Origin of the sequence: Novosphingobium subterraneum (assembly GCF_000807925.1) — a bacterium.
Taxonomy (GTDB): domain Bacteria; phylum Pseudomonadota; class Alphaproteobacteria; order Sphingomonadales; family Sphingomonadaceae; genus Novosphingobium; species Novosphingobium subterraneum.
In genome coordinates, this window is sequence record NZ_JRVC01000001.1 from 224763 (window position 1) to 282433 (window position 57671).

General features: G+C 62.2%; 50 protein-coding genes and 3 riboswitches (2 of these 53 cut by a window edge). Of the genes, 39 read left to right on the plus strand and 11 right to left on the minus strand.

The window, feature by feature from the left end; all coding sequences use genetic code 11:
- Together NJ75_RS01095 and NJ75_RS01100 are read right to left on the minus strand one after the other, a co-directional pair.
- Positions 1-742, minus strand: the 5' portion of a protein-coding gene (locus NJ75_RS01095) for a hypothetical protein (protein WP_007015736.1). The gene continues 632 nt to the left of window position 1, outside the view; only the first 742 of its 1374 coding nucleotides appear in the window; the start codon lies at positions 740-742; the stop codon falls past the left edge of the window.
- Entirely contained in the window at positions 743-1312 is a 570-nt protein-coding gene (locus NJ75_RS01100; RefSeq protein WP_007015735.1) for a recombinase family protein, read from the minus strand. It abuts the gene before it with no gap.
- Between the two features lie 140 nt (positions 1313-1452).
- On the opposite strand from NJ75_RS01100, the gene NJ75_RS01105 reads away from it, so the two are divergent.
- From NJ75_RS01105 to NJ75_RS01115, 3 genes are all read left to right on the plus strand, one after another.
- Positions 1453-4422, plus strand: a complete 2970-nt coding sequence (locus NJ75_RS01105; protein WP_007015734.1) for a Tn3 family transposase — start codon at positions 1453-1455, stop codon at positions 4420-4422.
- 629 nt (positions 4423-5051) lie between these two features.
- Positions 5052-6437 carry a helix-turn-helix domain-containing protein gene (locus tag NJ75_RS01110; RefSeq protein ID WP_039330616.1) on the plus strand — a complete coding sequence of 462 codons (1386 nt, stop codon included), beginning with the start codon at positions 5052-5054 and terminating at the stop codon, positions 6435-6437.
- 9 nt (positions 6438-6446) lie between these two features.
- Positions 6447-6722: a hypothetical protein gene (locus NJ75_RS01115; protein ID WP_039330618.1), complete on the plus strand. Its 276-nt coding sequence runs from the start codon at positions 6447-6449 to the stop codon at positions 6720-6722.
- Here the strand turns inward: NJ75_RS01115 and NJ75_RS01120 are convergent.
- Positions 6702-7583 (minus strand): lytic transglycosylase domain-containing protein, encoded by an 882-nt coding sequence (locus NJ75_RS01120; protein ID WP_052241776.1) that lies wholly within the window; start codon positions 7581-7583, stop codon positions 6702-6704. The genes NJ75_RS01115 and NJ75_RS01120 overlap by 21 nt on opposite strands.
- Positions 7584-7851: 268 nt before the next feature.
- Here NJ75_RS01120 and NJ75_RS25510 point away from each other — a divergent pair, with 268 nt between their 5' ends.
- Entirely contained in the window at positions 7852-8607 is a 756-nt protein-coding gene (locus tag NJ75_RS25510) for a DUF7146 domain-containing protein (RefSeq protein ID WP_419470515.1), read from the plus strand.
- Here NJ75_RS25510 and NJ75_RS24695 read toward each other — a convergent pair.
- Positions 8518-8919, minus strand: coding sequence for a hypothetical protein (locus tag NJ75_RS24695; protein ID WP_152998733.1), 402 nt, complete (start codon positions 8917-8919; stop codon positions 8518-8520). The two genes, NJ75_RS25510 and NJ75_RS24695, sit on opposite strands and share 90 nt — an antisense overlap.
- Positions 8920-9031: 112 nt before the next feature.
- Positions 9032-9274: riboswitch (cobalamin riboswitch) on the plus strand.
- A 202-nt stretch (positions 9275-9476) separates the two neighbouring features.
- Here NJ75_RS24695 and NJ75_RS01135 point away from each other — a divergent pair.
- From NJ75_RS01135 to cobJ, 12 genes are all read left to right on the plus strand, one after another.
- A complete protein-coding gene (locus tag NJ75_RS01135; protein WP_039330621.1) occupies positions 9477-9953 on the plus strand; it encodes a hypothetical protein in 477 nt (158 codons plus the stop codon).
- Between the two features lie 57 nt (positions 9954-10010).
- Positions 10011-10253, plus strand: a riboswitch (cobalamin riboswitch).
- 215 nt (positions 10254-10468) lie between these two features.
- On the plus strand, positions 10469-12412 hold the full coding sequence (locus tag NJ75_RS01140; protein ID WP_039330622.1) for a TonB-dependent receptor plug domain-containing protein: 1944 nt from the start codon (positions 10469-10471) through the stop codon (positions 12410-12412).
- A gap of 113 nt (positions 12413-12525) precedes the next feature.
- Positions 12526-13317 carry an ABC transporter substrate-binding protein gene (locus NJ75_RS01145; RefSeq protein ID WP_160328032.1) on the plus strand — a complete coding sequence of 264 codons (792 nt, stop codon included), beginning with the start codon at positions 12526-12528 and terminating at the stop codon, positions 13315-13317.
- Positions 13314-14300, plus strand: a complete 987-nt coding sequence (locus NJ75_RS01150; RefSeq protein ID WP_039330624.1) for a FecCD family ABC transporter permease — start codon at positions 13314-13316, stop codon at positions 14298-14300. The genes NJ75_RS01145 and NJ75_RS01150 overlap by 4 nt, the downstream gene beginning before the upstream one ends.
- Positions 14297-15079 (plus strand): ABC transporter ATP-binding protein, encoded by a 783-nt coding sequence (locus NJ75_RS01155; protein ID WP_052241777.1) that lies wholly within the window; start codon positions 14297-14299, stop codon positions 15077-15079. The genes NJ75_RS01150 and NJ75_RS01155 overlap by 4 nt, the downstream gene beginning before the upstream one ends.
- Complete coding sequence (locus tag NJ75_RS01160; RefSeq protein ID WP_052241778.1) at positions 15076-16056, plus strand: DUF6925 family protein; 981 nt, start codon at positions 15076-15078, stop codon at positions 16054-16056. Before NJ75_RS01155 ends, NJ75_RS01160 begins: the two co-directional genes overlap by 4 nt.
- 89 nt (positions 16057-16145) lie before the next feature.
- A riboswitch (cobalamin riboswitch) is annotated at positions 16146-16376 on the plus strand.
- A 181-nt stretch (positions 16377-16557) separates the two neighbouring features.
- The gene (gene cobW / locus NJ75_RS01165; RefSeq protein ID WP_039330625.1) at positions 16558-17595 is read left to right on the plus strand and encodes a cobalamin biosynthesis protein CobW; all 1038 of its coding nucleotides are present in this window, start codon (positions 16558-16560) and stop codon (positions 17593-17595) included.
- A gap of 8 nt (positions 17596-17603) precedes the next feature.
- Positions 17604-20882: a cobaltochelatase subunit CobN gene (gene cobN / locus NJ75_RS01170; RefSeq protein WP_039330627.1), complete on the plus strand. Its 3279-nt coding sequence runs from the start codon at positions 17604-17606 to the stop codon at positions 20880-20882.
- A complete protein-coding gene (locus tag NJ75_RS01175) occupies positions 20879-22006 on the plus strand; it encodes a cobalamin biosynthesis protein CobG (RefSeq protein ID WP_039330629.1) in 1128 nt (375 codons plus the stop codon). The genes cobN and NJ75_RS01175 overlap by 4 nt, the downstream gene beginning before the upstream one ends.
- Entirely contained in the window at positions 22006-22635 is a 630-nt protein-coding gene (locus NJ75_RS01180) for a precorrin-8X methylmutase (RefSeq protein ID WP_039330631.1), read from the plus strand. The genes NJ75_RS01175 and NJ75_RS01180 overlap by 1 nt, the downstream gene beginning before the upstream one ends.
- Complete coding sequence (cobI, locus tag NJ75_RS01185) at positions 22632-23369, plus strand: precorrin-2 C(20)-methyltransferase (RefSeq protein ID WP_039330633.1); 738 nt, start codon at positions 22632-22634, stop codon at positions 23367-23369. The genes NJ75_RS01180 and cobI overlap by 4 nt, the downstream gene beginning before the upstream one ends.
- Positions 23366-24142, plus strand: a complete 777-nt coding sequence (gene cobJ, locus NJ75_RS01190) for a precorrin-3B C(17)-methyltransferase (RefSeq protein ID WP_039330635.1) — start codon at positions 23366-23368, stop codon at positions 24140-24142. The genes cobI and cobJ overlap by 4 nt, the downstream gene beginning before the upstream one ends.
- Here cobJ and NJ75_RS01195 read toward each other — a convergent pair.
- Entirely contained in the window at positions 24106-24867 is a 762-nt protein-coding gene (locus NJ75_RS01195) for a cobalt-precorrin-6A reductase (protein ID WP_039330637.1), read from the minus strand. The two genes, cobJ and NJ75_RS01195, sit on opposite strands and share 37 nt — an antisense overlap.
- On the opposite strand from NJ75_RS01195, the gene NJ75_RS01200 reads away from it, so the two are divergent.
- The 16 genes from NJ75_RS01200 to cobU are packed head-to-tail and all read left to right on the plus strand — an operon-like array spanning position 24866 to position 37892.
- The gene (locus tag NJ75_RS01200) at positions 24866-26074 is read left to right on the plus strand and encodes a bifunctional cobalt-precorrin-7 (C(5))-methyltransferase/cobalt-precorrin-6B (C(15))-methyltransferase (protein ID WP_039330640.1); all 1209 of its coding nucleotides are present in this window, start codon (positions 24866-24868) and stop codon (positions 26072-26074) included. The genes NJ75_RS01195 and NJ75_RS01200 overlap by 2 nt on opposite strands.
- Entirely contained in the window at positions 26071-26436 is a 366-nt protein-coding gene (locus tag NJ75_RS01205; protein ID WP_039330641.1) for a cobalamin biosynthesis protein, read from the plus strand. The genes NJ75_RS01200 and NJ75_RS01205 overlap by 4 nt, the downstream gene beginning before the upstream one ends.
- A complete protein-coding gene (gene cobM, locus NJ75_RS01210; protein ID WP_039330643.1) occupies positions 26433-27218 on the plus strand; it encodes a precorrin-4 C(11)-methyltransferase in 786 nt (261 codons plus the stop codon). Before NJ75_RS01205 ends, cobM begins: the two co-directional genes overlap by 4 nt.
- Positions 27215-28528, plus strand: coding sequence for a cobyrinate a,c-diamide synthase (locus NJ75_RS01215; protein WP_039330645.1), 1314 nt, complete (start codon positions 27215-27217; stop codon positions 28526-28528). Before cobM ends, NJ75_RS01215 begins: the two co-directional genes overlap by 4 nt.
- Positions 28429-29247, plus strand: a complete 819-nt coding sequence (gene cobA, locus NJ75_RS01220; RefSeq protein WP_230962559.1) for a uroporphyrinogen-III C-methyltransferase — start codon at positions 28429-28431, stop codon at positions 29245-29247. Before NJ75_RS01215 ends, cobA begins: the two co-directional genes overlap by 100 nt.
- Positions 29244-30008, plus strand: a complete 765-nt coding sequence (gene cobF / locus NJ75_RS01225; RefSeq protein WP_039330650.1) for a precorrin-6A synthase (deacetylating) — start codon at positions 29244-29246, stop codon at positions 30006-30008. Before cobA ends, cobF begins: the two co-directional genes overlap by 4 nt.
- Positions 29998-30624: a cob(I)yrinic acid a,c-diamide adenosyltransferase gene (gene cobO, locus NJ75_RS01230; RefSeq protein ID WP_039330652.1), complete on the plus strand. Its 627-nt coding sequence runs from the start codon at positions 29998-30000 to the stop codon at positions 30622-30624. Before cobF ends, cobO begins: the two co-directional genes overlap by 11 nt.
- Positions 30621-31268 (plus strand): 5,6-dimethylbenzimidazole synthase, encoded by a 648-nt coding sequence (gene bluB, locus NJ75_RS01235; protein WP_081095568.1) that lies wholly within the window; start codon positions 30621-30623, stop codon positions 31266-31268. Before cobO ends, bluB begins: the two co-directional genes overlap by 4 nt.
- Positions 31269-31293: 25 nt before the next feature.
- A complete protein-coding gene (locus NJ75_RS01240; protein ID WP_039330657.1) occupies positions 31294-31701 on the plus strand; it encodes a DUF1636 domain-containing protein in 408 nt (135 codons plus the stop codon).
- The gene (cobT, locus tag NJ75_RS01245) at positions 31698-32714 is read left to right on the plus strand and encodes a nicotinate-nucleotide--dimethylbenzimidazole phosphoribosyltransferase (protein WP_039330659.1); all 1017 of its coding nucleotides are present in this window, start codon (positions 31698-31700) and stop codon (positions 32712-32714) included. Before NJ75_RS01240 ends, cobT begins: the two co-directional genes overlap by 4 nt.
- The gene (locus NJ75_RS01250; protein ID WP_039330661.1) at positions 32711-33280 is read left to right on the plus strand and encodes a histidine phosphatase family protein; all 570 of its coding nucleotides are present in this window, start codon (positions 32711-32713) and stop codon (positions 33278-33280) included. Before cobT ends, NJ75_RS01250 begins: the two co-directional genes overlap by 4 nt.
- A 13-nt stretch (positions 33281-33293) precedes the next feature.
- A complete protein-coding gene (cobS, locus tag NJ75_RS01255) occupies positions 33294-34010 on the plus strand; it encodes an adenosylcobinamide-GDP ribazoletransferase (protein ID WP_039330663.1) in 717 nt (238 codons plus the stop codon).
- Positions 34007-34996 (plus strand): threonine-phosphate decarboxylase, encoded by a 990-nt coding sequence (locus NJ75_RS01260; RefSeq protein WP_039330665.1) that lies wholly within the window; start codon positions 34007-34009, stop codon positions 34994-34996. The genes cobS and NJ75_RS01260 overlap by 4 nt, the downstream gene beginning before the upstream one ends.
- Positions 34989-35942 (plus strand): adenosylcobinamide-phosphate synthase CbiB, encoded by a 954-nt coding sequence (cbiB, locus tag NJ75_RS01265; RefSeq protein WP_039330667.1) that lies wholly within the window; start codon positions 34989-34991, stop codon positions 35940-35942. The genes NJ75_RS01260 and cbiB overlap by 8 nt, the downstream gene beginning before the upstream one ends.
- Positions 35930-37393: a cobyric acid synthase gene (locus tag NJ75_RS01270; RefSeq protein WP_039330669.1), complete on the plus strand. Its 1464-nt coding sequence runs from the start codon at positions 35930-35932 to the stop codon at positions 37391-37393. Before cbiB ends, NJ75_RS01270 begins: the two co-directional genes overlap by 13 nt.
- On the plus strand, positions 37386-37892 hold the full coding sequence (cobU, locus tag NJ75_RS01275) for a bifunctional adenosylcobinamide kinase/adenosylcobinamide-phosphate guanylyltransferase (RefSeq protein ID WP_039330671.1): 507 nt from the start codon (positions 37386-37388) through the stop codon (positions 37890-37892). The genes NJ75_RS01270 and cobU overlap by 8 nt, the downstream gene beginning before the upstream one ends.
- A 359-nt stretch (positions 37893-38251) precedes the next feature.
- Here the strand turns inward: cobU and NJ75_RS01280 are convergent, their stop codons facing one another.
- On the minus strand, positions 38252-39262 hold the full coding sequence (locus tag NJ75_RS01280; protein WP_230960947.1) for a site-specific integrase: 1011 nt from the start codon (positions 39260-39262) through the stop codon (positions 38252-38254).
- Positions 39263-39737: 475 nt separating this feature from the next.
- Here NJ75_RS01280 and NJ75_RS01285 point away from each other — a divergent pair, with 475 nt between their 5' ends.
- A complete protein-coding gene (locus NJ75_RS01285; protein ID WP_236727027.1) occupies positions 39738-40403 on the plus strand; it encodes a MarR family transcriptional regulator in 666 nt (221 codons plus the stop codon).
- Here the strand turns inward: NJ75_RS01285 and NJ75_RS01290 are convergent.
- From NJ75_RS01290 to NJ75_RS01300, 3 genes are all read right to left on the minus strand, one after another.
- On the minus strand, positions 40363-41382 hold the full coding sequence (locus NJ75_RS01290) for a ParB/RepB/Spo0J family partition protein (RefSeq protein ID WP_039330674.1): 1020 nt from the start codon (positions 41380-41382) through the stop codon (positions 40363-40365). The genes NJ75_RS01285 and NJ75_RS01290 overlap by 41 nt on opposite strands.
- Before the next feature lie 48 nt (positions 41383-41430).
- Positions 41431-42633: an AAA family ATPase gene (locus NJ75_RS01295; RefSeq protein ID WP_039330676.1), complete on the minus strand. Its 1203-nt coding sequence runs from the start codon at positions 42631-42633 to the stop codon at positions 41431-41433.
- Positions 42634-42802: 169 nt separating this feature from the next.
- Positions 42803-43885 carry a replication initiation protein gene (locus tag NJ75_RS01300; protein ID WP_039330893.1) on the minus strand — a complete coding sequence of 361 codons (1083 nt, stop codon included), beginning with the start codon at positions 43883-43885 and terminating at the stop codon, positions 42803-42805.
- 656 nt (positions 43886-44541) lie between these two features.
- On the opposite strand from NJ75_RS01300, the gene NJ75_RS23650 reads away from it, so the two are divergent.
- The 4 genes from NJ75_RS23650 to NJ75_RS01310 all read left to right on the plus strand — a co-directional run bounded on the left by NJ75_RS23650 (position 44542) and on the right by NJ75_RS01310 (position 49600).
- A complete protein-coding gene (locus tag NJ75_RS23650) occupies positions 44542-44808 on the plus strand; it encodes a WGR domain-containing protein (RefSeq protein ID WP_082013209.1) in 267 nt (88 codons plus the stop codon).
- A gap of 171 nt (positions 44809-44979) precedes the next feature.
- Positions 44980-45756 (plus strand): DUF7146 domain-containing protein, encoded by a 777-nt coding sequence (locus NJ75_RS25515; RefSeq protein ID WP_231731198.1) that lies wholly within the window; start codon positions 44980-44982, stop codon positions 45754-45756.
- Positions 45757-45917: 161 nt separating this feature from the next.
- A complete protein-coding gene (locus tag NJ75_RS01305) occupies positions 45918-47768 on the plus strand; it encodes an ATP-dependent nuclease (protein WP_039330678.1) in 1851 nt (616 codons plus the stop codon).
- A gap of 11 nt (positions 47769-47779) precedes the next feature.
- A complete protein-coding gene (locus NJ75_RS01310; RefSeq protein WP_039330679.1) occupies positions 47780-49600 on the plus strand; it encodes a UvrD-helicase domain-containing protein in 1821 nt (606 codons plus the stop codon).
- Between the two features lie 129 nt (positions 49601-49729).
- Here NJ75_RS01310 and NJ75_RS01315 read toward each other — a convergent pair whose 3' ends face one another.
- Together NJ75_RS01315 and NJ75_RS01320 are read right to left on the minus strand one after the other, a co-directional pair.
- Positions 49730-50992, minus strand: coding sequence for a type II toxin-antitoxin system HipA family toxin (locus tag NJ75_RS01315; protein WP_039330680.1), 1263 nt, complete (start codon positions 50990-50992; stop codon positions 49730-49732).
- Positions 50989-51300: a helix-turn-helix transcriptional regulator gene (locus tag NJ75_RS01320; RefSeq protein ID WP_039330681.1), complete on the minus strand. Its 312-nt coding sequence runs from the start codon at positions 51298-51300 to the stop codon at positions 50989-50991. Before NJ75_RS01320 ends, NJ75_RS01315 begins: the two co-directional genes overlap by 4 nt.
- 205 nt (positions 51301-51505) lie before the next feature.
- Between NJ75_RS01320 and NJ75_RS01325 the strand changes: the two genes are divergently transcribed.
- Together NJ75_RS01325 and NJ75_RS01330 are read left to right on the plus strand one after the other, a co-directional pair.
- A complete protein-coding gene (locus tag NJ75_RS01325; protein WP_039330683.1) occupies positions 51506-55720 on the plus strand; it encodes a strawberry notch-like NTP hydrolase domain-containing protein in 4215 nt (1404 codons plus the stop codon).
- Between the two features lie 142 nt (positions 55721-55862).
- Positions 55863-57671 carry the 5' portion of a ParB/RepB/Spo0J family partition protein gene (locus tag NJ75_RS01330; protein ID WP_039330896.1) on the plus strand. It continues 270 nt past the right edge of the window, so only the first 1809 of its 2079 coding nucleotides appear in the window; the start codon lies at positions 55863-55865; its stop codon lies off the right edge, out of view.

The window sequence follows — 57671 nt, forward strand, 5'->3', positions numbered from 1 at the left end:
GGAAGACGATGCGGTGGAACACAAGATCATCGCCATCGGCGTTGACCATATCCGGCATGGTGCCAGGCATGGCTTTGCCCAGACAATCGAGCAGCCACATGTTCGTGAACATCGGGCCTGATGCCCGTAAAATAGCATCCCGGTCGGTCTGGTTTAGTTCGGAGGTGTCCTTTGCATCGTCCGCAAGCCGGCCAAACGCGTCGATCAGTTGTAGGGCGCCATCAGCGCTGAACGGCAACAGCGCGCCCGAGATGCCATGGCGACCGTTCACATCGACAACCCGTGCAGCGATCTTGTCCCAGTTGACGAGGGTCTGTGTCGCGCCGTGTTCGCGGACCGTGACTGGCGCAACATCCCGCAACAGATCACGCAAGGTCATCGACTGACCGGGGACGACCTCGCTAACCTCATAGAGCGACATCATCGTATCCCGCAGCGCGCGCATATAGGCCTTGTTCGGCGCCTTCTCGTTCCAGCCTCGGCGCTTGAGATAGTCATCGACCAGATTGCGACCGTCAGGTTCCAGTTCCTGTGTCAGCAGATCTTCAAAGGCGCAGCCCCATAGCGGCCCTTGCCAATGATCACCGATGATCTCGAATATGGCGTCGGGTTCGAGGCCGGTCGCTTCACATGCCGGACCGAGATGCGCGGACAGCATTTCATCCATCGCCTCGTCCCACGGAGCACGATCCGCATATTTCATCAGCCCGGACAGATCGTGAGCAGATTTCAATCTGGACATTCAGGCAGGCCTTTCCACGCCAAGGCGGCGCATTTCGCGATAGATGGTGGATCTGCCGATGCCGAGTTGCCGTGCTGCCTCTGTCGGCGAGATACGGGCTTCGACCAGTTTGATGGCCGCATCCACCTTGGACATGTCGAGCGGCTGACGGCCAGGCTGCTTGCCCTTGGCGCGTGCAGCGGCGATCCCATCGCGGGTCCGCTCAGAGATTAGCCGCCGCTCGAAATGGGCGATAGCTCCGAACACATGGAAGATGAGTTCGCCGGCGGCCGACGAGGTGTCGATTTTTTCCTCAAGACTCAGGAGGGCGATGCCTTGGCTGCGCAAAGTTTCGACTGTGGCGAGCAGTTCAGTCAGCGAACGCCCAAGCCGATCGAGGCGGACCACGGCGAGCGTGTCACCCTTGCGGGCATAGGCGATCAGTTCGGCCAGTCCAGGCCGCTCCATGCTTTTTCCCGATATTACATCGGTGAACACCTTGATGGCGCCGGCATTCTCCAGTCGCATGGTCTGGCCCGCCACATCCTGATCGCCGGTGCTGACGCGGGCGTAGCCCAGAATGCCGCCCATCTATCGTGTCTCCCAAACGGTCGTTCTGTGGACGCTCTGAAGGGCGACCGCTTCACCCCGCCCATAGCCGTCCACATACTATGTCTCTTTACTCATGGCTGTCCATAGGCGCAGTTGACCTTTTGTGGACGGGAATCGGCATGACGAAGCGCAAGCATCAACTCCTGACCGAGAGCGAGCGCAATCAGATCCTTGCCATCCCGACCGATCGCGACCACTTGGCTCGGCTCTACACCTTCGAGCCTGCGGACATCGAGATCATCGGCGCGCGACGGGAACGACGGAACCAGTTGGGCGTCGCGCTGCAACTCGCGCTCTTGCGCCACCCGGGCATCACACTGGCGCAGTTGATACAGAACAGGGGAGCGATGCCCCATGATCTCGCCGCCTTCGTCGCAGAACAGCTTGGCCTGCGCGTCACGGATCTGGCTGACTATGCGGCGAGGGACCAGACCATGACGGACCATGCTCGCGAGCTAGCCGCGCGCTTGGGACTGCGAGGGCCGACGCGTGCCGATATTCCGTTCATGATCGAAGCGGCCACGAAAACGGCATGGGCGACCGACAAGGGGATGACGATAGCGACCGGTGTTGTCACCGCCCTTCGTGAGGCCCGGATTCTGCTGCCGTCCATCTCCACCATCGAGCGTGCCAGCAGCGCGGGGCGCGCGCGTGCCCGCAAGCAAGCCGCCTATGCCCTGATCGACGATCTCAGCGCTGAACAGGTCCACGCCCTCGACCAGCTCTTTGACGACGCCGGGGGCATGAGCCAGCTCGCTTCGCTCAAGACCATTCCCATCGCGGCAAGGCCCGATCATATCCGCCAGATTCTCGACCGCCTGCGGCAAGTGCGGAAGATCGGCATCTCCCCGGACGTGGCTGGCCGCATCCACGCGGACCGCTTCCGGCAATATGTCCGGGAAGGCCGTGCATCGCCTGCCTATATGATCGAGCGATACGTTCCCTCCCGGCGGCGCGCCACGCTGGTTGCCTTCCTGCTCGATCTTGAAGAGCAGCTGACCGACAGCGCTCTGGAGATGGCGGACAAGCTGATCGGCAGCATCTTCACCCGCGCGAAGAATGCCCAGGCGCGTAGCTATGCCGCCACATCGAAGAACGTGGCGCGGCTGATGCTGATCTTTCGCAGAACGATCGATGCGCTGACCGATGCGGTCGATACTGGCGAAGATCCAATTGAGGTCCTGGACGCATCGGTCGGGTGGAACACCCTGATGAAGGCGAGGCCGGAAGTGGCGAGCATCGCGGAAACCGCCAACCTCGATCCGCTGACGGTCGCGGCCGACCGCTATGCGACGTTACGCAAGTTCGCCCCCGACCTGCTTGAGACGCTCCAGTTCAGGGCCGGAAAGGGCAGTGCGAAAACGATCGCTGCCATCGAAATGCTGCGCGACCTCAACAGGTCGGGCAAACGCGATCTTCCTACCGACGCTCCGATGCCCTTCCGTAAAGAATGGCGAAAAATCGTCGTTGGCGATAACGGCAAGATCAACCGGCGGCTCTGGGAAATCGCAACGATCGCGCATCTGCGCAACAAGTTGCGTTCGGGGGATGTCTGGGTGGAGCGATCGGCGGGATACCGCCAGTTCGACAGCTACCTGCTCAGCGAACCGAAGGCGAAGCCAATCGTGTCGGCTCTTGGTCTGCCACCCACAGCCAGCGAATGGCTCGAACAACGGGGCCGCGAACTGGACTGGCGACTGAAGAAATTTGCCCAGCGCCTGAAGCGCGACGCTCTGGAGGGTGTGCGGTTCCGCGACGGCCGCCTCCAGATATCCCCGGTTCGCACGATCGCGATGCCCGATGCCGAAGCGCTGGCTGACCGGCTCGATGCGATGATGCCCCGCATCCGCATCACCGAGCTGCTGCATGAAGTGGCGCAGGAAACCGGCTTTCTTGCTGCATTCACGAACCTGCGCACCGGCGAAGCGTGCCCCAACGAAAACGCGCTGCTCGCCACCATCCTTGCGGATGCCACCAATCTCGGCCTGTCGCGCATGGCTGCCGCGAGCCAGGGCGTGACGCGCGACCAGCTCCTGTGGACCCATGACGCCTATATCCGCGACGACAGCTACTGCGCGGCGCTGGCCGTGCTCATCAACGCGCATCACCGCCTGCCATTCTCGCGCGTATGGGGCGACGGCACAACGTCCAGTTCCGATGGCCAGTTCTTCAGGGGCGCGAAGCGCGGTGCATCGGGCGGCGATATCAACGCCCGCTATGGCGTCGATCATGGCTTCAGCTTCTACACTCATGTTTCCGACCAGCGTGCGCCTTACCACGTCAACGTGATCTCTGCCGCGACGCATGAGGCACCCTATGTTCTCGACGGCCTCACCAGCCACGGCACCGATCTGAAAATCGTCGAGCATTACACCGACACTGGCGGGGCGACCGATCATGTCTTCGCCCTGTGCGCGATGCTGGGATTTCGCTTCTGCCCGCGCCTGCGCGACTTTCCAGACCGGCGCCTCGCGCCGATCGCGCCGGTTAAGGCCTATCCGGCCATCGCCCCGCTAATGGGCAAGCGTATCCGCACCGACATCATCGCTGAACAATGGGATGACGTGCTGCGCCTCGTCGGCTCGATCAAGGCCGGCCATGTCGCGCCATCGGTCATGCTGCGAAAGCTCGCCGCGTACGAACGGCAGAACCAACTCGACGTCGCGCTACAGGAAATCGGCAAGATCGAGCGAACCCTGTTCATGCTGGACTGGCTGGAAAATCCCGATCTGCGCCAGCGATGCCATGCTGGTCTCAACAACAGCGAACAACGCCATGCCCTGACGCAGGCAATCTACACCTTCCGCCAAGGCCGGATCATCGACCGCAGCCATGAGGCGCAACAATATCGGGCATCCGGCCTCAATCTAGTCATCGCCGCGATCGTCTACTGGAACACGATCTACATGGATGCTGCCGCCCAGCATCTACGATCAACCTCGGTCGCGGTGCCTGATTATCTGCTCGCCCATACGTCCCCCGTGGGTTGGGAGCATATTGCCTTCTCCGGCGATTTCCTCTGGGATCGCGCAGCCGCTTCCGCTGGCCGCAAGGCCCTCAATCTCCCGCCGGATAGCCGCGTCGCATAAGCGTTCGCTGATTGTTCGCCCTTAGCGTTGTTTAGCGTACCATCCACGCTATGCCCTCAAAAGGGATAATCTGTCGTCCCGAGAGGCGATCATCACGGCAATCGTGGCGAAAACGCTGAGCGTCAGGCCACCTGAAACATCTGAAGGACAACCGATGATGCTCTGAAATTGAAAGGGGGCCCCGCGCCAACGGGACCCCCTTTAACGCATCCTGTTGCCAGAGCGCCAAGTTCACCTCGCTTTCTAGCAACAGACCGAATGGCAAACAAGCGCTTCTGCGCGCGATGAAACGCGCCCGAACGCTGCCAAGAATCGCCGCACCAGCTGGTGCATATGAAAGGGAGGTCAGCGACGCAGACATGAAAAACCCGGGCAGCGCCCGGGCCTTTCGAAGGAAGCTGTAATTTGCCGCGCCAAAGCGTGGCGAGAGACACCGGCAAGCTACCTGCTCCCTCACAACTTGCAAGCATTTTTCGCAACGTTTGCGGGCAATGTTTTTTGTCTGTGCCGCACCTCAGGACTGAGGAAGCGAAGGGATGACTATTGTCCAGAATCAGGCAGCCTGGGAGGTGGATAGCCGCCGCCGGGGAGGGCCAGCAGCGATCGGCGCCTGTCTGCCAAAACTGGGGATGCTCGAGACCGAACAGCTGACCAAGATCGCCTTCATGGAAGACCCGGCAGATCGGGCAAGACATGCTGCGCGCGTCAGCAAGATGATGCGAGGGTTCGGACATACCGGGACCGAAAGTGCAGGCAGACAGCGGCGGCGCAAACTGCTCGATATCATCGAGACCTTCGTGAGAATGCCGCCCGTGACTATCGATGTTCCGAGGATCGTCTGGCGCGATCTTTACGATGCCGCCGCGAGCATCGCCGCCATGAATATCGACTGGGACAGCCGCTGCGGCCCCCTCATCGCCGCCTCGAACGACCATCTCAAATGCCGGATAGGATGGACCGCCGCGCGCAAGAACATCAGGCGCCTTGCCGAATACGGCCTGATCATCCCCTATTGCCTCGCGGGCAACGGCAAACGATTTCTTGGATCACGAGACAGCCTGGATCGCTCTGACGCCTCAGGATGGTCGCTAGCCCCGCTGCTCCTCCTCGAAGATTACCTCACACAGCTCGCCGCCACCGAAAAGGCCCTGGCCGAGCAGAACCTGATCCTGCCCAAGGAGATTCGAAAGGCAACAAGCAGCGCCTACCGGCTGCTGCGGCCGTTCGAGCAGGGCCACCCCTGGGCTGACAAGGCCAGAAAGAAGCTCGATGCGATCGCTGCGGCGCGGCGCATATACCAGAGGCGGAAAGGATCCATGGACGCGATCGGCGTGCTCGGCCGCCTCGCCGAGGTCGCAACGCGGCTGCTTGATCGGTTGTCAGAGCGCATATCGCTCGGCGAGATTGCGTCGCTGACACCTTCCGGGGACACTAGGGTGCGCCGGGATGGCCACCATCAATACAGTCCTGAAGAAGCTCTTGAATCTGTATCCGGCTTGGCGGAGGGCGCTTGCCGACGGGAACCTGATGACGTTCGAACCACGCCTGATGCCGACAGGGTGAAGCAAGAAACAGCCGATGCTTGTCAGAACGCGCTGGTCTCTGCCGACACGAATGATGTCTACGGCATCCAGCGATCGGGGTTCGTTTGGGCCGAAGCCTCTGCCCTCTTCCCTTTCATCGACGGTATGGTCGAAATCGCGAGACGGCCCGGCCTGACCGAGCTTCACGCGGTCGCTCGCGTCTGCCAGATAGGTCAGGCTACAGCCGCTCGGGCAAGCGCCATGCTAGGGACAGAGATCGCACTCCTCTGCGCGCTAATCACCGGGCATCACCTGGCCAACGGACAAATCCGCAAGACCCCCGATGCATACATGCAAGCACTGGTGCGGCGCGCCCGCAGCGGTGAGCTCAATCTCGGCCACACGCTGCTCGGCCGCAGAAAGGCAGTATTCGGCCAGGGGGATACAAGGGCTTCGAATATGCGTATCTCTGTTCGATCATCGATGCACTAGGTCCGACTCATGAAGCAGGAAGCCCTTATCGCTTGGACATCGCTCTACATCGGCGTGGGAATGATGGCGCTGATCTGCGCAGTGCTCTCAGTTGTCGTCACGGCTGACGACTGGCGGAGTGGCAGGTGGCGACCCACGCACCAAACGGGGCTCCAGAAAGCTCTGGTCATCCCGAAGCTCTGGCTGCGCTGGCAGCTCAACTACCTCAAGGGCGCGCCAGTCATCCTGGCAATCAGCGTGTACTATGCTTGGCACGTCGGTTTCTCAGTGTTCTGGGACGTCTGATCGTCCATCGAATGAGGCAAGCATTACCCTGCGAAACGGATTGGGCGCGGGAAGTGCTGCCGAAGTCAGCGACACGCCGCCGGTCGAATTCGGAATGCCAATTGAGCCCATGATCGTACGCACATAGTTGCGGGTCTCACGAAACGGCGGGATACCGCCAAATTGGTCCACGCGTCCCGGGCCTGCATTATAGGCAGCCAGTGCAAGCTCCCATGTCCCGAAGCGATCCAACTGCTCGCGCAGATACCGCGCGCCGCCGACAAGGTTTTGCCGCACATCCCAAGGGTCGGTGACACGCAGATATTGGGCCGTACCGGGCATAAGCTGAGCCATGCCCATCGCACCGGCACTGCTTCGGGCGAAGGGACGATATCTGCTTTCCTGCGCCAGCAAGGCGTCAAATAGAACAACGGGCACGCCGGCATCGCAAGCGACGTCGACGATCAGGTTGAAATAGGCGGTCCGGCGAGCCTGAGCATCGCCGCTGATACCATATCGCGGGAAGAAGCTGCGGGACTGGCAGAGTGGGTCATCCTGCGAAGGGCGGAATGGTGAAGAAGCAGGGCTCATGAATGATGCACCTGCCCGCATCCACGAAGGAACAGCGGGACGCGCGGCATAGGGATTGATCGTGAAGCTGTGAGGGACCAACTCAAAGTCGCCGTGCAACTCTGGTGAAAACGCATCCACTGGAGCCGGAGGCACTTCCACTGATTGCTCGAGATCGACCGCCCCGCGCAACTGTGGGCGGAGCACAGCAAAATCCGGTTTTGCCTCTGGCACAAACACGTCGAGCATGGCTTCGCGCGCCGATGATGGCGTCGGCGTCAAAGCGACCAGCAAAAATAGAAGATTTTTCATGACCACACCTTTCGGCGTGGTTCGGATATCGCCCCACTTTTCTAAATGAACAGGCGGCGCATGGCAATCGCCCAGAATCTGGCATCGCACAGACGAAAGCGGCGTTGGCCATCGCGAGCCGTGCCGGAGAAGGTCGGGTCGATCCAGAGGGGAAAGATGGTGAGGCTGAGCTGAGAGGAGCGAGTTTATGCTAGTTGCGCTCAAACCCACCCAGGAGACCATCGACATCGTTGCTGCGCTGAAGGGCCGTTGGCACGGTTCCTACGCGATGTGCATCTGCCCTGCGCATGCAGACCGAACGCCGTCACTTTCAGTCCGGCAGGGCGAGCGGGGTATTCTGGTCCACTGTTTTGCGGGATGCCGCAGCGAGGATGTCCTGCGCGAAATCGGTCGGACCAAACCGATCCTGAATTCCTCTGCCCCAAGCTATCAGCCAGAACGAACTGCGCCAAACGTCAGAAGGATATGGGATCAGGCCACGGAGATCCGCGGAACGCTCGGTGAAGTCTACCTTCGGTCGCGGCGGCTGCCAATCGACCTCCCCGACTTACGCTTCCATCCGCGGTGCCCATTCGGCCGCAAGCCTAAGACCACCTTCCGGCCCGCGATACTGGTCGGTGTCAGAACCGGGCACCGGATGACGGCCATCCAGCGGATCAGGCTGACCAACGACGGAACATGGCATGATGGCAAATTCATGCTCGGAAAGCCTGAACGGGGCGCGTGGGCACCGCAGTTCGAGGGCGACGTGCTCGCCATTGCTGAGGGCATGGAGGATGCGGCGAGCTATACTCAGATCAAAGGAGTCCCTTGCTGGGCAGCACTCGGGAATAAGCGTCTCGCGCTAATCAACGTTCCGGACCAAGTTGGCACCCTTTACATCGCCGCGGACAACGATGGTCCAGGCCGATACGCTGCAATGGCGGCAGTTGGATCACATAACATACCAGAAAGGCAGCTCTTGCGTGATCCGCCGCCAAGGCCTTTCCACGATTGGGCAGAAGCTCAGAGCCATATCCGTTAAATGAACATCAGGCTGAGTGTCGGCGATGAAGATCGGGCGCGAGGCACCGACAAACGCTGTAAGCTGTTGAACGAGCCATTCGGAAACATACCGCAAACTTGCCGGTCGAATTTCAGCATCGATATGCAGTTCCGACTTCCGCCGTCGAAGTTCATAGGCCACACCATCATAGAAAACGGATCGGTCCATTGAGGAACCCGTTTCAAGCAGTGCAGCGAAACTACGCAGACCGATTACTTGCATCTTTCCCACTACAAAGCTTGCGGGATTATCAATCGCGTCAATTCGATTTATGGCGAACCATTTGCCCATGAAATCTCGGATTTTCGGTGATGGGGCCAAAGGAAAACGCTATCACTTCAAGACACAGCTTGGTTTTATCCTGTATGTCAATTATACTGCCGCTGACTTCGGTTAAAATCCGTTGTCAACAGATCGCGCCGGTGCCCGAGAGGGTTTAATTCGGGAACACGGTGAGGAGCGGCTTTTGCTGATCCGAGTCCGAGGCTGTCCCTGCAACTGTAAGCGGCGAGCGCGATGCACATCGCTTCCACCTTCGGGCGGGAGCAGCCACTGGGCCGGACGCTAAGTCATGCGGGGCCTGGGAAGGCCGTGCATCAAGCTGTGACCCGCGAGCCAGGAGACCTGCCGGCGCTTGGTCGCTCTTGCTGCGGTCCAGGGGATGGCCATGGCACGGTAAACCTCCGTCTGAGCGACGAATCGATGTGACTGGGTCTTTCAGCGGCCCCGGCGCTGCGGGCGCGCGCCAGGAGAAAGCTGCTGACCACCTCACGTGGCGACTTGGTCTTGGTTCGTGGCGTCCGGACCGGAGACACCTGCAATGCAAATGTCATATAGTGCCTGACGTTATGGCAATCCGCCGCTTGGTCACCCTCAAGAAAGACAATGACCATTTGGTCGTAGAGGTAGACCTCGATGGGCCGATGCCGATTGGCCTTGTGGTCCATAAGGGCGAGCGCGACGCTACCATGCGGCTACTCATGGCGAAGAGTGGCAGCGCAATCGACAAACCCGGAAGAGTTTGCAGATTTCAACCCGATCAGTTGGGCTCTGCTGAAATGCTTGTCGATGAGCTTCGCGACAGGCTCCGCCGGATCGCTTCGAAACCCCTTAGTCTCAAGCAGATTGAGAAGCTGTTGTCGCTCACCCCCGCCGAACGCAACCGGTGGTCGAAAGATGGCCGACTGCAAATTTCCGGGACATCCAAAATACGCCGAGGGGACAACCTCATTTCGCTCGCGACCTATAATGTGGATGCGGTGGAACGGTTGCTTGAAAATCCTGCCATCGTTGAGGCTTGGCGTCGTTCCGATGCCAGTCGTTAAGGGATTGGCTTTCGGGCGACTTTCGACTAGTGGATCAACGTCAACGGTTTAAGACCGTTGTCAACAGATCGCGCCGGTGCCCGAGAGGGCTTAATTCGGGAACACGGTGAGGAGCGGCCTTGGCTGATCCGAATCCGAGGCTGTCCCTGCAACTGTAAGCGGCGAGCGCGATGCACATCGCTTCCACCTTCGGGCGGAAGCAGCCACTGGGCCTTACGCTTGTCCAAGCGCGGCCTGGGAAGGCCGTGCATCAAGCTATGACCCGCGAGCCAGGAGACCTGCCGGCGTTTGGTCGCTCTTGCTGCGGTCCAGGGGATGGCCATGGCACGGTAACCTCCGTCTGAGCGACGAACCATTGCGGCTGGGGCCGCAGGGTTAGTCCTGCGCGGGTGAATTGTGCCCACTCGCGTTGGCCTGGCCGACCGTTCGTGCGCTCTCCCGACTCGCCTTGGGAGTTGATGGATCCGGTTGCCCCTTTTCGTCGCGCAGTTGCTCGGCACCAAGGGGGTATCCCGATGAAGAAACCTGTTCTCGTATCCACGTTTGCGCTGGCGCTAGCCAGCTGCCCGGCCTTCGCGCAGTCGAACCCGGGACAGCCTACAACCAATGACAGCGGAGAAACCATTGTCGTGACGGCGTCACGGTCCGGTGAGGCCGTGGCCGTAAACAAGCTCGGTGCGTCGGTGACGGTACTGGACAGCGAAGCGTTGGAGCAGCGCCAGACCCGGATTGTTTCGGACATTCTGCGCGATGTGCCGGGCGTTGCCGTGAGCCGCACCGGCGCTGCTGGCGGCCTCACCCAGCTCCGGCTTCGCGGCTCCGAGGGCAACCACGTCCTCGTTCTGATTGACGGTATAGAAGCTTCGGACCCGTATTTTGGCGAGTTCGATTTCGCCACTCTCATTGCCGATCCCGAAGCCCGCGTTGAAGTCCTGCGAGGGCAGCAGTCCTCGCTTTACGGTTCGGACGCGATCGGCGGCGTTATCCAGTATCTGACATTGACCGGGAAGGAGGCTCCGGGGGTCAGCTTGCGCGCAGAGGGCGGCAGCTTCAACACCTTCACCGGAAGCGCGCGTGCTGGCGGAGTGTCTGGCGATCTCGATTATGCTGTGTCTGGCGCTTACTATCACACCGGCGGCTATCCCACGGCACGAAATGGCAGCAGGGATGTCGGCTCCGACATCGCAGGCCTTTCGGCCAAGCTCATCTGGTCGCCGTCCGAAACCTTCAAACTGACCGGCGTTGCCCGCTACAGCTTCACGGAAGCCGATACCAACAACAGCGAGAACAATCCGGCGAGCCCGCTATTCGGATTCACCGTCGACAGCCCCGGCGTGTTCTTCAGAAACAAGGCCTTCTATGGTCTTGTGAGAGCTGAACTGATCGGGCTCGACGGCCGCTGGACGAACGCAGTGACAGGGCAAGTCGCGTTGAGCGAGCGCAAGGGCTTCGACGCTGCGGGCTTCGATTACGGCAACAAGGGTAACCGCTACAAAGGCTCGTTCGAATCGAGCCTGCGGCTGGGCACCGACGCCATCCGGCATCGCCTGACCGCCGCAATCGACGTCGAGCGCGAAGAATTCCAGAACACCACACCGTCATCCTTCGCGTTTCAGGGAAAAAGATCGACCGACAATGTCGGGATTGTCGGGCAGTATGAACTGCTGATCAACGACGCATTCTCTTTTGGTGCATCGATCCGCCATGACGAAAATGATCGCTTTGATGACCCCACAACTTGGCGGGTTCAAGGCAGTTATTCGCTCCCGACTGGTACCCGTGTTCGCGGTGCCTATGGAACGGGGGTCAAGAATCCGGGCTATTTCGAGCTCTATGGATTTTCCGATGGCCGCTATATTGGCAACCCTAACCTGAGGCCCGAGAAGTCGGAAGGGTGGGAAGCCGGCATCGAGCAAAGCTTCAGCGATGGCAAGGCCACCATAAGCGCGACCTATTTCGATAGCCGCCTGAAGGACGAAATTTTCACGACCTTCCCCGCTCCGACCTTCATAGCGACGCCATCAAACCGTGCAACTTTGTCGAAACAGCATGGCATTGAGGTGGCCCTTGCCGCCCGTCCAATTCCCCAGATCAGGCTGGACGCCGCCTACACATGGCTTCATGCGCGAGAAAACGGCACAGTCGAGGTGCGTCGCCCCAAGCATATCGGCAGTTTCAACGCGACAGTGTTCAGCAAGGATGAGCGCTTTTCGGGTACGTTGACAGTGCGCTACAACGGGCGTCAGACCGATGTCGCGTTTACAAATCCAAGCTTCATTCCGGTGCGCGTGTCCCTGAGGGAATATGTACTGGTTAACCTGAATGCCGAATACAAGTTGCGCCCCAACATTTCGTTGTTTGCGCGCGTAGAAAACCTCATCAACGAGCAATACGAAGAGGTGTTCAGTTTCGCCACTCCGGGCCGCGCAGGCTATGGTGGCGTTCGCGTCCGCTTCTGATGTTCCGCAAGGCGCTCTGCCTCCTTTGGATGATCTCCGTGCTTCCGGCTCTGGCCGGTTGCACGGAGCCGTCTGGTAGTCGCAGCCAGGCGGCAGCAAAGCCAGTCCATGTCATGTCGATGAACCAGTGCACGGATCAGCTTGTCCTGGCATTGCTGCCACCTGAGCGGATCGCGTCGGTCACTTGGCTGTCGCGCGATCCCGACGGCTCCCTCATGTTCCGCGAGGCTGCGCGTGTCGACATCAACCATGGAATGTCGGAGGAGGTCCTGCGCCAGAAGCCGGACCTGGTTATTGCCGGGGCATTTACGACGCCGGCAACACGCGGACTGCTTAAGCGATTAGGGTTTCCAATGATCGAGGTCGATCATGCGGAAACCTACGAAGATATCCGCAAGATAACCCGACAGGTCGCCAAGGCAGTAGGAGAGCCCGCTCGCGGCGAGGAATTGATCGCAAAAATGGACCGCCAACTGGCCGACCTTGCGCGCGATCCGGGCCCGCCGCTACGAGTGGCTGCGTGGGATGGTGCTGGCTTCAATGCAAGCACGGGGTCTCTCTATGACACTGTGCTCAAGACAGCCGGTGCGACCAATGTTGCCAACACACTGCAGAAGAGCAGCTACGGCAAACCGGATATCGAAATCCTGCTCCTTTCTGCTCCGTCCCTGCTGGTGAAAGGCGCCGGGGTAGGTCGCCGCCCGGGGCTTCGCGAAAACGTCGAGCGACACCCTCTAATCCGTCGCTACTGGGACGGTGACCGTACGCTGACGATCCGACAGGCGTACTACGTTTGCGGAACGCCGATGGTGACGGAAGCCGCGATGCAGTTGCGCAACGAACTTCGTTCAGCGGCTCTCCATGCCCGCTCTCCCCTTCCCTTTGCCGGTGGGAAATCGCTATGACCCGGTGGCTTGTTCCCATGCTGGTCAGTTGTCTGCTCGCCAGCGCTTTCGCTTCGGTGCTGGCTGGCTCCGTCTGGTTGACACCACGCGAAGCGTTTCAGGCGCTGGCTTTCGATCATGCGGATCTGGCTGGCCAGATCGTCACCCAGATCCGCCTGCCACGGGTTGTCCTTTCGATGGCCATCGGTGGCATCCTTGGCCTCTCGGGTGCCGTCATGCAGGGGCTGTTGCGAAACCCGCTGGCTGACCCCGGCCTGCTGGGCGTTTCGGCAGGTGCCTCGCTCGGTGCGGTCATCGCCATCTATTTCGGCTTTGCCGCCAGTTTTACCCTTGCCGCTCCGCTGTTTGGTCTGACAGGTGCATTCGTCACCACAGGCATTGCCTTCATCCTTGCGCGGGGAGGCGGTACCCTATCGCTCATCCTGGCCGGGGCAGCAGTCAGCAGCATAGCCAGTGCAGGCGTCAGTCTGGCGCTCAACCTCTCCCCCAATCCTTATGCCGCTTACGAGATCATGACCTGGCTGATGGGTTCGCTTGCCGATCGAAGCTGGGATCATGTCCGCCTTGCCACACCCTTTATCCTTGCCGGGGGTACGATGCTTCTGCTGACGGGCCGAGCTCTGGATGCTCTTGCATTGGGTGAAGCGCAGGCTGAAAGCCTGGGGATTGCGGTTTCACGAACGCGCATGCTGGCGCTGATCGGTACGGCCCTTGGCGTCGGAGGCGCAACCGCCGTATCCGGAACGATCGGTTTCGTAGGCCTGATTGCGCCTCACCTTGTCCGGCCTCTGGTCGCCCATCGTCCAGGCAAGGTGCTCATCCCGGCCATGCTGGTTGGAGCCGTTCTGGTAACCCTCGCCGACATCGCGTCGCGCACATTGGTATTCCGGGGCATGCCGCTAAATCTCGGGGTGTTCATCAGCCTGATCGGGGCACCGTTCTTCCTGTGGCTGGTCCTTCATGTCCGGAGACGCACCGCATGAGCGCGCTGCACTTTCATGGTGTTTCGGCGCGCCGGGGGCAGCGTCTGGTCCTTGACGGGATATCGGCGCGTGTTCCATCGGGCCATCTGACTGCTGTGATCGGCCCCAATGGCGCCGGCAAGAGCACCTTGCTGGACATCACATCGGGCCTCAAACGCCCGGTGCAAGGTTCGGTCGAACTCGATGGCAAGGACCTCCACCGCCTTGGCCGCCGGGAACTTGCCAAGTTGCGTGCCTATCTGCCGCAACGTGCGGGGGTTGATTGGCCGATCACCGTAGAGCGCGTGGTTGCGCTCGGGCTGACTCCGGCGCTGCCAGCATTCGGCACCATACCGTCCGCTCTGCTTCCCGCCATCGACGATGCACTGCTCGCCTGCGATCTGCTGGGTTTGCGGGATCGGCCAGCCACGCAATTGTCGGGTGGCGAACTGGCGCGGGCAATGCTGGCCCGCGCGATTGTCGGCGATCCAGCGCTTCTGATCGTTGATGAACCAACCGCGGGTCTGGATCCACGCCATGCCATCGATGCCGTCCAGCGTCTCAAGGCCCGGACCACGGCCGGGTGCACGGTTGTCATGGCGATCCACGATCTTGATCTGGCCTTGGCCTTCGCGGACTCGATCCTCGCAATCCGCGATGGGCGATTGCTTGCACACGGTCCGACGCACGAAGTCGTCACCGAAAGCCTACTCACCTCGCTCTATGACGTTCCGGTCCGGTTATCTCGTGACGGGGACGGCATTTCCGTCCGCTTTCTCAAGTCCGGGGTATCATCATGAACCAGATTTCCTTTGACGAACTGGCACGTCTCGCGTGCGACCCTGGCCATGGCTGGAGCATCGGCACATTCGGTGCGATCGGCGAATTCATTCGCGACGAGGATGAGCCGGCCACGGTTCAAAACGACCGCGACAATATCGAAATCGTGACCGCTCGCGGTGCCTTGCGGATCAGGCATTCGGATAGCTTTGAATGCCTTGCCTGGGATAGCCTGTCCTCTGATGGCGAAAGCTGGGGTCATGCAATGGCGCTCTGCGCGCCTCTGACTGGTTCGGTCGATCGGGCTGTCGTATCTTTGGGCGCCGATACCGACGCCATTCGCAGGGAAGACCAGTCGAGCCGCCTGTTCGACATGGGCGTTTGTAACGGCACCATAAGGATGTGCGCCCGCACTGACGACGAAGCGCTGATCGGGGCTCTCGAGGCTCTTGAAGGTCAGGACCTGCTGTCTTCGCCAACAGTCATGGCCGAGGTTCTGCGTGCGCAGCCCCACCGGGTCATGCTCTCGCCTGCCGGACGGATCGAAGTCTTCCAACCGATTCCGCCTCCGGATGGGAAATCGCCGGAAGGCCCGCACACCCATCTGCTTGCCAAGCTTATCGGGAAGGGTCGGCCACATGGCGCCAACGTCCCCATTCCGGATGGCTATCAGTCGATCCTGAACATTCACCCTCGCTCACCTTGGCGGAACGCACTGGGTGAACGGCACGATTTCGTGCCCGATACGGACACCGCCTTTTCACCTATGCTTGAACGCTTTGGCCTTGATCAGGATCGTGCCGTGGACGCACATATCCGCACCGCTGTGGCTGAAGGCGCAAACCCTGAATTCTTTGATTGGCCCGACACACGGCGGGGCCGAACGAAAGCCCGCATCGTCCTGCGCCGTCTTGCCGCTGCCGGTCACGAGCACGTGGGTCCCTGGCGCGTCTGGTTCGACCGCGCTCCCGTTGAAACCGATGAAACGGAACAGTGAGGTTGCGCCTGCAATTTCAGCGCGAACTTTGATTGGCATGATCGAAGTTTGGGTCTAGAGATATTCAATGATGATGCGGGTTTGCCCGTGCCATCGATGATCGCGCCGGTGCCCCCAACGGGGCTTAATCGGGAATGCGGTGCGGGAGCGTAGCTCCCAAATCCGCGGCTGTCCCTGCAACTGTAAGCGGATAGCGCGATGCACATTTTTCCTGCGCGTGCAGGAAAAGCCACTGGACCGCGCATGAACGCGCATCTGGGAAGGCGTGCATCAAGCTGTGACCCGCGAGCCAGGAGACCTGCCGGCGCTCTGGTCGCTCTTGCCCGGGTCCAGGGGATGGCCAAGGCACGGTACTCTTCCGTCTGAGCGACGAAGCTGTGCGGCTGGGGCTGCACGGCCGCGTGGTTTCGGGCGTCTGTCGCGCCAGCCCGTTGTCGCGCGCCGACCGGACCTGTCCGGCAAGCCCTGCCCGGTGTCGCTCTGGCGCGCGGAGGAACTGCCATGTCGGACCTGTCAAAGGTACCCGTCACGATCATCACCGGCTTTCTGGGTGCCGGTAAGACCACGCTGATCAGCCACCTGATCCGCAACGCTGGCGGACGCCGATTGGCTGTGGTCGTCAATGAATTCGGTACTCTGGGGGTGGATGGGGACATCCTACAATCCTGCGCCATTCCCGATTGCCCGGCGGAAAACATCGTCGAACTGGCCAACGGCTGCATCTGCTGCACCGTGGCGGACGATTTCATTCCCACCGTAGAGCGCCTGCTCGCGCTTGATCCGCGCCCTGACCATATCCTGATCGAGACATCAGGGCTGGCCCTGCCCAAGCCCTTGCTCAAGGCCTTCGACTGGCCGGCAATCCGCAGTCGCATCACGGTGGATGGCGTCCTTGCGCTGGCCGATGCCGAAGCGGTTGCTGCCGGACGGTTTGCCCCCGATCTTGCAGCGCTGGAGGCCCAGCGCGCCGCAGACCCGGGGATCGACCACGAAACCCCGCTGTCCGAAGTCTTCGAGGACCAGCTTGCCTGCGCCGATCTCGTTTTGCTGACCAAGGTTGATCTGGCCGGACCTGACGGAGTCGCTGCCGCAAGGGCAGCCATTGCGGCCGAAGCACCCCGCCCCGTGCCTGTGATCGAGATAGCCGAAGGGATTGTCGACCCTCGCGTGATCCTTGGACTTGGAGCTGCCGCCGAAGACGATATCGCTGCCCGGCCCTCGCATCACGACAATGAGGATGATCACGAGCACGACGATTTCGACAGCACCGTCATCGCGCTCGGCGAGATTGCCGATCCCGCCGATTTGGTGGCGCGTATCGAAACGCTCGCCCGCGACCATCGCATCCTGCGGGTAAAAGGCTACGCTGCCGTGACTGGCAAGCCCTTGCGCCTCTTGGTGCAGGCCGTCGGGTCGAGGGTTCGTCACCAGTACGACCGCCCATGGCGCCCCGATGAGCGGCGCCAGACCACCCTGGTCGCCATCGCCGAGCATGACGATATCGACGAGCCTGCCATTCGCGCGGTGCTGGCAGGCTAAGCTAGGCCGTGCACGTCATCTTTCGCGAAACGCATGGGATGGAGGAAACGGCCATCCCACAGGATCTGGGGCAGGAGCCTGCGGATCTTGTCGTCCTGTCCTTCTCGGACAGCGATCTTGGTGCGTTCGCGGAAGGCTGGCGCCAGGCGCAAGCGGCGGATCCGGCATTTCCTTCGTTGCGGCTCGCCAATCTTGCCGCGCTGATCCACCCTTTGTCGGTCGACACCTATATCGAAAAGACATTGGCCGGGGCAAAGGCCGTGCTGATCCGGCTGATCGGCGGCACGCCCTATTGGAGCTACGGCCTTCAACAGGTCGAGACCCTCGCCCGATCGCGCGGGATTGCGCTTGCTGTCCTGCCTGCCGATGGTCGGCCGGATTGGCACCTCGACAGTGTCTCCACGCTTCCTGCCGCCACGCTGGCCAAGCTTTGCCAGTTGTGTGACGAGGGCGGCGCGGCAGCGGCGCGCGCGGCCCTGGCCGCTCTCGCGCACGCCGCAGGGCTTGGCGTCAGCACTGTGACGCAATGCACGGCTTTGCCGGCAACTGGCGGATGGCACCCCTCCTGCGGGATCATCGATCCTGCCAGCTTCAGGCCCAATGCGGATCGGCCGCTGATCCTGATCGTCTTCTACCGTGCGTACCTCGCCGCACACGACCTGCACCCGATCGCCGCGCTTCATTCCGCGCTTGAACAACGCGGCTTTGACGCGCTCTCGATCTTCGTCCCCTCGCTCAAGCCCCCTGAGGTCAGGGCACAGGTGGATCGCTGGGTGCGTTCGCTGGCGCCTGCAGCCATCGTCAATGCCACGGCTTTTTCAGCGCGGGGCGAGGATGGCGGAACGCCGCTCGACGGGGGGGGCGTTCCGGTCTTCCAGATCGCGCTTGCCACCGCACCGCGCGCAGGATGGGCGCGCACATCGCGTGGCCTCTCGCCGGCTGACCTTGCCATGCATGTCGTACTCCCCGAGATTGACGGGCGCATCTTTGCAGGCGTGTCGAGCTTCAAGGAAGCGGGCGAACGCGATCCGGCACTCGGCTTCGCTCCCTATTCGCACCGCGGCGATGACAACCGGATCGCAGCGGTCGCCGACCGCGTGGCGCGCTGGATCGGGCTGGCCCGCAAGCCGGCATGCGAACGCCGCGTCGCCCTGATCCTGTCGACCTACCCCGGCAAGGCCTACCAGATGGCGCACGCCGTGGGTCTTGACGCGCTGGCCTCAGTCGATGCGATTGTCGCCGATCTGGCAGAGGCCGGGTACAAGGTCAGCCGCCCCACCGATCTTGCCAGGCAGCTGGCGACCGAGCATCTGGTCTGGCCTTTGAATGCCTATCGCACTGCCATGTCCGCCCTGCCCGAGACGCTGCGGCAGGACCTTGCCTCGGCATGGGGAGAGCCGGAAGACGATCCGCTGGCTGTCGATGGGGCATTTCGCTTCCCGGCGCTCACGCTCGGCCAGGTGCTGGTGGCGCTTCAGCCCGAGCGGGGCGAGCCTATCAGTCGCGATGCAGACTATCACGACCTCTCGCGCTGCCCGCGGCACGCCTATGTCGCCTTCTACCTGTGGCTGGGCCAGCAGGGTACGGATGCGCTGGTCCATGTTGGCGCGCATGGTACGCTGGAATGGCTGCCGGGGAAGGCTGTAGCGCTGTCTGACGCTTGCTGGCCCGAAGCGCTGACACAAGCGATGCCGGTCATCTATCCCTTCATCGTCAACGATCCGGGCGAGGCAGCGCAGGCCAAGCGCCGCATCGGTGCTGTCACCATCGGCCATGTGCCGCCGCCGCTCGTCCCGACCGGAAGCGGCGCCGGGCTGGGCCGGATCGAGGCTTTGCTGGACGAATTCTCCAATGCCGACGGGCTGGACCCTGCCCGCCGGGACCGTCTGCAGAAATCCATCCGCGAGGAAGCTGCCGCGCTGGGGCTGGAGGCAGAGCTCGGCCTTGATACCGCCACCACTCTGGTCGAAGCGATCACCCGGATCGATCGCTTCGTCTGCGATGTGAAAGCCAGCCAGTTCGGTGACGGTCTCCACGTTTTCGGCCGCGGTGAACAGGGCGCGGCAGAGCGGAACGGGCTTCTGGCTGGGCTGGACGGCCGATGGATCGCTCCCGGACCATCTGGCTCGCCCCATCGCGGACGAACCGATGTGCTGCCGACGGGACGCAACCTCTACACGATCGATCCGCGCGCAGTACCTTCGCGCGCAGCGCATGCACAGGGCGTCGTGCTCGCCGAGGAGCTGCTCCGCCGCCATCTGCAGGATCACGGCGACTACCCGCGTGGCCTTGTGGTGGATCTGTGGGGTTCGGCCACCATGCGCACGGCTGGTGAAGAGTTTGCGATGGCGCTGCACCTTCTGGGGGCAAAGCCGATGTGGGACATGGCTTCAGAGCGCGTGACGGGGGTTGAGATTCTCCCACTCGCCATGCTCGACCGCCCTCGCCTCGATGTAACGCTGCGCGTTTCGGGCCTGTTTCGTGATGCCTTTCCCACCCTGCCCGCCTTGTTCGGTCAGGCCGTCCGGGCGCTGTGCACCAGGGACGAACCCGCCGACTGGAACCCTTTCGTTGCCTTGGCCCCAGCGCCGCGCGTCTATGGTCCGCGTCCGGGCCGGTATGGACTCGGGATCGGAGACGCGGCCGAAACCTATACCGATGATGCCCGGCGTGCGGCGGGCGAAGCATGGCTGGCAGCCTCCGACCACGCGCTGGATAGCGTTTCCGATTCCAGCACGGGAAGCGAGGCTGACCCCGATGGCATCCGTCTGCGAGTGGCCAGCGCGGACGCCTTCGTCCACCTGCAGGACCTGCCTGAAACCGACCTCTTGCTGGCCGCGGACTATGCCGGGCACGAGGCAGGCTTTGCCGCAGCCCAGGCGATTGTCGGAGGCAAGGCCGCACTCTATCATCTCGACAATCGGGACCCGAACAACCCGGCGGCCCGCACGCTGACCGAAGAAATTGCCCGCGTGGTCCGTGCCCGAGCCGCCAATCCAGGCTGGATCGCAGGAATGATGCGCCACGGCTTTCGTGGGGGCGCGGAACTGGCCGCGACGCTGGACCATCTTGGCGCTTTCGCACATCTTTCCGGCAGCGTGCCGCCGCAGCTGATCGACCTTTATCACGAGGCAACGCTCGGCCAGTCCGAAGTTCGCGCCTTCCTCGAACGCGAAAATCCCGATGCACTGGCGGCGATGGAAGCGCGCTTTGCCGCGCTGCATGCCGCGGGCCTCTGGCGCACCCGGCGAAATTCCATCCTGGCCAGCCTGCGGGAGGCACCATGACCGGATTTGCCGTCAAGGGCTGGTGCCCGGACGCATGGCACCCGATGATATCCGGCGACGGCCTACTGGTGCGGGTCAAACCCCGGCTCGGGCGGCTGACACGGGAGCAGGCGCTGGCCCTTTGCGATGCGGCCGCCACCTGCGGCAGCGGGCTGATCGACCTGACGCGGCGCGCCAATCTGCAGATTCGCGGCGTTGCCCAAGATCGCTGGCCCTTGCTGATCCAAAGGCTGATTGCGCTGGAATTAGTGCAGCCCGAGCCTGCACTCGAAGCGCGGCGCAACGTCCTTGTCGCGCCCGACTGGCAGGAGAACGACGACACCCACCGCATCGCCAACGCCCTGCTGGCCCGGATAGGCGAATGGCCCGATCTTCCCGGCAAGGTCGGGTTCGTCATCGATGCCGGCCCTGCCGCTGTGCTGACCGGCGCATCCGGCGATTTCCGTGTCGAACGCGGCACGGACGGCAGCCTCATCCTTCGCGCCGATGGTTGCCTCACCGGATCAAGCCTGTCTCCAGGCACGGAAGCGGACGCCCTGATCGCTCTCGCTCACTGGTTCGCCGCGAGCGGCGCCGCCGCAGCCGGGCGCATGGCCCGTTGGGATGCGGAACTTCCCGCATGGGCAAAAGGTGCGATCGCGCCTGCAATGGCTGAACCGGGCCATGTGCTTGGCACCGGACATCATCCATCGATCGCGCTGGCGTTCGGGCTGATAGAGGCTTCGGAGCTCGCCATCCTGCTCGAATCCGGTTCTGCTTCTGGACTGCGAACAACACCGTGGCGGCGGCTGTTGATCGAGGGGGCGGCGGCTGCCCGGACCCACCCGTCCACCGGCGCTAAACCTGATCCGCTGCCCCATGTGGAAGCCTGCCCGGGCGCACCATTGTGCGCACAGGCGACGGTTGAAACCCGTGCGCTTGCGCGCCGACTTGCGCCCTATGTCTCGGGACGGCTGCACGTTTCGGGTTGTGCCAAAGGCTGCGCCTGCTCGCAGGTGGCCGATGTCACGCTGACCGGACGCAACGGCAGGTTCGATCTGGTCCTTGCTGGCAAAGCCGGATCGCCTCCGTCCCGCTCCGGCTTGAGCGCCAGCGAAATCCTCGCGCATTTTGGAGCCGTCTGATGCCCCATGTCTATGAAACCGACGGGGCAGCGATCTATCGCCAGTCGTTTGCCACGATCCGCGCCGAAGCCGATCTCTCCCCTTTCGCGCCAGGCGAAGAGCAGGTGGCAGTGCGGATGATCCATGCGGCCGGGATGGTCGGACTTGCAGCGCATATCCGGTTCTCGTCGGGATTTGCCGATGCGGCACGCGCTGCGCTGGCCGGCGGCGCGCCGATACTGTGCGATGCGCGGATGGTGTCTGAAGGGATCACCCGCGCCCGGCTTCCCGGGAGCAACGCAATCATCTGCACGCTGCAAGATCCTGCGGTGCCTGACCTTGCACGCAAGATCGGCAACACCCGATCCGCTGCCGCGCTGGAACTGTGGCGGCCCATTCTGGCGGGTGCGGTCGTGGCGATCGGCAATGCACCAACCGCGCTGTTTCATCTGCTGAACATGCTGGAAGACCCCGCCTGCCCACGCCCTGCGGCGATCATCGGCTGTCCGGTGGGCTTCGTGGGAGCAGCTGAATCCAAGGCTGCCCTCTGGGCCGCTCCTCCTGCACCCTGCTGCGTCGTCGAGGGCCGCCTTGGCGGCAGTGCCATCACCGTGGCGGCCATCAACGCGCTGGCGAGTACGGCCGAATGAACGCCGGCACGAACATCGGCACCATTCACGGTGTCGGGCTTGGTCCGGGTGCGGCAGACCTGCTGAGCGTGCGCGCCGACCGGCTTGTACGCACGGCGCACCACGTCGCCTATTTCCGCAAGGCTGGGCGGCCCGGCCAGGCAAGGCGCATCGTGGAAGGGATGCTCCGCGCTGACGTGATCGAGTTTCCGATGGAATATCCGGTAACCACCGAAATCCCGGTATCCGATCCTCGCTACAATGCCTGCCTGTCGGCGTTCTACACGCACTGTTCGGAGCGGCTTGCAGCGATTTCGCAGCAGGGTGAGGACGTCGTCGTGCTGTGTGAGGGCGACCCGTTCTTCTACGGCTCCTTCATGCACCTCCATGCCCGCCTTTCAGGCCGCATACCGGTGGAAGTCGTCCCTGGCATCACGGGCATGTCTGGCGCCTGGACCGCGACGGACCTGCCGATCACCTGGGGCGATGATGTGATGACCGTGGTCATGGCCACGCTGCCGGAAGCCGAGCTTGCCCGCCGGATCCGCGAGACTGACGCGCTGGTGGTGATGAAGATCGGTCGGAACCTGCCCAAGCTTCGCCGCGCCGTGGCAGCCGCCGGGCGCATGGATGCGGCATGGCTGGTCGAACACGCAGCGATGCCCGGACAGCGCGTCACCATGCTGGCCGAGGCTGAGGCGGTGACCCCCTATTTCTCGATCCTGCTGATCCATGGTCAGGGGAGGCGACCATGACCGGGGAAAAGGACAAGGGTTGGCTAGCAATCGCCGGTCTGGGACCAGGAGACGAGGCACTCGTCACACCCGAAGTCACCGCCGCGCTGGCCGGGGCTACGGACGTGATCGGGTACATTCCCTATGTCGCCCGGATAGCTGCACGCGAAGGCCTGACGCTTCACCCCTCGGACAACCGGGTGGAGCTCGACCGCGCCGCTCTGGCGCTCGATCTTGCGGCGCAGGGCCGCAGGGTCGTTGTCGTATCGTCAGGTGATCCGGGGGTGTTCGCGATGGCCTCGGCGGTATTCGAAGCGCTTGAGGCAGGTCCTTCCCGCTGGCGGACGCTGGATATCAGGGTGCTGCCGGGCATCACCGCCATGCTGGCCGCCAGTGCACGGGCCGGGGCACCGCTGGGTCACGATTTTTGCGCGATCAATCTTTCCGACAACCTGAAACCCTGGGCCATGATCGAAAAGCGGCTGCGGCTGGCCGTGGAGGCGGACTTTGCCTTGGCGCTTTACAACCCCCGCTCGAAGGCACGTCCCGAAGGCTTCGCCCGTGCGCTGGCCTTATTGAAGGAGCTGTGCGGCGATGATCGCCCGATGCTGTTTGCCCGCGCCGTCACAACGCCGCAGGAAGATCTGCGCATCGTGCCGCTGGGCAAGGCGCACGATGAAATGGCCGACATGCGCACCACGGTGATCGTGGGATCAAGCCGGACGCGGATCATCGAACGTGCGGCAGGCCCTATCCTCTATACGCCCCGGTCCGTTGCGGAAGTGGCCTCATGACCAAGCCATTCCAGCACATCTTCTGCGCGACAGACCTCGATCCGGTCACCGATCACCGGGCGGTCGATCATCACGACCGGAAGCTTGAGCTGGCGCGCAGCGACAAGCTTTGCCTCGGCGCCCGTGCCACCGGCGTTCTTGCACACAACAAGGTCGATCATGTGAGACTGCATCAGCAGCCGATCACCTTCAGCCGTAAACGGCCCGCGATCGATGACAAGGTCGTGGGAGGGCAGGCCTGGGGGCGCAGCCGGAGGGTCAACAAAGCGCAGCAGGTAGTGATGCTGCGGCTGTGCGGCAAAGGCTTCCACATGCATTCGGCCCAGCGCGAGCAGGATGCGGCGCGGCGTGCCCGCAAGTTTGGCCACCGCAGCGGCAGTGTCTCTCACGCATGTCCAGCGATCGCCCGACCCGGCCTCCCATGCGGGTCTGGTCAAGGCGATATGGGCAATCCCGGCAATCCGCGCGGCCTTTATGGCATGTGCGCTCATAGTCGCGGCAAAGGGATGCGTCGCATCGACCAGATGCGTGATGCGATGGTCTTGGAGATAGGCCACAAGCCCCGCCACCCCACCAAAGCCGCCGACGCGGATCGGCACCGGCTGTGGCCGCGGGTTGTCGGTCCTGCCCGCGTAGCTGAGTGTCGTCGCAACCTGCGCTGCCGCAAGCAGGCGCGCCAGTGCGCTCGCTTCGGTTGTTCCGCCAAGCAGGAGAACATTCGGCATGGCTGACATGGACCCTCGCGCATGGTTGACGATCATCGGCATCGGTGAAGACGGCGTGGACGGCCTGTGCTCAGCGGGCCGGGCCGCGCTGGCCAGGGCCGAACTGGTCATGGGATCGGCGCGCCATCTAGCGCTGCTTCCCGCGCTTACCTGCGCGGTCTTCAAATGGCCAGTTCCCTTTGCCGACGGCATAGCCGAACTGCTGGCGCATCGCGGGCGGCGGGTGGTCATGCTGTCATCGGGCGATCCGTTCTGGTTCGGCGCAGGCGCAAGCCTTGCGCGCCATCTCGGTCCGGCGGAATGGGTTGCGCACCCCGCGCCATCGACCTTCAGCCTTGCTGCCGCCCGGCTGGGCTGGCCGATCGAGGAAACGGCCTGCCTCGGCCTGCACGCAGCGCCGCTGGACCGCTTGTGCCCCCATATCGCACCCGCCCAGCGCGCCATTGTCCTGCTGCGCGATGGCGATGCCGTTGCCACGGCGGCGCAATATCTGACCAGCAAGGGCTTCGGCCCATCGACGCTTCATGTGATGGAAGCGCTGGGCGGCCCCCATGAACGCCTCCGCGTGACGACCGCGCAAGCCCTGCCGTTCGCAGACATTGCCCATCCCGTTGCCGTGGGCATCGCGTTCGCCGGTTCAGGCAATGTCCTGCCCGTCACATCCGGCAGACCGGATGCGTGGTTCGATCACGACGGACAGATCACCAAGGCCCCGGTGCGCGCCCTGACCCTCTCGGCCCTCGCCCCGCGTGCCGGTGAATGGCTCTGGGATATCGGCACGGGTTCTGGGTCAATCGCGATCGAATGGCTGCTGGCTCATCCCGCCAACCGGGCGACCGCGTTCGAAGCCGATCCGCTACGGGCCGGCCGCGCCCGCGCAAACGCCAAGGCTCTGGGTGTAGACCGGTTGGATGTGATCAATGCCCGGATGCCCGAAGGCCTGCCGGAAGGCCCCCATCCGCATGCTGTGTTCATCGGTGGCGGCTTGTCCGACCCGCTGCTCGATGCCCTCTGGGCCCGGCTGCCTGATGGAACGCGGCTGGTGGCGAACGCCGTGAGCCTTGAATCTGAAGCCGCTCTTACCCGTTGGCATGGCGCAAAGGGCGGCAGTCTGCTGCGGATCGAACTGGCCGATGCCGTGCCCCTTGGCCAGCGGCATGGCTGGAAGGGGCGCTATCCCGTGGTACAGTGGAGCGTCACGCTATGATCGTGGCTGGCTTCGGCTTTCGGCGCGGCGCAGGCCTCGCTTCGCTGCGGGCGGCGCTGGAACTGGCGCAGGACGGGCTGCCCCCTATAACCCATTTGGCGACCGCCATCGACAAGACGTCTGCGTTGGTACCGCTTGCAGAGGCACTGGGACTGCCGATGACCGGCATCCCATCGGCGTCCCTGTCCACCACGCCTACGCCCACCAGCTCTGCCGCCAGCCTGAAGGCACGCGCGACCGGCAGTGTCGCAGAAGCCTGCGCGCTGGTCGCCGCTGGTCCGGGCGCCCGCCTTTTGCGCACGCGCCACATCTCGCCCGATCGCATGGCCAGCTGCGCCATTGCCGAAGGATCACAGCCATGACCGTCCACTTCATCGGCGCCGGCCCCGGCGCACCCGATCTTTTGACCCTGCGAGGGCGCGACCTGATCGCCGCCAGCCCGGTCTGCCTCTATGCCGGTTCGCTGGTTCCCGTGGCTGTACTCGATCACTGTCCGCCCGGTGCCCGCATCGTCAACACCGCGCCCATGACGCTGGACGAGATCATCGCCGAGATAGCGGAGGCTGACGCCGCAGGGTGCGATGTTGCCCGCCTCCATTCGGGCGACCTGTCCGTCTGGTCGGCAATGGGCGAACAATTGCGCCGCCTGCGCGCACTGGACATTCCGTTTACGGTCACGCCGGGTGTTCCCGCCTTCTCGGCGGCAGCGGCGGCTCTGGAAGCCGAACTGACCTTGCCCGAGCTCGGCCAGTCGCTGGTACTCACGCGCACGCCAGGGCGGGCCAGCGCGATGCCGCAGAGCGAGAGCCTCGCCAATTTCGCTGTGACGGGCGCGACTCTGGCTATCCATCTATCGATCCACAACCTCGCGCGGGTCGTGGCCGATCTTGCTCCCGCCTATGGCGCGGATTGCCCCGTTGCGGTCGTCTGGCGCGCCAGCTGGCCCGACCAGCGGATCGTCCGGGCCACCCTCGACACCGTCGAAACAGCCATCGCCGGCAGCATGGAACGAACCGCGCTGATCCTTGTCGGACGGGTGCTGGGGGCGGAGGACTTCGCACAAAGCAGCCTCTACGCCCACGGCTACGACCGGCGCTTCCGCCCACAGGATGCGAGCTCGCGCTTTGCAGGAGCCGGGGAATGAGCGTTTCAGGCCTGATGATCGCCGCTCCGGCATCGGGAACGGGCAAGACTACGGTCATGCTGGGCCTGCTGCGAGCGCTGGTTGAAGACGGCGCGGTGGTCCAGCCCTTCAAGAGCGGTCCCGACTATATCGATCCCGCCTTTCACCGCGCCGCCTGCGGCCGTGCGTCGTTCAACCTCGATACTTGGGCCATGAATGGCGAGCTGATCGCTGCAATCGCGGGAGAGGCTGTTGGCGCGGACATGGTGCTTGCCGAGGCTTCGATGGGCCTTTTCGATGGTGTCGCGAGCCGGGGTGCCGTTGGCAATGGCGCCAGTGCGGACATTGCACGGACAATGGGCTGGCCGGTTGTGCTGGTGCTGGACGTGTCCGGACAAGCCCAATCCGCCGCTGCAACGGCGCTCGGTTTCAAGCATCTGGATGACACGCTGCCGTTTGCAGGCGTGATCCTGAACCGGGTGGCCAGTCCCCGCCATGAACGGCTGGTGCGCCGGGGGATGGAAGCGATAGGCATGCCTGTGCTGGGTGCCCTGCCCCGGCGCGGCGATCTCACCCTGCCAGAACGCCATCTCGGTCTGGTCCAGGCTGTCGAGCATCCCGATCTCGAGCGGGCGATATCGGACTATGCCGCATTTCTGCGTGCAAATGTCGATCTGAATGCCATCCGCCATGCCGCCAGCAGCAACAGCGCCCCGCCTCCGGCCCCCGGCCAACTGCCGCTTCCCCCTGCCCAGCGGATTGCCATCGCCCGCGATCCCGCCTTTTCCTTCGTCTATCCCCATGTGCTCGAAGGTTGGCGGCGGGCTGGCGCGGAGATCATGCCCTTCTCGCCATTGGCAAACGAGGCCCCTGCCCGCGATGCCGATCTTGTCTGGCTGCCGGGCGGCTATCCGGAATTGCACGCAGGGACCATCGCTGCAGCGACGAACTTCCTGACCGGCCTGCGCCATCACGCCAAGACCCGCCCGGTCCACGGCGAATGCGGCGGCTACATGGTTCTGGGCGAGGCCTTGGTGGACAAGTCGGGAGAACGGCATCGTATGGCCGGCCTGCTGGGGCTTGTTACCAGCTATGCACAGCGCAAGATGCATCTCGGCTATCGCCAGGCCGAACTGCTGGCACCGATAGCCGGACTGGCCAAAGGCAAAAGACTGCGCGGCCACGAGTTCCACTACTCGACGATCCTCGAGCAGACAGACGCAGCGCTGGCATGTGTAACCGATGCAGATGGCGTCGCGGTTGCCGAAACAGGCTCGTATCGCGGCCGCGTGACCGGAACCTTCTTCCACATGATCGCGAACGCATCGTGAAAGGGTTCGTATCATTTGTGGGTGCGGGCCCTGGCGATCCCGAGCTGCTGACCCTTAAAGCCGTTTCTCGTCTTGAGACAGCGCAGGTGGTCCTGTTTGATGATCTGGCTGCGGGACCGATCCTGGCCCGCGCGCGCGATGACGCTGAACTGGTAGCGGTAGGCAAGCGCGCCGGTCGGCCATCTCCAAGTCAGGCCGAAGTCAGCCGTCTTCTGGTGGACCATGCCCTGGCCGGGAAGCATGTCATCCGGCTCAAATCGGGAGATGCTGGCTTGTTCGGCCGACTCGAAGAAGAAATTGAGGCGCTTCGCCATGCGGGAATCTCGTTCGAGATCATTCCTGGCGTCAGCTCGGCGACCGCCGCAGCGGCAGCTGCCGCGATACCACTGACACGACGCGAGCACGCTAGACGCGTCCAGTTCGTAACCGGACATGGCAAGACTGGCACTTTACCCGAAGACCTCAATCTATCAGCGCTTGCCGACCCTTGTGCCACAACGGTCGTCTTCATGCCAAAGCGCACATTTCCGGCGCTTGCTGCGCAGCTTGTCGCGGCAGGACTTGCGGACGATACTGCAGCCTTGTTGGCAGAAAACATTAGCCGACCGGACCAAAGACTTACCAGAAGCACTATTGCCGGACTTGCTCGGTCACTTGCCGACGGCGGATCGGATGCAACCGCACTGGTGATCTACGGCCCCATGATGGAGGAGGCATGATCCACCTCCATCTGATCGGCATAGGCACCGGGAATCCCGACCACCTGACGCGTGCTGCAATACGCACAATCAACGCGGTCGATCTCATTCTGCTGCCCCGCAAAGGCGATGCCAAATCAGATCTCCTGGACCTGCGCCACTCCATCTGTGGCGCCGCATTGGCCTCACCGGTCCGCATGGCCGAGTTCGACATGCCCGTTCGCCGACAGGATGGCGACTACACGCAGGCCGTCGACGATTGGCACGATGCGATTGCAGCGATTTGGGCAGAGCAGATAGCAGTTCACCTTCCTGATGGTGGGCGGGTCGCGCTGCTCGTGTGGGGCGATCCGTCGCTTTACGACAGCACACTGCGTATTGCCGATCGGCTCCGGACGGCTGGGGTCGACCTAACTGTTCGCGTCGAACCCGGTATCACCAGCATTCAGGCTCTTACGGCTGCTCACGCCATCCCGCTGAACGCCTTGGCCGAACCTGTCACGATCACCACCGGCCGCAGGTTGCGCCGGGAAGGCTGGCCGCTGGGAGTGCACACGATCGTCGTCATGCTCGATTCCGGCTGCGCCTTCGAAGTCCTCGATCCTGCTGGCATCACGATCTGGTGGGGTGCCTATCTGGGCATGTCGCAAGAAGCACTGGTGCATGGGCCACTTGCCGATTCTGCGCCGCAGATTGCCGCGCGCCGCGCGGAACTGCGCGCTCGCCACGGCTGGATCATGGATGTCTACCTGATGCGAAAGGAACGAGCCGATGCCTGCTGACCGCGAAGAAGAAGCTGCAAGCGCAGATGCGCGCCATGCCGAGAAAATGCGCAAGATCCAGGCTGCGCGTAGCACCATGATGGCCACCAAGACCCGCGAGCAGGGGCTGCTGATCGTTCACACTGGCACGGGCAAGGGCAAGACAAGCGCTGCACTCGGTATGGTCGTGCGCGCAATAGGACATGGCATGAAGGTCGGGGTCGTCCAGTTCGTCAAGGGCGCGATGGCGACAGGCGAAAAGACGGTGTTCGACGCTTTCCCGGAAAATGTCGAGTTCAAGCCGATGGGTGAAGGTTTCACCTGGGATACGCAAGACCGGACACGCGATATCGCTTCGGCACGTACTGCCTGGGATGAAGTCTGCCGCATGATCGCCGATCCGGCTTACCAGATGGTGGTAGCCGACGAACTCAACATCGTCCTTCGGTATGACTACCTGCCCTTGGATGAGGTTCTTAAGGCGTTTGCCGCGAAACCCGAGATGAAACATGTCATCGTCACCGGACGCAATGCGCCCGATGCACTGATCGAGGCGGCCGATCTCGTCACCGAGATGACCATGATCAAGCACCCTTTCCGCTCGGGCGTGAAGGCGCAGGCAGGGATCGAGTTCTGAGCGATCTGCCGCCCCAGTTCGATGCCGAGTTCGCGGCTCGATTTGCGCAGCTGCTGCGCTGGCGACGCGATGTGCGGCACTTCGAAGCCCGTGCTGTCGCGGAAGAGGAGATGTGTGCGCTGCTGGAGTGTGCCTCCCTCGCGCCTTCGGTCGGGAATGCGCAGCCCTGGCGGTTCGTGCGCGTGCGTTCATCCACCCTTCGTCAGGCGCTGGCCGACCATGTCGATGCACAGAACGCACAAGCAGCGCAGCAATATGCCTGCCAAGCCCGGCAGGAACTGTATCGTTCGCTCAAGCTGCATGGCCTTCGCGAAGCCCCGGAACTGATCGTGGTGTTCTGTGATGAGCAGCCCAAAGCAGGCCATGGACTTGGCATTGTCAGTATGCCGGAGATGTTGCGCTATTCATGCGTGCTGGCGATCCACACACTCTGGCTGGCGGCAAGGCTCCGCGGCATTGGCGTCGGATGGGTATCGATCCTCGAGCCCGGTGTCATCCGCGCCTTGCTGGACGTACCCGCCGACTGGTCGCTGATTGCACTGCTGTGCTTCGGATACCCCCAGGACCCGTCCCAGACACCCGAATTGGAGCGGCGGGGCTGGCAAGCCCGGGAACCTGTGACCAACCGAGTGTTCGACCGATGACCCCCAATCTATGGAGCAAGAAATTATGTTGATCCCCGTCGAGGACGGCCCTGCCGTAGTAGCATGCAACACCTGCCGACACAGCAGCACCGCAAAGGAGGATGACGCCGGTGTGCGTGGTGGCGCGCGTATGGTCGAGGCCCTGCGCGCCGTGCAGGCACGCGATGAACGCTATTCCGGTATCGCGGTGCAGGAAATGCCCTGCTTGTTCGCCTGCAGCGAATTCTGCACGGTCCATCTTCGTGCGCCAGGCAAAGTCGGGTATGTTCTGGGCCGCTTCACTCCCGATGAAGATGCCGCCGCTGCCATCCTCGATTATGCCGTCCATTATGCGCAAAGCGAACATGGCCGGGTTCCGTTCAAGGACTGGCCGCAGGGCGTCAAAGGCCACTTCATCACCCGCACACCGCCGCCGGGCTTTGTCGCGCAATGAGCACGTTTTCTTCCGTCGATGCCTTTGATGCTGCCATTGCCGATATGCCTGCGCCAGATGAAACAGCAATGGCCAGCGCGCGCAACCGGCAGTCGCAACTGACCAAGCCGCCAGGATCCCTGGGACGGCTGGAAGAGATCGCGATCTTCATGGCCGGTTGGCAAGGCCACGAAAGACCCCGGCTGGAACGGGGGCGTGCAGTCGTGTTTGCGGGCAATCATGGCGTCACGGCACGGGGCGTGAGCGCCTTTCCTCCCGAAGTCACCCACCAGATGGTGGCCAATTTTGAAGCAGGTGGCGCTGCCATCAACGCGCTGTGTGCCGCTGCCGGGCTCGATCTTCAGGTGCTGGCGCTGGAGCTTGACCGGCCAACCGCCGATTTCACCTCAGCCCCGGCCATGACCGAAAGCGAATGCCTTGCCGCGCTGTCTTCCGGGGCCGCCATGGTCGAAGCCGGCCTTGATCTCCTTGTCCCTGGCGAGATGGGCATCGGCAACACCACGGCCGCTGCAGCCCTCTGTGCAAAGGCGCTGGGAGGCGGTGCAGGCGAATGGGTCGGCCCGGGAACGGGGCTCGATCCGGCGGGCGTGGCGCGCAAGATCGGTGTAATCGAAGCGGCACTCGTCTTCCATCAGGTTGCACCGTCAACGCCTTTCGAAACCCTGCGGCGTCTGGGCGGGAGGGAAATAGCCGCAATGGCAGGTGCAATTGTCCGTGCAAGGCAACTTCGGGTGCCGGTGCTCCTGGATGGCTTCATCTGCTGCGCTGCCATCGCGCCGATCTTTGCCGCCGAACCTGCAATTGTCGACCATTGCCTGGCAGGGCATTGTTCGGCCGAACCTGGTCACAAACGGTTGCTCGAGCGGTTCGGTCTCGCACCGCTCCTCACTCTGGGCATGCGCCTGGGCGAAGGGAGCGGCGCTGCGGTCGCGGCCCAGATCGTGCGTTCAGCTCTCGCCGCACACAACCAGATGGCCACTTTTGCCGAAGCTGGCGTGGCTGCTGGCGTATGAGCGAGTTTTTCCTGCACCTCATGCGGCATGGCGAGCCCATCCACCCCGGTCTGCTTCTCGGAAGGACCGATGCGCCTACGACGCCCGAGGGCGTCGCATCATGCGTGGCACAGGTCGAGGAACTGTCGTTCCAGTCGATTGTATGTTCCGATCTCCAGCGCTCGGCAGAGGCAGCAAGAGCTATCGCCGATCCAAGAGGGCTGCACCCGATCCTCGACTCACGGTGGCGCGAACTGGACTTCGGCGACTGGGACGGTCTGGCACCCGCTAAGGTCGACAGTGCCGCGATCAGCGCGTTCTGGGACGACCCGGACGCCAATCCGCCACCCGGTGGTGAGCGCTGGTCTGCTCTGGTTTCGCGCGTGGAAGCGGCCTTGGCCGCAATCCCGCCGCAAGACACGCTGGTCGTAACGCATGGCGGAGCAATCCGGGCTGCGCTGGCCAGCCTGTTCGGCTTCGGACAGCGGCAGGTCTGGGCGTTTGACCTTCCCTATGCCGCGCTGATCAGCCTGCGGGTCTGGCCGGGAACGCCGCGCTCAGCCCAGATCGCGGGCCTTTGGACATGAAGCGCCCGATCGCATGAAAGGCTTCCTCATCGCACTCCAGTTCCTCACCCGTTTGCCGACACCCCGGCTCACGGTTTCTGCCGAGGAATTCGCCCAGTCCATGCGCTGGTTTCCAGCTGCTGGGCTGGTGATTGGCCTTATCGTTGCCGGGGCCGCCTGGGTTGGAGCAAGGACCGATCCCTGGACCGGAGCCCTTGCCGCCTTGATCGCCTGGGTTCTCGTCACCGGAGCCCTTCACCTGGACGGTCTGGGAGATATGGCCGATGCCAGCGGCGCGGCCCACAAGGACCGCGAGCGGCTCCTGGCCGTCCTGGCAGATCCGCATGTCGGCAGCTTCGGCGTAACGGCCATCACCATGCAACTGCTGACCAAGCTCGTGCTGCTGCATGGCATGATCGAGCACAGCCAGTTTCTGGCACTGATCTGGGTGCCGGTCGCCGCGCGCATCGCGCCGCTGGCATGGACCTTGTTGCTATCGCCGTTGCACGATGGCCTTGGTGCGCGCTTTCGGGGCGCGATCAGGCCGATCGATCTGGCGCTGTGGGCCGCAGTACTTCTCGCCACCACGGTGGCGTTTCCTGCATTGCTCATTGCGGTTCCTGCTGCGGCACTATGGGGCCTGTGGATCAAGCGCGCTATTGGCGGCATCTCGGGCGATGGACACGGCGCCGGAATTGAACTGATCGAGGCGGCGCTGCTGCTGGCGCTTGTCGTGATGGCGGCCGCATGACCCGCGATCGCTGGACATGGCACGGCGGCGGCCTCTCTGCGGCCCGCGCGCATTTCGGCGACGATGCGCGTGGTTGGATCGATTTTTCCACCGGGATCAATCCGCATGTCTGGCACGGTGCAGGGGCGGTGGAGATCGATTGGCGTGCCCTGCCAGACGAAATGGCCCTGCGCGCGCTGGAGCAAGCGGCCGCCGCCAGCTTCGGGTGTCATGCCGATCATGTCTGCGCGGTGCCAGGCACCGAAGTTGGCCTTCGCCTCGCCGGCAGGGTGCTGGGCGATGACGTCTGCCACGCCGTTCCATCCTATCGCACCCACGGCGAGATGGCGGCCTCCAGCCATCCCGTAACGCTTGGCAATCTGGCGCTGGCCGATGGATCAAGCCTGATCCTTGCCAACCCCAACAACCCGGATGGCGTCCTGCTTTCTCGGGAAGCCTTGAGCGATCTTCTGGTGCGGCGTGGTCGGAAAGGGTGGCTGGTAATCGACGAAGCCTTTGCAGACTGCCACCCCGACCACAGTTTCGCCGACCAAGTTGATGATCGGCACAGACTCCTGATCTTTCGGTCCTTCGGGAAATTCTTTGGCCTCGCCGGATTGCGGCTCGGTTTTGTGCTGGGCCCTCGTCCGATCCTGGCGAGTCTGCGTAAGCAGCTAGGTGCCTGGCCGGTCTCGGCGGCTGCGATCGCCATCGGCACCCGCGCCTATCAGGATATCGCCTGGCAGGACGCGATGCGGGAGCGCCTCATCGCCGAGGCCACCAGCTTCGATCAGCGCTTGGCCTCGTTCGGTTTGTTGGCAAGCGGCGCATGCCCACTCTTCCGGCTGATAACGACGCCGGACGCGTCACACCTGTTTGAACGTCTTGCCCGGGCTGCGATCCTCAGCCGCCCCTTCGCCGATAAACCGGATTGGTTACGCTTTGGCCTGCCCGCCAACGACGAGGCGATGGAGCGTCTCTGTGCCGTGCTCGAAGACCATGGCTGAACCGTTCGCGCTCATGGCCCTGGTGCTGGATGCTGCCATTGGCTGGCCTGGCGCGCTGTATCGCCGTGTCGGACATCCGGTCGGCCTGTTTGCCCGGATCATCAATGCCTGCGAAGGCGCATGGAACCGGCCAACTCACTCAGACGGCATACGCAAGACGCTCGGCGTCATGACCGTTCTGATACTGCTGGTGCTGACAATCGGGGCTGGACTTGGCCTTACCGCGCTCGCCCGGCACCTGCTGGGCTCATGCTGGTGGCTTGGTGCCGCAGCACTGGCCTGGCCCGCTCTGGCCCAACGCAGCCTCTACGATCATGTTCTTCCCATCGCAGTCGCACTGGAGCAGAATGATCTCGAAAGTGCGCGCCATGCCGTCTCCATGATCGTCGGGCGTGATACCGACACCCTTGATCGCGCGGGTGTGGCACGAGCTGCAATCGAAAGTCTGGCCGAAAGCTTTTGCGACGGCATCGCCGCGCCGCTGTTCTGGCTGGTTATCGGCGGCCTGCCCGGCGTCTGGGCCTACAAGGCGATCAATACGGCAGACAGCCTGATCGGCCATAAGGAAGCGCGCTGGCGCGCCTTTGGGTGGGCTGCGGCGCGCACGGACGATGTGATGAACCTGCTGCCGGCTCGGCTTGGCGGCGTCGTGGTATGTCTTGCCGGCGGCGGAGGGTGGGCCACGCTGTGGCGCGATCACCGCCGCCACGCCTCACCCAATGCAGGCTGGACCGAGGCGGCCATGGCGGGCGCGCTAGATCTCGCGCTCGCGGGACCAGTGTCCTACGATGGTGTGACCCATGCCAAGGACTGGATCGGCAGCGGGCGGCGCGATGCTGGCGCTGCTGACGTCAGGCGCGCTTTGCGCATTTATGTCCGCGCCTGCCTGTTGCTCTGGGCCATCGTGGCCGCTCTCACCTGGAAGGATATCGTATGGGCGCTCTGATGTTGCAGGGCACGGGTTCCGATGTCGGGAAATCGGTGCTGGTTGCCGGGCTGTGCCGCGCCCTTGCCAATCGCGGGCTGAGCGTTCGCCCGTTCAAGCCCCAGAACATGTCGAACAATGCTGCGGTTACCGTCGATGGCGGCGAGATCGGCCGCGCCCAGGCTTTGCAGGCTCTAGCATGCCGGGTCGAACCGCACACCGACATGAACCCGGTACTGCTCAAGCCTCAGGCCGACCACACATCGCAATTGGTCGTTCACGGCAAGGTCCGCGGCACGCTGGGCGGTGGCAATTTCCGGCACAAGCGTGGCGAACTGCTGCCCGAGGTCATGGAAAGCTGGCACCGGCTGCAGGCGCAGTGCGATGTCGTCGTGGTTGAAGGCGCCGGCTCGCCGGCGGAGATCAACCTGCGGGCAGGCGACATCGCCAACATGGGCTTTGCCCGTGCTGCCGGTGTGCCAGTCGTGCTGGTCGGCGATATCGATCGCGGCGGCGTCATTGCTGCGCTCGTTGGCACGAGGGCGGTATTGGACCCGGACGACGCGGCGATGATCCGGGGTTTTCTCATCAACAAGTTTCGCGGCGATCCGGCGCTCTTTGCCGACGGTTATCGGCAGATCGAGGCGCTTTCGGGCTGGCGAGGCTATGGCGTGGTGCCCTGGCTGCGCGCCACTGCCCATTTGCCAAGCGAAGATGCGGTCGTGCTTGAACGAACCGCACGCGAAACCGCCGGTCGCCTGAAAATCGCCTGCCCGATCATCCCCCGGATCGCCAATTTTGACGATCTCGATCCGATCAAAGCGGAAAGCTCGGTCGAACTGGTCATGGTACCGCCAGGCCAGCCCATCCCCGGTGATTGTGCGCTGATCGTCCTGCCCGGATCAAAAGCCACGATCGCTGATATGAAGGCGATGCGCGAACAAGGCTGGGACATTGATATCCTTGCGCATCATCGGCGCGGTGGAAAGGTCCTGGGCATCTGCGGCGGCTATCAGATGCTCGGCCGCCGCATCGCCGATCCGGAAGGGATCGAGGGACCACCTGAAGATATCCCCGGTCTGGGTCTGCTGGATGTCGAAACGGTCCTGACCGGAGATAAGGCGCTGCGCCAGGTTGCAGGCACTGCGCTCGATCAAGCCTTCACCGGCTTTGAAATGCACATGGGCGTGACCAGCGGTCCCGATTGCCGTCACCCCTTTGCGCTGCTCGGCGAAGGGCGGCCCGACGGCGCAACCAGTGCAGACAGGCAAGTCACGGGCACTTACGTCCACGGAGCATTTGCCAGCACGGCGCTGCGTTCAGCTCTGCTCGGCATGCTCGGCGCGCAGTCGGACGGGATCGACCATGATGCGAAGGTGGATGACGCGCTCAATGCGATCGCGGCTGAGCTTGAACATCATCTCGATGTGGATGGTTTGTTGAAACTCGCAATGGGGAAAGACGATGCGTAGCCTGTTCGTGATTGGCGGAGCGCGCTCGGGCAAGAGCCGCTATGCACAGGCCAGAGCCGAGGCGACCGGCCTGTCGCCAGTCTTCATCGCTACGGCTCAAGCTTTCGACGAGGAAATGCGCAACCGTATCGTTCGGCACCAGGCGGATCGCGGCGTGGAATGGGAAACGGTCGAGGCCCCCCTTAAACTTGCGGAAGCGATCGAGTTGCATGCCTCACCCGACCGGGTCTTGCTGGTGGACTGCCTCACGCTATGGGTGACCAATCTCCTGATCGGCGATCACGATATCCCGGCGGCAGTCCGCACACTCATTGAGACCATCACGGTTGCGCAAGGGACCCTCATACTCGTCAGCAATGAGGTCGGATTGGGCATCGTCCCGGAAAACCAGTTGGCGCGCCGGTTTCGGGATGAGGCCGGGTTTCTTCATCAACGTGTCGCGGCTTGCGCGAACGAGGTGCAGTTGCTGTGCGCTGGCTTGAATTTGCAGTTCAAATGAAAATGTCCCATTGTATTAATGGCATATTTGGAATTCAAATTGCGCGAGAGCCGGCCAGAAAGACCGCCAGAAGCTGGATCATGGCGCTGCCCATGGCGATGGTTGGCTGCCCGGTTTGGAAGGCGTTCATAACGTTGATGCGGCTTGTCGGGACATCTTTTTCCGCGACGAGAGTGCCTATCTGGTGGCGGAAAACTCTAGACCCAAGCGGTTCAAAGTTGGGTAGCAGTGCAACTTGGCGTCGGACTCTGCTCAAAATCGGTTACATTTCAGACCACCGTCACGGTGTATGTGCGCGCGGTAAGTGTCGCGGTGGCTCCCTTGGTCCTTGGGGCACCGCGTTTCAGCCTGAACCTAGGCTAGAGAAAGCTCTTGCCAGCGTGGTTCTCAAACAAAGCCGCATCTCGGACATAGCCAAGCAGCACCTCCACCTTTTTCTGTCGCGAGACCTCCTGCATTTTTGGCAGTGAAGCACCAGCCTTCGCAGCTTCGGTCAGGAATCCCGATCGAAGCGAGTGCGCCCCGACCGCAGCCGGATCGAGACCGACCTTCTCGGCGTAGCGCTGGATCAGGCGAGCAACCGAGCGATCTGACATGGGCTCCTTCGTCATCAAGCCCTGAGCATCGGTTCGATAGAAAAGGGGCCCCGCCTCCCCTCCCCTGACGCTCAGCCATTCGTTGAGGCGGGGACCGGGCTTGAGCACCTTGCCCGACGGAACTGCGATGACCTGCCCCTCCCCCTCCTGGTCGGTCTTCGAGTGCCGGATCGTCAGCTTGAGCCCTTCGCGCACGAGCTCGAGATCGGCGAGCTGCAGAGCGACCAGCTCCGAGCGCCGAAGTGCTGCTGCAAGGCCCAGCGCCATGACCGCACGGTCACGGATTGCCCTCGGGCTCGATCCTTCTGCAGCCGCAATCATCCGCGCCAGATCGGCCGCCAGAATGGCGCTCTTCTTGCGTGTCGGCCGTGCGCGCTGCTCGCGCCGAATGCCGGCGAGCGTATCGGCGATGACATCGCGGGGATCACGGTGCTGCGGCGCCACGTGCCCCGCCTGCCTGTGGTGCCAGGCAATGGCAGCAAGGTGCCGCCCGATCGTACTGTCCGCCCTCCCCGCTTGAGCCAGTGACGCCAGCCAGGTTGCAACCACCTCGGGCATCGCGGGCATGGGCTCAAGGTCGCGCGTCCAGCACCATTCTTCGAACTGCCGCCAGTCGCTGTCATAGGCGCGGACGGTGTTCGCGGCCTTGGATCGCGCCCTGTAGGAACGGGCGGCCTCGATTTCGGCGGCGAGCTGCGGAGGGATTGCCTGTCCGAGCGAGACGAGGCCCTCATCGATCGGCACCTCAACGATCAGCCCGGTGCCGTCAGCCAAAGCGCCTCTCCTTCATGCTCGATCGCGCCGCTGGTTTCTTCGGCGTTCTGCCCTTGGGAGAGCGGCGGCGTCGCAGCGGATTTGAGGCACTCTATATAGATTGTCGTGTTGTCCGTGAAGGGTTCTTATCGGACAGCAAATCAACCGTACAAGCTGGGTATACTTTTTAGGCCGTTCATATACTATTTGCCCGATGGCGCCTTACCCTCCCCCTTGGCAACTGACCCTTGCGCGGATCGAAGGCGCCCTCCCCTTCATCTCGCCGGAGCTCGCCGAGTGTCTGGCGATGGCCTCATTGCGGCGTCTTTGGCGCGTGCATGTTCGAGACTATCCCTTTGATAATCTAGGAATCGCACACAACCCGGGCATTAATGCGAGCGAACTTGTCCGATCATGGTACTCGGAGGAGCGGCGGCAATTTCTGTCGTGGATCGGCCGACGTGCGTCCCCTGTCCTCGCCAAGGCTGCCAGGCAGGTGCTGGCAGCCAAATGCCAGACCGAAGGCTTCACCGAGGCCTACACACCCGCAGACAATGCGCTCGCGCGGCTCGACGCTCTGCTCCCCAGCAGGGATCCCGACGGCACGCTGATCGAGTGGCTTGAGGAACTGCGAACCGAGGAATTCGACTTTTTCGAAGGCGGCAGCGAAATGGTCCAGGTCGGCGGGTTCGCAATCACGCGTTCGGCGCCGCGTGGCGCGGCCTGGGCTGCCTCATTGGCTGCGGCCATCAGGCCCCACCTTTTTGGGTTGGGCTCGGCCCCGCTGGCGCTTGCAGGCATCATGCCGCGGGCCTTGTTCCGCGAATTCCACGAAGAACCCCTGCCCGCCCTTCTCCGTTCAGCGCTTCAGACGGCCACTGACAATGCCGCGGCCGATTTGCGGGTGATGCGAGAGGCTGTCACTTTGGCCGACAAGCAGCTGGCCGGTCGGCTGTATGCCTCCTCAACCGCTCCGCAGGCGTGGCGCATGATCGTCAGCCTTGGTCCCCTTACCAGAGCGGAGCTTGCCAGATGCCTAGGCGTGACAAAGCGAACCGCTTCGCAATCGGTGTCCTCATTGCAGGAGGCAGGCATGGTGCGCTTGCGCGAGACCGATAGTGCTATTGTACCGGCCAATGCTGATCTAGTACCGCGCGAATAGCCTCTTCGGCTTCCTGCCGCGTCGCACCACCCTTGTTCAGCAAGGTAATGCGGACACCCTTGCGATCAGCACCCTCAATCCGAAGTACAGGCTGGCCAACCGCATTCGCGACGGTCTCGGCCTTTCCTGACTTCTTGGGGGTTCCTGACTTCTTGGGGGGATCAGCCGCGAGTGAAAGCGCCTTGATCACCTCGAGGACTGATGGCGAATGGTTCGTCCGTTCCCGTTCTGCGGCAAGCCGCGCTGCCTCCCGGAAGGCCCTCTCCTTCCGATCTTCTGGCTTCATGAGCGCCTTGAGTGCGATCGCATTGCGAATTCCGAGCTCATGCGGATTAGCAAAGGCTCTGGTCAACTCCTCGGGCAGGCGGGCCAGATCGAGATAGCGTGTGAGCCAGCTTTCGGACACTTTGAGCCGTTCGGCCATCGTCTTCTGACGACCCTCGTAGTAGGCCGACAATGCCCGGAGATAGTCCTTCGCGCGCTCGAAATCGGTTAGGTCGTCCCGTGCGCGGTTCTCGAGATCTGCGAGCCTGAAAGCCTCCTCATCGCCAATCTCGCGCACGTCGACGAGGAACTTGAAGTCTGGGTAGTTGTGCGTCCGCAGCCAGCTGACCGACCAGTGTCGCCTCGCCCCGCAGATGACCTCGAAATCATAGCCATCTTCGCCCGACAGGCGACGGACAATAGCCGGGATCTCTTGCCGCCCTTGGGCCTTGATGCTCTCGATCAAGTCTGCGCAGCGTTCCTCATTGAGGAGCGCGTAGTCGCGATTGTGGCCAGCCCACATCCGGCACCTTGCTGGATCAACGAGCTCATGCGTGCGCGAGACAATCGCACCGGAAGCGAGATCGGCCAAACGGTTTGATCGCCCGGTAAGCACATTCGACGCGATGCTCGATCGACGCGGCGCGGCGGAATCCTCGGTCAGATCGATCCCGGCTGCCAAGTCGGCGGCAAAACCGCTGTTCTTCCTACTCATGCAAGCCTCCCATTAGCAGAATTGCACGCGTGCAATTTTCCCAGCGGCTCATACCAAGGCCTCCTGCCGGAGGCGCTTTTGATGGCTTGGCCACATCGATCGAATGTCGACTTCGATTTCTGAGTTCACGCCATCAAGATAATTAAGGCAGCGATTGCGTACCGCCGAGCTCGTAGCAGGCCCGTCGAGTTCATAAACTGTCATTAGCCGCGCAGTCGCATTGTCGATCTCGGCAGAGTCCTTGAGCGGCGTTCGAACCATGGCGTGGCCAAACAGCGTCCGCATCAACTGCAGAAGCTCCTTCTGCATCGACTTGTTCTCATCGACCTTTGAGGCAACGAAGCGCAGAAACGTTAGTTCTGGGGCAAGACCTCGGTCGGCCAGCTGCTCAATCGTCTCATCAAGCATTGAGAGGAATGCCGCAGTCGACGAGAAGTCCATCACGGTCGGAGGAACCGGAACCACCAACGCATTCGCAGCTCGCAACACGGACAAAGAGATAGCCCCGAGGGCGGGCGGTGGGTCCATGACGATGACATCGAACCGATCCGAGATGCTCTCAATCCCTTCCTTGAGGCGGTCAAGTAAGGCTCCGTTCCCCTGCGCCATTCTGGCGGCCAGTTCGTACTCGGAATTAAACAGGCGAAGATTGGCAGGGATCAGCTCAAGGCCGTCGAAATGGGTCTTGCGGAGGGCGTAGTCGAGCGATGACCGCTCACCCTCACGAAGGAATGGGTAGAGGGTATCGTCCTCTGTCAGATCGAGATCTGGCACATAGCCAAACAGCGTCGTCGCAGAGGCCTGGCTGTCGCAGTCGATCAATGCAACACGATAGCCCTTGATCGCGAGATATTGCGCCAGGTGAACAGACAGCGTCGATTTGCCGACGCCGCCTTTGAAATTCTGAACCGCAACCACGCAACACGGATCGGTCGGAGCACGATACGGCCTGGTGCCGAACACGCCGCGCATGTCGTTAAGCTGGGCAAGAGTGTACCTCTCGCGTCGATTGCTATCTGTCCTCGCCGGCTCGGGCAGCCTTCCATCTTTCTCGGCGTCACGGATAGCCGCCGGCGTCCGCCCGACGAGCTCTGCCGCCTTCCCGATCGTAAAGGTAGGCTCGCGGCGCGCATCTGCCCGAGCGCTTCGTGCGGAGTCGCGCAGCTTTTCGAGCACCGACGATGTTCGACTGGCGAGCGTTGCAACCGAGACTAAACGCTCGGCTTCTTCGATCTGAAGTCCGTTAGACACATGCCGTCCTTTCGCAATTGAGGGTATGCTACACCCACTTGCGCTTTTCGGTCAAGAAATTCGGAAATTTCGAAAGTCGGGCCGCATTGTCGCGCCGATTCTAGAGCCGGATCAGGCAATCCTGACTCGGTGGGGGCATGGCGAATTGCACGCGTGCAATTCTTGAGCGTCAGGGCCGCCCGCGCCGGTTTACCCAGCCCTCACAAAAGCCCTTCCAAGCAGCGATGAGCTTGGCGCCACGAAGCTTCTCCAACCGATTGCCCATGTGTTCGCGAAAGCCGCTCGCGATAAGATCGACATCCCATCCACCGCCATGCTTTCGGGCGACTTCAAGCAAATCGGCGTGCCCGAAGCGGATCGAGCCAGACGACGGGAAGGTGGACTCTGACTGCTTGATCGCAGGCGCCGCGCTGGGCGGTGCTGCTATTGCCCCCTGCCCCGCAGTTACTGTTTCGACCGAACCTGTCCGCCTCGCTTGGCGCCCCGCCGAGTGCCGGTCGAGCTCGTCTACGGTTTCGAGAACCTCGGGCGCACCTTTGGGTTCAAACCGAAACTCGAGTTCAGTGACCGTTCGTCCCTGCCGGATCTCGCGCCATTCGACACGGAAGTGAGCGAGCTGGTCAATTTCAGACTTCGCCTTTTCAAGCACCTTGCGCCGAAGCTGAGCGAAGTCCGTGTAGACATCAGGCGGGATGCCAAGCGCTGCACGCAGTGCCTGCATATCTCCTCGCCAGGTTGCTTGGCGGCGATGGAGGCGAAGGGCTCCAAGCTCGTAAAGTTTGAGCGCATAATTCGAGCGGAAACCCAAGACCGCTTGCCGGTTAAGCACGGCATAGGTCTCAGAAGCCTGGATCAGCTTACGCGCATCGGGCGTGAACTCCCATTCGATCCAGCCCGTCTCTCCGCCATCCTCGTCGGTTTCCTCTTTAGACCGAGAGATCAGGGAGAACAGGAGAGTCGCCTTCTTTCCGCGCCACGATTTATCATCCACAGCAAACAGGGTGCGATGGAGCTCCTGAAGCATGTCGCTGATCCGCTCGTTACCCTTGTGGCCTCGGCGTATATCGGCTTTGCGAATGCGATGAGGACGATCTTCCCATGCGTCTCCACCTGCGGTCAGGATCATGAGCGCCAACAGCCGCGATGCCGTCAGACTAAGCGACTCACCTTTGACGAATTTGATCTCAATGATGTTGCCCGGTTTGGCGAACTCGTCGCCACCCTTTGCCTTCAATGCAGCAGCAACGCGCATCGCACGTCCGGGGGAACCTTCTTCAGGCTTCTCCTCGGAAGCTTCTACTATTGGGCCGTCATCAGTTTCCATGCCATAGTGCGATCAGAGCTTGATTCTTTGAAGGATTGATTGCTGCCTGACCTGACCTCTTGCGTCAAGTCAGGTCAGGTCAGGAATCAATGTGCAGCCCCCAAGAGGTCAGGATTGAAGGGCAAGGGAGGGGTTACGGAATCGTCGGAATTCCTGCGAGTCGGCAAGCGTCATGAACGAACGCAAGCTAGGGTTCAGTTTTTACAAAACCAGGCAGGAGAAAACGCTCGAAAGGCCCGCTACATCTACTGGAACAGGCTCTCCCCCCATTTGGTCAGGAATGCCCCAGAAGGTCAGGGGAAAGCCCCCGCTCGGTCAGGATGTAGCCCCCAGAAGGTCAGCCTAACACCCCCATCGGGTCAGGAAAAACGGCATAGTCCTCTGAATTCAGGCCATAAATCGGACCTGAATCTGAATCTCTAGAATCAGAAATCCTTCCGCTGCAAGCAGCGGCGTTTTTATGATGATGTTTTTGAAGGTGATCGGCCAGCAACCCCCTCCCATCGGATCAGTGAATCACTGACGCAGCTGTGATTCATATTCCCGGTTGGACCATTGGTCCGTGTCTCTGCCACCAGGCTACTATGGAAACACCAACCAGTCAGTCGTGGCATTGGCAAGCCGTCGACAATTCGCGCAACGTCGCGCGAGAATACCACCTCTGGATCCAAACCGACTTGTTCGGGTGGACAACTGTTGAACGCCGCTGGGGGCGGATAGGCTCAAAAGGGCAGGGCCTCATTCTTAGCTTCGAGGCGACGGCACAAGCCGAAGCGACCGCTCAGCTGATCCGTCAAAGACGAGCAAGCGCATTCAAGCGAATTGGAGTTCGCTACAGCCAACTTCGATGACTGCAGGCCCTATGGGGACGATTGAAAGCACCCGGCGCTCCTCAAGTGCACGGCAGGAAGGGGAGGGGGAAAGCTTTAGGGACGCTTATGACCCTATCAGCACTCCGACCAACTCAAGACACGATCAACCTTGTCACAGCTCTGCGCGGCACATGGCACGGCTCCTACGCTATGTGCCGATGCCCTGCTCATGACGACAGGACGCCCTCATTATCGATCCGCCAAGGATTATCAGGGGTCCTCGTGCATTGCTTTGCCGGCTGCAATCCAAGGGACATCATACGTGCCCTGCGGAATACAGATCGAGTTCGAGGCGTAGAACCCCGCCCAACGCAAAGTCTGCATTCCAGTCAACTCGCTCAGCGTCTGTGGAGTGATGCGGTCGGCGTTTATGGTACGCTGGGAGAACGCTACCTCATTGGGAGATGTCTACCCCTCGATCTGCCTGACGTGCGCTTCCACCCGAAGTGCCCTCTCGGCCGAAAGCCAAACACTGCATTTCATCAAGCATTGCTCGTCGCTGTGCGAGACGGTGGTCACCTTGTCGCCGTCCAGCGCATCATTCTCGACCCGAGAACGAACCAGCATCAGGGTAAATTCTTGCTCGGGCGCTGCGGGCAAGGGGCATGGCAACCGACGCCGAGTGGACGAGTTCTGGCAGTAGCGGAGGGCTTCGAAGATGCTGCTGCCTTCACCCGTCTGTCTGGCGTAACCTGTTGGGCGGCGATGGGCGCTTCCCGACTGCCAAACCTTAAGCTGCCGCTGGAGCTCGACACATTGATCATAGCCGAGGACAACAATTCGCCAGGGCGAAGGGCAGCACACCGAGCGACGATGGCTTACGCTAGACCTGGCCTTCAGATCATTCGAAGTGCTCCGGGCAATGGCGATGATTGGGCCGCAAACAACGAGTTATTTCACCGATGGGATCCCTACTCCGAAGATTGATGAGGACTAATTTTTCCTGGTTATCCTTTTGGCACCAGATGACGGTTCCCGTGGTGCGAACTCCAATCGATCCTCGCGAAAATAGCATAAATGCCTGTTTTACTTCCCAATAGGCCCGCCTTGCGCCATCTTGCGCAGGTTCAGGGAGGTCGAAGAAAGAAATGCGAGTTCATTCGTTATCGGTGACAAACTTTCGCGGCATCAAGTCCGCCACCATCTGTCTGCCTGCGCATGCAGTGCTTATCGGTGACAACAACACTGGCAAGTCTTCGGTTCTAGAGGCCATCGATCTGGTACTTGGCCCCGATCGACTCTCCCGTCGACCACCGGTCGACGAGCACGACTTCTTCGAGGGTCGTTATCTCGCTCCCGCTACCGCCGTGGCAGAGGCTGACCACGATGGGCAGCCTCCCGTCGAGGCCGCAGGCAACCCATTGGCGGACTCAGTGCCGCCGCGCATCGAGATCGAAGTGACGATCACGGACCTATCGGAGGAACAGCTGGCTCGTTTCGGCGGTAGAATCGAGTGGCTCAACACGGCTGATGGAACCCTGTTCGTTGAGGCGAACCCCGCCGGCATAGATGCAGCCGCCGTCGTCGCAGCGCTACGCGTCACCTTTATCGGCCAATATGACCCGGACGACGACGATTTCACTGGTGCCACTTACTTCACCCGCAGCTTGACGGAAGACGATACTCCGACTCCGTTCCGCAAGACTGACAAGCAGCATTGCGGCTTCTTGTTTCTCCGCTCGCTTAGGACCGGATCCCGCGCCCTCAGCCTTGAGCATGGCAGCCTGCTCGACATCATCCTCCGCTTAAAGGAAATCCGCCCCCGGCTTTGGGAAGGCACACTGGATGCGCTTTCCACACTGGACGTGGCTGGTGACCCCCAGATGGGCATCAGCGGAGTCCTTGAGAGCGTGAACGCCTCGCTTAAGAAATACGTGCCTCGAGAATGGGGTGCAAAGCCGCACCTTCGCGTTTCCAGCCTGACACGCGAGCATCTCCGCAAAGTGATAACGGCCTTCATCGCCACCGGCAGTGGCGACCATGCCGCCCCCTTTTACCGGCAGGGTACCGGCACAATCAACATGCTCGTCCTCGCGCTTCTTTCTCAAATCGCCGAGGACAAGCAGAATGTGATCTTCGCCATGGAAGAGGTCGAAACTGCTATTCCTCCCTATGCGCAGAAGCGCATCGTCCATGAGCTACGCAAGCTCTCCGCCCAATCGATAATCACCTCTCATTCGCCCTACGTCCTTGAAGAATTTGGTCTAGACGAGACCGTCATCCTTTCCCGGAGCAGCCAAGGCATACTCAGCCAAGCTTCTATCGCCCTTCCTGAAAGCGTGAAGCACAAGCGCTACCGACAAGACTTCCGCACCAAATTCTGCGAAGGGCTGCTGGCGCGCCGGGTGCTCATTGCGGAAGGCGATACCGAAGCCGCGGCGCTTCCGGTCGTCGCGCGTCGGCTCTCTGATCTCAATCCGGCGACCTACAGCTCAATCGAAGGCTTGGGAATCACCGTCATTAACGCGAAGACCGAGACTCAGATCGCCGATCTCGGTAGGCTCTATGCGGGGTTGGGCAAGCGGGTGTTTGCGCTGTGTGATTTGCAGACCGCGGAGGCGCAGCAAGCCATCGAGGCCGAGGTCGAACAGCTGTTCATGCATCCCGAAAAAGGCATTGAGGACCTTGTCCTCAAGAACACCACCTTGGAGGCCATGAACCGCTTCTCGCAGTCGCTGGCTTGGCCGCCGCATCTGGCAGCCAAGCATGCGGGCGCCGACGTGAACATGATCGATGCGCTGATGGACTATTTCCAGTGGTCCAAGGGTAATTGGGGCATCGCCGACTTCCTGGCCCAGTGCTCAGAAGCCGAGATACCGTTGTGGTTTCGGCAAACCTGCGCGCGGTTGCGCCAGCTGTGCGATCCGCCTCCACCTCCGCCTGTTGCAGATCCTGCACCTGGCGGAGGTGGCGACGACTTCGACGCGCTTTTCAGGTAACAGCGGTAATCATGGTCGACCTGACGCCGAAGCAGCAGATCGTGCTCGCGACCGCCGGCCACCAGCTGGTTACCGGTGGCCCCGGTTCCGGCAAGACGACCGTCTCGATCCTGAAGGCAGCGAAAATCGCCCGCGAAATGCTCAAGCCAGGGCAGCGTGTCCTCTTTCTCAGCTTCGCGCGTGCGACGGTCTCCCGTGTCCTCGAAGCCATCGACGAAGAAAAAGACGTCTCGTCCGACGAGCGGAGCCGGATCGAGGTTGACACCTATCACAGCTTCTTCTGGCGGCTTCTCAAGACGCACGGCTATCTGGTCGGCCTGCCGCGTAGGATCTCGATCCTCACACCGCCAGGTGAAGCGATCGCCCTAGCTGCGATCCGCCGGGAATATGGCCCCGACAAGAAGCTCGACGAAGCCCAGCTGGCCGAAAAGAGAGCGCGCGAGAAGGCTGAGCGCGACCGACTTGCGTTTGCAGAGGGGAAAGTCTGCTTCGATCTGTTCGCTGATCTCGTGGCACGGCTGCTCGAGGGTTCCGCCAAACTGCGAGCAATGACTGCTATAGCTTGGCCCTGCATCATCTTCGATGAATTCCAGGATACGAGCGCGGATCAGTGGCGTGTCGTGAAGGCGCTTGGCGACCGTTGCACCTTGATTGCGCTGGCCGACCCGGAGCAACGCATTTTCGAATTCATTGGCGCCGATCCGGCCCGCCTTGATCATTTCAAGGCTGCGTTCGCTCCGACCTTCACCGAGCTCGGCTCGGACAATCACCGCAGCAAGGGCACGGACATACTACTCTTCGGCAACGAGCTGCTGACCGCCAAATTCAGCAAGGCCGAATACTCTGGCATCAGCTTTTGCTTGTTTCCGTCCAACCGGAACCAGGCCTATGCCGCGCTGGTCACGCAGGTCCTTCAGGCGCGAGCCCGGCTGATCGCCACCGGACGGCGCGACTGGTCGCTCGCAATCCTCGTTCCAACCAAGCGGAAGATGCGGCTCGTTTCCGATATCCTGCGCGATCCGTTCGGTAACGTTCCGACTATCTCACATGCCGCCTCGATCGATATGGAAGGACCGATCCTGGGAGCCGAAGTCATTGCGCAACTGATGCAGCAAGAGCGTGCTTCGGATGACCTCGACCAGTTGGTGCATTTGATATGCCAATATCTTCGCGGCCGTGGGGGATCCGACCCAGGCAAGGGAGATCTGGGCGATGCGGTCAAGCTGGAGAGCGCGCTGGCGAAATGGAACGAGCGGATCGCCGGGGGACAGGCGCCGCACGCGAACAGTGTCATCCATCCTATCGCTGCCGTCCTTTCCGCAACCCGGCAGGTCGTTATGGTCGGCGATCCAGACAAGGACTGGATCGCCATCCGCGCCACGCTCGCTGATGGAGCGTGTACCCGGTTGCGGGCTATTGCGAACGACGCCCGCAACGTGCGTCTGCTCGAACGCGGCAATCTGATGCGCAATACGCTGGAACAGAACTGGCGAGAGCGGGGTCGCTATTCCGATGCGCTTGACATCACTCGATTGGCGTTTGTTCAGGATCACTTCGCCACAGCTCAGCGCCCCGAGACGGGCGTCATTGTGATGAACATGCATAAGGCGAAGGGGAAGCAGTTTGACGAAGTGATCGTGTTCGAAGGCTGGCCACTCAGGGTGGGTAAGGAGATTAAGGCGAACCCGGATCGGATCGTTCGCGAAAACAAGCTAGAAGGCGACCTATCCCAGGCACGTCAGAATTTTCGCGTGAGCGTGACTAGGGCTAAATCGCGCACCACGGTCATGACGCCAAAGGACGACGTCTGCGTCCTTCTGAAATCTGACTGAAAGATGGACCCAGTAAGTTAGCGGCAAACTAGAGAAAGCAATGAAATATTGCTGGTGGCCAACCCGGAGACGAGTGAGCTGCCTCTTGGTGTCTTCAAAGACTTGGGAAAACGGACCCCAAAGCCTTCCTTAGCCAAATGTTCGGGCCACGGATTCCAAGCCCTCTGATACTTTTGCCATTGAGACCCGGACCCCAGTATCCCGAGCGTGCGACGGCCAATCGGCGAGTGATGCACGAACATCGTCGATCACTGCGAACACGCGCTTGGGAGAGATACCGTGGGTCTTCGCGAGTTTCTCTATATGTTGGCGGGTAATGGTGCGCCCTTCGCCCAGAACAGCCATGTAATGCTCGCCGCCGGGGCCATTCGAGAACGTCAGGTCGAAGGCCGGCGCAAGCCGCCAATCTCCCCGAGCGTCCATCAGGTAAGCATGTTGGCGAACATGATCGTCGCGGTTTCGCGCGAGCACGTTGAAGACCATGCGGCGGAAGGCTTGCTCGACGTCCGCCATGCTGTGGGTGATCGCCAATGTCGCCTTCAGGAACCCGTCGTAGTCGACACTCGGCATATGCGGCGAGGCCTCAAGCACTCCGCCCAGACTGACCATATGAAGCCTTTTTCCGGGCACGGGCCGGTCGAAACGCCTTGTCGCGAAATGGCCTGGCCCCTTCGCAGAGGAGATCAATCGCGTTTCAGCCATTTCAATTCCCGCAGCGCGGGCCATCCGGGCGTAGGCCTCCTCCAGCGGCCCGATATCTGCGGGGTCGTTGGTCGCTGCAAACTTGACGATCCATTCCTCACCGGCGCTCCTGGTTCCCGCTGCAGCCAACTCGTCTCCTGCGGACAGCGTGCCGCCCGCGTCGATCGCCACATGAACTTTCGGCCGCGCGCCGCCCGAGCCGCCGCCCAGGCGAGTGAGCAGCGCCTCCAGCTCTGTCTCCTCGCCGAGCAGAACGTGGCGGGATTCATCGGCCAAAGCATCGAGGTCGATAGTACTTGAAGTTTCACCATCAAGCGTTTCAGGCTGGAATACGAGCGCGCCCCGACCTTTCGTGCCAACAAGGGCGAGCCGGTCGACTGCGTTTAGGTCTTCGAACCGGTGACCCATTTTCTGAAGCCGCCGCTTCAACAAGAGCATGCCCCAGGCATCGGGCAGACAGTCCGACAGGAAACCGTGGAGGCCTTCAAAGGTCCGGCTGCGGGCAGGGTGCAGGCCCGGTTCAGCCGGATAGTGCAGCGGAGAAATTGGCATCCCTTCCGCTATGATCTCTGCAGACCATTCGAGCTGCGCAAGGCCCCTGGCCATTGCCAGCCTGCCGACCGAAAGCGGCGCGGCAGTCTCATCGGTCAGCAATCCAACCACCAAGGGCGTTCCCGGAGCCAGCTTCATGGCCTTGCACCGCTAGCACGCTTGCGCTGCGGCTTTGCTGCTTGGCGCTGCTGCGCGAGCAGCTCATCCATGCTGGTTGCCGGAACTTGCGGAAACAGCGCGACAATGCCTTCATCGCAGCGCAGTGCGATGGCGGCGCGCACAAGATCTTCGATCGAAGCCCTGCCTTCGGCCTCCATCCTTCGCCACGTCCTGTGAGACACGCCAGCTTTGGCAGCTGCCGCTTGCTGGGTAAGGTCGAGGGCCAGGCGGCGTACCTTGATCCGCTTGCCGAGGCCCGTCAGCTGATCCGGGAGGGTGAGATACATAGGCCATATATGGCCTTTATCCGCAAAAACGTCAACTTATAGGCCTTATTTGGCCGATGAACTCTCCCTAGTGCAATGCTGCGGGCCAAAACAGGCATTCCAAGAGTGGCGCTGCTCAACGCCTCTGGCGCAATTCCAAGCTCCGCGCTGCCGAACCGGAAGGGGAGGGGGAGGCTGTGGTGCGCATCAGCATCAGGAGCAGCGCATGACCGATCTTTTCACCCCGTTCGACTCCCGCCTTGATCAGGTCATCGACGAAGTCGCGCTCGAGATCGCCGGTGGATCGCTTACGAAGATGACGCTCTTCGACGCAATGAAGCGCCTCCATGGAGGAAGCTCGGCTGAGGGCCGCTGGGCACAGCGCGATGCGTATGACCTCCTCGAAGCAGGGGTGACCCGTCACCTCCTAAGATTACCCCGTCCGGTGCGCCTGGACGACATCACCGCTTTGAGTCTTCTGGTTGAGCAGCTGCCAACCCATACGGTCAGGAGCGAAGACCAGATTCGGTTTCAACAGTTCTCCACGCCTGCCGATCTTGCGGCACTTGCGACTGTCCTTGCGCAGCCCCGGCCAGACGACATCGTGCTGGAGCCGAGTGCGGGACATGGTGCGCTCGTGGCCAGCCTGCCGACAGTAAGGCAGCTGCACCTCAATGAGCTTGATCCCAAACGCCGTGAGAAACTCGCTCTGCTGTTCAAACATGCCAAGCTTACCGGGATCGACGGTGCGATGCTGGCTTCCGCGCTGGATCCTTCGCTGCGCCCCAGCCTGATTCTCATGAACCCCCCGTTCTCCCGTTCGGAGGGAAGGGGCGTCGATCAATTCGCTGCTGTCCGCCATCTGCGCGCCGCGCTCGGTCGATTGGCTCCTGGCGGCAGACTTGTCGCTATCATGCCGGACTGGTTCACCACCAGCGCTAGGCTCTCGAAAATCTATGACCAGACATTCGAGAACTGCACGGTGCAAACAGCTTGCCGCCTTGCCAGGTGCTACCACAAGCAGGGGACCAGCGTGCCGGTTCGCCTCTACGTGATCGACAAGGTTCCCGGAAACATCCGTCCTGCGATCCTCGCTAGATCGAATGTCGCCGAGATTGCCGCGGCGGTTGCAGTGGTAAAGCGGGCAGTCGGTCCTTGCGAGGCTTCACCAATTTACGCACGGCAGCAGACCAAGCCCGGCACGCTTTTCAAGGCGATGCGCACAAGTGCAAAGCCGCCTGCGGCTAAGCCGCGCGTAATCGAAGCGCCATCGATATCGCCGCTTGTTTTTCGCAGCCTGGCAACGCCGCGCCCTCTGGGCGAGCAGGCCGGTGTCTATCTGCCTTACCGCCCGAGCCGGATCGACATCGATGGTGCAAAGGCGCACCCGACCCCGCTGGTGGAAAGTGTGGCCATGGGCTCCATACCAGCGCCGGTGCCGGAGTATTGCCCCAGCCTGCAGGGCCGCATCCTCAAAGAAAGCCTGCTTTCGGAAGCGCAGCTCGAGACGGTGATCTATGCCGGCAATGCCTGGCAGCAGTATCTGCCGGGCCTGTTCGTCCCGGCTGACGAAGGTGTCGCTCTCACTCTGGCCGAAGACGGACACAGCTACCGCAAGGGCTACTTCCTCGGTGATGGCACTGGCGCGGGCAAAGGCCGACAGATTGCCGCCTGCATTCTAGACAACTGGCTAGCCGGACGCCGCAAGGCGATCTGGGTATCCAAGAACGAGAGCCTGCTCGAAGATGCGCGCCGGGATTGGAGCGCGATCGGCGGGATGACTGCCGACATTCAACCGCTCTCCAGCTGGAAAATCGATCAGCCAGTGCCGTTCCGCGAGGGGATCCTCTTCGTCACGTACCCGACGCTGCGCAGTCAGAGGCAGGATGCGACCCGTCTGAAGCAATTGCTGGACTGGGCCGGGGCGGATTTCGAAGGTGTCATCGCCTTTGATGAGAGCCACGAAATGGGCGGGGTGGCAGGAGGCGAGGGCGCCCGCGGGAGCAAATCAGGTTCCCAGCAGGGCATCGCCGGCGTCATGCTCCAGAACCATCTGCCCAAGGCCCGCGTGCTCTATGCCTCGGCGACCGGGGCCTCTGAAGTCAACAATCTCGCCTATGCGGTTCGGCTCGGCCTTTGGGGACCAGGAACGGCGTTTGCCAACCGCGAGGATTTCATCAGCCAGATCAGGGCAGGTGGCATCGCTGCGATGGAGCTGGTGTCGCGCGACCTTAAGGCCCTTGGGCTTTACCAGGCACGGGCGCTGAGCTTTGCCGGGGTCGAGTACGAAATCCTCAAGCACGGCCTGACGGCCCAGCAGATCGCTGTCTACGACACCTATGCGGATGCTTGGGCGATTATTCACCAGAACATGGAGGAGTCGCTCGCGCTGACCGGTGTGGTCGACGAGATCGACGGCACCACGCTGAACGGCGGCGCGAAGGCCGCAGCCCGCAGCCGCTTCGAAAGCACCAAGCAGCGCTTCTTCAACCAGCTGCTGCTTTCGATGAAGCTCCCGACTCTGATCAGCGCCATCAATAAGCACCTGGACCAGGATGACGTGGTCGTGGTTCAGCTGGTCTCGACCGCCGAAAGCATCCTCGACCGAAGGCTCGACAGCCTTTCACCCGAAGAGCGGGCCGAACTCGACCTTGATCTCAGCCCGCTTGATGCGGTCATCGAATACCTCGAGCGAGCTTTTCCCACCCAGCAGATGACGTTCTACACCGACGACACCGGTGCTACCCGTTCGACGCCGATGTTCGACGAGGACGGCCGCCCCGTGCACAACCAGGCTGCGATCGCCCGGCGCGCCGAGCTGATCGAGCATCTTTGCGCGATGCCGCCAATCAAGCCAGCCCTCGACGGGATCATCGAACACTACGGGACGGATAAGGTCGCAGAAGTCACCGGGCGCACAAAGCGCCTCATTTCTCAGGCCGATGGTAGCCAGCGCCTCGAAACTCGCTCCCCCCGCACGAACCAGTCGGAAACCGACCAGTTCATGGATGGCCGCAAACCCATTCTCGTCTTCAGCGATGCAGGCGGAACGGGGCGTTCCTACCATGCCAGCCTTGACGCACCCTGCCAGAAGCGCCGGGTGCATTTCCTTCTAGAGCCGGGCTGGCGCGCTGACCGGGCCATCCAGGGCCTCGGCCGCACCCACCGCACTCATCAGGCGAACACCCCCCTATTCAGGCCGGTCACGACCAACTGCAAAGGTGAGCTGCGCTTCACCAGCACGATCGCGCGGCGCCTCGACAGCCTTGGGGCATTGACGCGTGGCCAGCGCCAAACCGGCGGCCAGAATCTGTTCGATCCGGCGGACAATCTCGAAAGCCCTTATGCCAAGGCGGCGCTCACCAGCTGGTTCGGCCTCCTCGCAGAGGGAACGCTGAAGAGCGTGACCTTGTCCGACTTCGAGCAACGCAGCGGATTGACGATCGTCTCCCAGGATGGCGTGCTCGAAGAAGACCTTCCCCCGATCCAGCGGTGGCTCAACCGCATTCTTGCCCTGCCGATCGGCATGCAGAACGCAATTTTCGATGAGTTTCTCGGGCTCCTCGAAGCCCGGGTTTCCGCGGCGCGTGAGGCCGGTTCTCTCGATGTGGGCGTCGAAACGATCCAGGTCGAAAGTGCCGACGTCATCGAAGATATTGTGCTGCGGACGGATGCACGGACCGGGGCGACCTCGCACCTCCTCCAGCTGGCGCTCAGGACGCGTACCCGGCCAATCACGCTGGAAAGGGTGAAGCAGCGCCTCGAGCTGTCGGACGGGTGCATGCTGATGCACAATACCAAGAGCGGCAGGGCGGCGCTGGCTGAGCCGTCCCGGCATTTCATGACCGATCGGGGCGAACTGATCCGCCGCGTCATTCTCCACCGACCGCTGCGCCGCGAATACCATCACCTTGATGATCTTGCCGAGTCTGCGTGGGCGGAATGTCCTCGGGAGACCTTCGAGCAACTTTGGTGTGCCGAAGTCGCCGAGCTGGCCGAGAAGCTGACAACCGAGAAGATCTACCTCGCCACAGGACTGCTGCTGCCGATATGGTCGAGCCTTCCGATCGACTATCTGGAAGTGAGGCGAATCGTCGATGAGGAGGGACGCAGCTGGCTCGGCCGCATCGTTCACGAGCTCGACGTCGCAAACCTTTTGCAGAAGTTCGACATTACCTCGAATGTCGAACTCTCGGAGCAAACGATCCTCAAGGCGCTCGGCGAGCATCGGACGATACCTATCAAGCAACCGTTCGAGGCCACCATCAAGTCCTCGCGGGTCGCCAACGAGCAGCGCTACGAGATCGTTGGCGCCCCCGTCGATCAGCTGCCCTGGTTGAAGAGCATCGGCTGTTTCACCGAGATCATTTCGTTCCGCACAAGGGTGTTCATTCCGACAACGGCAGCAGAGGCCGTGCTGGCGGCGCTCCTGATGCGGTGATGGGAGGCAGCACCGAAGGCGCTGAACCCACGGTGACTGCGACAAGTGCACAGGATCTTGGATGCTTGAACCCGACAAACAAGGGGAGGGGGAGGGGATCTGTGCCCCGGTGATGGCCGGGAGCAGATCAGGAGTGACCGAGATGCTGATTCCCTTTTCCAAGCTCTATTTGAGCGATGCGAACGTGCGCAAAACACGCAATGACCAAGACGACGCGCAGCTTTCTGCGGACATCGAGGCCCGCGGCCTCCTGCAGAACCTGCTGGTGACCAAGAGCAAGAAGCGCGGCCAGTTTGCGGTGATCGCCGGTGGCCGCCGCCTGCGGGCCATTGGCATGATCATTGATCGCGGGGCCTGGGCTGCGGATGCCGAAGTAGAATGCAAGCTGCTCGAGGGTAGCGAAGAGACGGCGGGCGAAGCCTCGCTCGCCGAGAACTTCCAGCGGGTCGGCATGTCTCCGGCTGAAGAATGCCGCGCCTTCCAGCATTTCATCAAGGAAGGCAGCGATATCGCGGCCGTAGCCAAGCGCTTCGGACTCACCCAGCGGTTCGTCGAAGGCCGGCTGCGCCTTGCTAATCTGGCAGCGCCGATTTTCGAGGCACTCGCCGCCGGTGACATCACCCTCGAAATCGCCAAAGCTTATGCTGCGACCGACCAGCACGAAGTGCAGATCCGCGTCTTCGAGCAGATGCGCCATGCCTACAACCCCAGCGCCGACGCCATTCGCCGCATGGTCGCCACCGGCTCGATGCGCGGTAATGACCCTATCGCGCTTCTGATCGGCGAAGATGCCTATGTGGCTGCCGGCGGCAAGGTCGAGCGGGATCTGTTCAGCGATGCGGGCGAGGATCGCTGGATCGATATCGATATCGCGCACCGGCTCGCCTCCGAAAAGATGGAAGCGGAAGCCGAGCGCCTGACCTCGGAGACCGGTCTCGCCTGGATCAGCCCGGTGGCCGCCAGCAATTCCTGGCAGGCCCGCAGCGAGATGGGCGTCTCCGCTGTCCGGCTCCCGCCCGTGCCCCTCTCGGAAACGGCGCGCGCCCGCATCGACGAGATCGATGCCCGGATAGATGAGATCAACGCGATCTTCGATGAAGGTGAAGAGCAAGAGGACGTCGATTTCGGAAAGCTCGAGGCCGAATACGAGGCTCTCGATGCCGAACGCAGCGACCTCAACAATCCGGTTCGCGAGCTGCCTGAAGAATGGCGCGGTGAAGTCGGCCGCTTCCTCGTGCTCACCACCCGCGGCGAGATGGTTCTCGAGGCCGATTACTACAGCGAGAAGCGGCTGTCGTTCGAGACCGATGACCAAGGCAATGTCACCGCAACGGCAGAAGAGCCAGCGCCGACCTCAGGGAGCCGCGCAAGTGGTGCTCCCGCACGGCCTGAGGCGATCGCACCCGGAAGCGAGAAGCCGATCAGCGCGAGGCTGTTCGACGAGCTCGCCGTTCAGCGCCGCAATATCCTGTCGGCCTGCCTGCTTGGCGATCCGGGGCTTGCCCTCGATTTCGCCATCTTCGCGCTCGCGGACAATCGCAGCTATGAGGGGAAGGGCACCTCGATCAAGGCGGGACGGCCGAGCGATCCTGCGACCGGCGAGGTTCCGCAATCAGCGGCCGAGGGCATTCTCGCCGAGGCCGAGGATGGTCTCGACAAGGCGTGGCAGGAGCAGGGCAGTGTTGCGGCCCGTTTCATCGCCTTCCGCGACCTCGAAGATGACGCTAAGGCGGCCTGGCTTGCCTATGCGGTGGCGCTCTCGCTCGAGGCCAAGAAGGGCTATGGATCCGAGTATCATCCGGTTCATGCCGTGCTTGGGTCGATGCTCGATGTCGACGTTGCGGCTCTGTGGCGGCCGACTGCCGAGAATTTCTTCGACCGGGTGAGCAAGACTTCCTGCCTCGCCGCGCTGACCGAGGTTGGCGGAAGTGACCTCGCTGCGCGCTATGCG

Bases quoted from the DNA above. Each gene is read 5' to 3' on its own strand.
- NJ75_RS01100 (WP_007015735.1), bottom strand. From the start codon at position 1,312: ATGGGCGGCATTCTGGGCTACGCCCGCGTCAGCACCGGCGATCAGGAT.
- NJ75_RS01105 (WP_007015734.1), top strand. From the start codon at position 1,453: ATGACGAAGCGCAAGCATCAACTCCTGACCGAGAGCGAGCGCAATCAG.
- NJ75_RS01110 (WP_039330616.1), top strand. From the start codon at position 5,052: ATGCTCGAGACCGAACAGCTGACCAAGATCGCCTTCATGGAAGACCCG.
- NJ75_RS01115 (WP_039330618.1), top strand. From the start codon at position 6,447: ATGAAGCAGGAAGCCCTTATCGCTTGGACATCGCTCTACATCGGCGTG.
- NJ75_RS01120 (WP_052241776.1), bottom strand. From the start codon at position 7,583: ATGAAAAATCTTCTATTTTTGCTGGTCGCTTTGACGCCGACGCCATCA.
- NJ75_RS25510 (WP_419470515.1), top strand. From the start codon at position 7,852: ATGTGCATCTGCCCTGCGCATGCAGACCGAACGCCGTCACTTTCAGTC.
- NJ75_RS24695 (WP_152998733.1), bottom strand. From the start codon at position 8,919: ATGGGCAAATGGTTCGCCATAAATCGAATTGACGCGATTGATAATCCC.
- NJ75_RS01135 (WP_039330621.1), top strand. From the start codon at position 9,477: ATGGCAATCCGCCGCTTGGTCACCCTCAAGAAAGACAATGACCATTTG.
- NJ75_RS01140 (WP_039330622.1), top strand. From the start codon at position 10,469: ATGAAGAAACCTGTTCTCGTATCCACGTTTGCGCTGGCGCTAGCCAGC.
- NJ75_RS01145 (WP_160328032.1), top strand. From the start codon at position 12,526: ATGTCGATGAACCAGTGCACGGATCAGCTTGTCCTGGCATTGCTGCCA.
- NJ75_RS01150 (WP_039330624.1), top strand. From the start codon at position 13,314: ATGACCCGGTGGCTTGTTCCCATGCTGGTCAGTTGTCTGCTCGCCAGC.
- NJ75_RS01155 (WP_052241777.1), top strand. From the start codon at position 14,297: ATGAGCGCGCTGCACTTTCATGGTGTTTCGGCGCGCCGGGGGCAGCGT.
- NJ75_RS01160 (WP_052241778.1), top strand. From the start codon at position 15,076: ATGAACCAGATTTCCTTTGACGAACTGGCACGTCTCGCGTGCGACCCT.
- cobW (WP_039330625.1), top strand. From the start codon at position 16,558: ATGTCGGACCTGTCAAAGGTACCCGTCACGATCATCACCGGCTTTCTG.
- NJ75_RS01175 (WP_039330629.1), top strand. From the start codon at position 20,879: ATGACCGGATTTGCCGTCAAGGGCTGGTGCCCGGACGCATGGCACCCG.
- NJ75_RS01180 (WP_039330631.1), top strand. From the start codon at position 22,006: ATGCCCCATGTCTATGAAACCGACGGGGCAGCGATCTATCGCCAGTCG.
- cobI (WP_039330633.1), top strand. From the start codon at position 22,632: ATGAACGCCGGCACGAACATCGGCACCATTCACGGTGTCGGGCTTGGT.
- cobJ (WP_039330635.1), top strand. From the start codon at position 23,366: ATGACCGGGGAAAAGGACAAGGGTTGGCTAGCAATCGCCGGTCTGGGA.
- NJ75_RS01200 (WP_039330640.1), top strand. From the start codon at position 24,866: ATGGCTGACATGGACCCTCGCGCATGGTTGACGATCATCGGCATCGGT.
- NJ75_RS01195 (WP_039330637.1), bottom strand. From the start codon at position 24,867: ATGCCGAATGTTCTCCTGCTTGGCGGAACAACCGAAGCGAGCGCACTG.
- NJ75_RS01205 (WP_039330641.1), top strand. From the start codon at position 26,071: ATGATCGTGGCTGGCTTCGGCTTTCGGCGCGGCGCAGGCCTCGCTTCG.
- cobM (WP_039330643.1), top strand. From the start codon at position 26,433: ATGACCGTCCACTTCATCGGCGCCGGCCCCGGCGCACCCGATCTTTTG.
- NJ75_RS01215 (WP_039330645.1), top strand. From the start codon at position 27,215: ATGAGCGTTTCAGGCCTGATGATCGCCGCTCCGGCATCGGGAACGGGC.
- cobA (WP_230962559.1), top strand. From the start codon at position 28,429: ATGTGTAACCGATGCAGATGGCGTCGCGGTTGCCGAAACAGGCTCGTA.
- cobF (WP_039330650.1), top strand. From the start codon at position 29,244: ATGATCCACCTCCATCTGATCGGCATAGGCACCGGGAATCCCGACCAC.
- cobO (WP_039330652.1), top strand. From the start codon at position 29,998: ATGCCTGCTGACCGCGAAGAAGAAGCTGCAAGCGCAGATGCGCGCCAT.
- NJ75_RS01240 (WP_039330657.1), top strand. From the start codon at position 31,294: ATGTTGATCCCCGTCGAGGACGGCCCTGCCGTAGTAGCATGCAACACC.
- cobT (WP_039330659.1), top strand. From the start codon at position 31,698: ATGAGCACGTTTTCTTCCGTCGATGCCTTTGATGCTGCCATTGCCGAT.
- NJ75_RS01250 (WP_039330661.1), top strand. From the start codon at position 32,711: ATGAGCGAGTTTTTCCTGCACCTCATGCGGCATGGCGAGCCCATCCAC.
- cobS (WP_039330663.1), top strand. From the start codon at position 33,294: ATGAAAGGCTTCCTCATCGCACTCCAGTTCCTCACCCGTTTGCCGACA.
- NJ75_RS01260 (WP_039330665.1), top strand. From the start codon at position 34,007: ATGACCCGCGATCGCTGGACATGGCACGGCGGCGGCCTCTCTGCGGCC.
- cbiB (WP_039330667.1), top strand. From the start codon at position 34,989: ATGGCTGAACCGTTCGCGCTCATGGCCCTGGTGCTGGATGCTGCCATT.
- NJ75_RS01270 (WP_039330669.1), top strand. From the start codon at position 35,930: ATGGGCGCTCTGATGTTGCAGGGCACGGGTTCCGATGTCGGGAAATCG.
- cobU (WP_039330671.1), top strand. From the start codon at position 37,386: ATGCGTAGCCTGTTCGTGATTGGCGGAGCGCGCTCGGGCAAGAGCCGC.
- NJ75_RS01290 (WP_039330674.1), bottom strand. From the start codon at position 41,382: ATGAGTAGGAAGAACAGCGGTTTTGCCGCCGACTTGGCAGCCGGGATC.
- NJ75_RS01300 (WP_039330893.1), bottom strand. From the start codon at position 43,885: ATGCGCGTTGCTGCTGCATTGAAGGCAAAGGGTGGCGACGAGTTCGCC.
- NJ75_RS23650 (WP_082013209.1), top strand. From the start codon at position 44,542: ATGGAAACACCAACCAGTCAGTCGTGGCATTGGCAAGCCGTCGACAAT.
- NJ75_RS25515 (WP_231731198.1), top strand. From the start codon at position 44,980: ATGTGCCGATGCCCTGCTCATGACGACAGGACGCCCTCATTATCGATC.
- NJ75_RS01305 (WP_039330678.1), top strand. From the start codon at position 45,918: ATGCGAGTTCATTCGTTATCGGTGACAAACTTTCGCGGCATCAAGTCC.
- NJ75_RS01310 (WP_039330679.1), top strand. From the start codon at position 47,780: ATGGTCGACCTGACGCCGAAGCAGCAGATCGTGCTCGCGACCGCCGGC.
- NJ75_RS01315 (WP_039330680.1), bottom strand. From the start codon at position 50,992: ATGAAGCTGGCTCCGGGAACGCCCTTGGTGGTTGGATTGCTGACCGAT.
- NJ75_RS01320 (WP_039330681.1), bottom strand. From the start codon at position 51,300: ATGTATCTCACCCTCCCGGATCAGCTGACGGGCCTCGGCAAGCGGATC.
- NJ75_RS01325 (WP_039330683.1), top strand. From the start codon at position 51,506: ATGACCGATCTTTTCACCCCGTTCGACTCCCGCCTTGATCAGGTCATC.